We start from the raw sequence: 54,268 nt of genomic DNA on the forward strand, positions 1-54,268 counted from the left end.
GACAAGCGTAGACAAGCTGGCTCCTTAGCACGAGAACGCGGTCAATGACGATGTGGGCGGGATGCTCGATCCTGAACCATCAAATGTAAATGGTTTTCACTTTAACTCACGACATTCCTTCGTCCTGATCCCGCGGTATTTCGCCACGCATCCTGCGGGAAAGTATCAAAAGCGGCAAATTAAGATCGCGTGGTACGTCACACTGTCAGACGGTCGCGGCACAATTGCTCTGCGCCTGCTAAAATGCCCGGCTATTTTTCAGCGACCCCCGGTTAACGTCATGTCCCGACTCAACCCCCGGCAACAGGAAGCCGTGAGCTACGTCGGCGGCCCTCTTTTGGTGCTCGCCGGTGCTGGCTCCGGCAAGACCAGCGTGATCACGCGCAAGATCGCCCACCTGATCCAGAACTGCGGCATCCGTGCCCAGTACATCGTGGCCATGACCTTCACCAACAAGGCGGCGCGCGAGATGAAGGAGCGCGTGGGCACCCTGCTGCGCGGCGGCGAGGGGCGCGGCCTGACGGTATCGACCTTCCACAACCTTGGCCTGAACATCATTCGCAAGGAGCATGAACGGCTGGGCTTCAAGCCGGGTTTCTCGATTTTCGACGAAACCGACGTCAAGGCCCTGATGACCGACATCATGCAGAAGGAATACTCCGGGGACGATGGCGTCGACGAGATCAAGAACATGATCGGCGCCTGGAAGAACGACCTGATCCTGCCGCCCGAGGCCCTGGAGAACGCGCGCAACCCCAAGGAGCAGACCGCCGCCATCGTGTATGCGCACTATCAGCGCACGCTCAAGGCGTTCAACGCGGTCGACTTCGACGACTTGATCCTGCTGCCGGTCAAGCTGTTCCAGGACCACCCCGACATTCTGCAGAAGTGGCAGAACAAGGTGCGCTACCTGCTGGTGGACGAATACCAGGACACCAACGCCAGCCAGTACCTGCTGGTGAAGATGCTGATCGGTACGCGCAACCAGTTCACCGTGGTGGGCGACGACGACCAGTCGATCTATGCCTGGCGTGGCGCGCGCCCTGAAAACCTGATGCTGCTCAAGGACGACTACCCGTCCCTGAAGGTGGTGATGCTGGAGCAGAACTACCGCTCCACCAGCCGCATCCTGCGCTGCGCCAACGTGCTGATCTCCAACAACCCCCACGCCTTCGAGAAGCAGCTGTGGAGCGAGATGGGCCACGGCGACGAGATCCGCGTGATCCGCTGCAAGAACGAGGAAGCCGAGGCCGAGCGCGTGGCCATGGAGATCCTCAGCCTGCACCTGCGTACCGACCGCCCGTACAGCGACTTCGCCATCCTCTACCGCGGCAACTACCAGGCCAAGCTGATCGAGCTGAAGCTGCAGCACCACCAGATCCCCTACCGCCTGTCGGGCGGTAACAGTTTCTTCGGGCGCCAGGAAGTAAAAGACCTGATGGCCTACTTCCGCCTGCTGGTGAACCCGGACGACGACAACGCCTACCTGCGCGTGATCAACGTGCCGCGCCGCGAAATCGGCTCCACCACCCTGGAAAAACTCGGCAACTACGCCACCGAGCGCAAGGTGTCGATGTATGCCGCCAGCGAGGAGCTGGGCCTGGGCGAGCATCTGGACAGCCGCTTCACCGATCGCCTGCAGCGCTTCAAACGCTGGATGGACAAGGTGCGCGAGCAGGTCGCGCTGGAAGACCCGATCGCCGCGCTGCGCAGCATGGTGACCGACATCGACTACGAGAACTGGATCCGTACCAACAGTTCCAGTGACAAGGCCGCGGACTTTCGCATGGGCAACGTCTGGTTCCTGATCGAGGCGTTGAAAAACACCCTCGAGAAGGACGAGGAAGGCGGCATGACCATCGAGGAAGCCATCGGCAAGCTGGTGTTGCGCGACATGCTCGAACGCCAGCAGGAAGAGGAAGAAGGCGCCGAGGGCGTGCAGATGATGACGCTGCATGCCTCCAAGGGTCTGGAGTTTCCCTACGTGTTCATCATGGGCATGGAAGAGGAAATCCTCCCGCACCGCTCCAGCATCGAGGCCGACACCATCGAGGAGGAGCGGCGCCTGGCCTACGTGGGCATCACCCGCGCACGCCAGACCCTGGCCTTCACCTTTGCCGCCAAGCGCAAGCAGTACGGCGAGATCATCGATTGCGCGCCAAGCCGCTTCCTCGATGAATTGCCCGATGACGACCTGGCCTGGGAAGGCCTGGACGATACACCCACGGAAGTCAAAGCCGTGCGTGGCAATACGGCCCTGGCCGATATCCGCGCCATGCTCAAACGATAGATAATCCACCTTTGCCCTGGCTTGTTGCCGGGGCCTTTTGGCTACATCGAGGAATTACACCAGTGGAAGCACTGCACCAGAAGATTCGCGAAGAAGGCATCGTGCTTTCCGATCAGGTTCTCAAAGTCGATGCGTTTCTCAACCATCAGATCGACCCTGCGCTGATGCAACTGATTGGCGACGAGTTCGCCCGTCTGTTCGCCGATGCGGGCGTGACCAAGATCGTCACCATCGAGGCCTCGGGGATTGCCCCGGCGGTGATGACCGGTTTGAAGCTGGGCGTGCCGGTGATCTTCGCCCGCAAGCACCAGTCGCTGACCCTGACCGAGAACCTGCTGGTGGCTTCGGTGTACTCGTTCACCAAGCAGACCGAGAACACCGTGGCGATTTCGCCGCGTCACCTCAACAGCAGCGACCGCGTGCTGGTGATCGACGACTTCCTGGCCAACGGCAAGGCGTCGCAGGCGCTGATCTCGATCATCAAGCAGGCCGGCGCAACCGTGGCCGGGCTGGGCATCGTGATCGAGAAGTCGTTCCAGGGCGGACGTGCCGAGCTGGACAGCCAGGGCTATCGCGTCGAGTCGCTGGCCCGGGTGAAGTCGCTGGACGGTGGTGTGGTCAGCTTTATCGAGTAAGGCTTACCGACCGCTTCGCCAGCAAGGCTGGCTCCTACAGGTGCTCCACCGCCTGCAGGAGCCGGCCTTGCCGGCGAAAGCGTTCTACGCGGTAGTTTGCAAAGCCGCCAGCAGCAACCGCTGGTACAGGTCCTCCTTCAGCCCGTCCGGCTCGCTCAGGCCCATGCGCCGCAGATGCTCGGGATACCGCTCCGGCCCCGGCGCATCCAGTGCCGCCTTGCCCAGCTCCAGCGCCTCGCTCAACTTGAACTTGCTCTTGAGCCAGTTCAGCGCGCGCAGCAGGTCCTTCTCTTCAGCGGTGAAATCGCTGCCCAGCGGATACTCGGCAAACAACCGCGCATGCCGCCCACGCAATGCCTCCAGCCGCTGCGGCGTGTTCTGCGTGAAGCGCGCATCCAGCTCGAAATCCTGCGCCAGCTTGCCGGCCTTTTTCGCCTGCTCCATCAGCCCGGGCTGAAACCGCGAATCGCTGATCGCCAGCAACCGCGCAATCACCTCGGCGTCGGTCTGCCCGCGCAGGTCGGCAATGCCGTATTCGGTCACCACGATATCGCGCAGATGCCGCGGGATGGTGCAGTGCCCGTAGGTCCACAGCAGGTTGGAACTGACCTCCCCGCCGGCTTCGCGCCAGCTGCGCAGCAGCAGGATGGAACGCCCGCCTTCCAGCGCGTGGGCCTGGGCGACGAAGTTGTACTGCCCGCCCACCCCGCTCAGTACGCGACCGTCCTCGAGCTGGTCGGCCACCCCCGCCCCCATCAGGGTCATGGTGAACACCGTGTTGATGAATCGTGCATCGCGGCGCTGTTCGCGCTTGAGGGCCTCGTCGCCGTACAGCTCGTTGATGAAGCTGATCGCGTGCATGGCAAAGGATTTGCGCTGCGCCAGCGGCATCTCGCGCAGGCGCTGGTAGAACGCCTGCGGCCCGAGGAAGAAACCGCCATGCACCAGCACCCCGTCGGCCACCGGCCGGCGCACCACGCCCGCCTCCGCCAGCGCGAGCAATCCGTTCACGAACATCTCGCTGCAGCCATACAGGCCCTGGGCAAACGGCGCAGTGCCGCCTTCACGCTCGATCAGCACCTGCCAGGGCGCCAGGTCGAGGTCGGCGAGCAGCGCCTGGTACTCCGGCGCATCCCCCTGGCGCGCCAGCAACGCGGCGGCCAGCGCATCGCCCATGGCGCCGATGCCGATCTGCAGGGTGCCGCCGTCGCGCACCAGGGTGCTGGCGTGCACGCCGATGAAGTGGTCCTGGGTGGTGACGGGCATGTTCGGCGTGGAGAACAGCCGAGTGGTTTCCGGGGCGTCGATCAACAGGTCGAAATCGTCCTGCGCCAGTTCGCTGTCGCCCGGCATGTAGGGCAGCTCGTCGTGCACGTGCCCCAGCATCAGGATGGTTTCACCGGCTGCACGCCGGCGCGCGATCATCGGCAGCAGGTCGAGGGTGATGTCGGGGTTGCAGCTCAGGCTCAGGTGCCCGGGGCGCTCGGGGTGGGCGGCAACGATCTGCGCCACCAGGTTCAGGCCCTTGGCATTGATGTCGCGGGCCGCATGACTGTAGTTGCTGCTGACGTAGTCCTGCTGGGCCATGTGGCTGTGCAGCATGCTGCCCGGCTGCATGAAGAACTGCTCGACGCGGATGTTGGCCGGCAACCGGTCGCGGCGCAGGTCCTGCAGGTAGTCGAGTTCGGGGTAGTCGGCGAACACGCGCTCCACGAAGGGTTCGAGAAAGCGCCGCTGCAGGCCGTCACCCAGGTCCGGGCGGCCCAGGCTCAGTGCGGTGTAGATGGTCAGTTGCCGCTCGGGCAGCTCACGCACCCGTGCATACAGCGCATTGACGAAGCGGTTGGGCTTGCCCAGGCCCAGTGGCAGGCCCATGTGGATGTGCGCCGGCAAACGCGCCAGCACTTCGTCCACGGCGATCTCGATCGAACAGCGGTGCGCCATCTCGGCCTCCTAGGCATCCGTGATTCCAGGGTTGGACCGAGCATGCCCCGCGTTTGCTGCAATGGCCAGCGTCAGAAACGACAAAGCCCGCACGTGGCGGGCCTTGTAGCTGCAGCGTCGGGCTTACTTGAGGCCGGACATCTTCTCGATGGCGGCCTTGAGGTCGTCATCCGAGCAGTCGGCACAGGTGCCTTTTGGCGGCATGGCGTTGATGCCGGTGATGGCCTTGGCCAGGATGCCGTCCAGGCCGCCCTGGTGGTCGGCGCGCTCTTTCCAGGCGGCGGTATCGCCGATCTTCGGTGCGCCCAGCAGACCGCTGCCATGGCACGCGTTGCAGTGCTTGGCGATGACTTCATCCGGGGTCTTGGCACCGCCACCGCCGGCAGTGGCGGCCACTTCCATGCCCTTGCATTCCTGCCCTTGTACACACACCTGACCGACCGGCTCCAGCCGCTTGGCGATGTCGTCATTGGTCACAGCCTGGGCGTTGACGGCCCATAGGGCTACTACGGCTGCTGGTACGGCCAGCATTGTCTTGATTAGATTCACGCGTACACCCTCATGGTGGCTAGTCACGCCCGCGGCCACGGTTTCGCAGGCCGCGCAAGTATAGCGGGAACCCCGCCTCACCGAAACAACCCTAAAGACCAAAGGGGTTTAGCCGCGACAATCCGCCGCGCATTGGCGACGCGCGTGGGCTCAGAAGTTGGCCGGGGTGGCGGCACTGATCAGCCGGGCCGGCTCATCGTAGGGATTGCGGAATCGATGCGGCTTGGTGCTCTCGAAATAGTAGCTGTCGCCCGCCTCGAGGATGAAGGTTTCAAGCCCCACCACCAGCTCCAGGCGCCCTTCGAGCAGAATGCCGGTCTCTTCGCCGTCGTGGGTGAGCATCTCTTCGCCGGTGTCGGCACCGGGCGGGTAGATCTCGTTTAGAAAGGCAATGGCGCGGCTGGCGTGGGCCTTGCCGACCAGCTTCATGGTGACTGCGCCGTCGGATATATCGATCAGTTCGTTGGCCTTGTACACGATCTGGGTCGGGTTCTCGGGCTGCAGCTCTTCGGAAAAGAACTCCACCATCGACATCGGAATACCGCCCAGCACCTTGCGCAGCGAGCTGATCGAAGGGCTCACGCTGTTCTTCTCGATCATCGAGATGGTGCTGTTGGTCACGCCCGCCCGCTTGGCCAGCTCGCGTTGAGACAGGCCTTTGAGCTTGCGAATGGCTTGCAGTCGTTCACCGACGTCCAAGGCCTGGGCCCTCCTAAACGAACACGTGGGGTCGAAATTGAACGGTATCATCGCAACAGCGTTCAGTATTTACAACACTTCGACCCGCAGCCCGTCCGCTTTGGCGCCTCAATTGCCGCTGTACACCATCGGCACCCGACGCAGGTTGCAGAAGATCTGATACGGGATGGTGCCCGCCTGGATCGCCACGTCGCTGGCCAGCACGTGCTTGCCCCACAACTCCACCGGGCTGCCCAGCCCGGCCTCGGGCACATCGGTGAGGTCGATGCACAGCATGTCCATCGACACGCGGCCAATCAACTGGCTGCGCTTGCCGGCCACCAGCACCGGGGTACCGGTGGGTGCCAGGCGCGGGTAGCCGTCGGCATAGCCCATGGCGACCACGCCCACGCGGGTGGGGCGCGGGCTGATGAATTTCGCACCGTAGCCCACCGGCTCGCCGGCCGGCAGTTCGCGCACGCAGATCACTTTGGATTCCAGGGTCATCACCGGCTGCAGGCGCTGAGCCTGGGCCTGCGGCACCTCGAAGGGCGTGGCGCCATACAGCATGATGCCCGGACGCACCCAGTCGCTGGGCACCTGCGGCCAGCCCAGCACGGCCGGCGAGTTGCGCAGGCTGACCTCGGCACTCAGGCCCTGGCGCGCGGCTTCGAACACCGCCACCTGCTCGCTGCTGGCCGTGCTGTCGAGTTCGTCGGCACGGGCGAAGTGGCTCATCAGCACGATGCGCGCCACCTTGCCGCTGGCCAGCAGACGCTGGTAGGCGCCGTGGTAGTCCTTGGGGTGCAGGCCGACGCGGTGCATGCCGGTGTCGAGCTTGAGCCACACGGTGATCGGGCGGGTCAGGCCGGCCTGTTCGATGGCTTCGAGCTGCCACAGCGAATGCACCACGCACCACAGGTCCTGCTCGGCAATCAGGGGCAGCTCGCTGGCTTCGAAAATGCCCTCGAGCAGCAGCACCGGGGCCTTGATGCCGGCAGCACGCAGCTCCAGCGCCTCTTCGATGCAAGCCACGGCGAACCCGTCGGTCTCGCCCTCCAGCGCCTGGGCGCAGCGCACCGCGCCGTGCCCGTAGGCGTCGGCCTTGATCACGGCCAGCGCCTTGGCGCCGGTCAGTTCGCGGGCGAGTTGATAGTTGTGGCGCAGCGCTTGAAGATCGATCAGGGCACGGGCGGGACGCATGACGGCAGCCTTCTGGCAGTCGGGTGAGTTGGGAAACGGATTACGGCAGGGCGGCGACGATCGAGATCTCGACCAGCATCTGCGGATTGCACAGCCGGGCCTGAACGGTGGCGCGGGCCGGGGCATTGCCTTTGGCCAGCCACTGGTCCCACACCGTGTTCATGGCCTGGAACTGGGTGTCGATGTCGTTGAGGTAGATGGTCGCCGACAGCACGCGGCTCTTGTCGGTACCGGCCAGGTCCAGCAGCCGCTCGATGTTGGCCAGCACCTCGCGGGTCTGCTGGCCGACGTCGCCGTTCAGGTCATTACCCACCTGGCCCGACAGGTAGACGGTGCCGTTGTGGGTAACGATCTGGCTCATGCGCTCATTGGTGAGCTGGCGCTGGATTGACATGCTTTGCAGTCTCCTGACTGTTGCTGTAGCGGGAAATGTCGAGGCCTTCGGCGCTGATCTGCGGCTTCTTGCGCGCCATCAGGTCGGCCAGCAGGCGACCCGAACCGCACGCCATGGTCCAGCCGAGGGTGCCGTGGCCGGTGTTCAGGAACAGGTTGCGAAACGCCGTGGCGCCCACGATCGGCGTGCCGTCGGGGGTGGTCGGGCGCAGGCCGGTCCAGAAGCTGGCCTGGCTCAGGTCGCCGCCGCGAGGATAAAGGTCGTTGACGATCATCTCCAGCGTTTCGCGCCGACGCGGGTTGAGCGACAGGTCGAAACCGGCGATCTCGGCCATGCCGCCGACGCGGATGCGGTTGTCGAAGCGGGTGATCGCGACCTTGTAGGTCTCGTCGAGAATCGTCGAGGTCGGGGCCATGGCCGGGTCGGTGATCGGCACGGTCAGCGAGTAGCCCTTGAGCGGGTACACCGGGGCCTTGATGCCCAGCGGCTTGAGCAGTTGCGGCGAGTAGCTGCCCAGGGCCAGCACGTAGCGATCGGCGGTTTCCAGCTTGCCGTCGATCCATACGCCGTTGACCCGGTCGCCCGCGTGATCGAGGCGCTCGATGTTCTGCCCGAAGCGGAATTCCACGCCCAGGTCGCGCGCCATTTCGGCCAGGCGCGTGGTGAACAGCTGGCAGTCGCCGGTCTGGTCGTTGGGCAGGCGCAGGGCACCGGCGAGGATGTCGGTGACATTGGCCAGGGCAGGCTCCACGCGGGCAATGCCGTCGCGGTCGAGCAGCTCGTAGGGCACACCGGACTGTTCCAGCACGGCGATATCCTTGGCCGCGTTGTCCAGTTGCGCCTGGGTGCGGAACAACTGGGTGGTGCCCAGGGTGCGGCCTTCGTAGGCAATGCCGGTTTCGGCACGCAGCTCGTCGAGGCAGTCGCGGCTGTACTCGGACAGGCGCACCATGCGCTCCTTGTTCACCGCATAGCGGTTGGCCGTGCAGTTGCGCAGCATCTGCGCCATCCACAGGTACTGGTCGATGTCGGCGGTGGCCTTGATGGCCAGCGGGGCGTGGCGCTCGAGCAGCCACTTGATGGCCTTGAGCGGCACACCGGGTGCAGCCCAGGGCGAGGCGTAACCCGGCGATACCTGGCCAGCGTTGGCGAAGCTGGTTTCCATGGCCACCGCCGGCTGGCGATCGACCACCACCACTTCAAACCCCTGACGAGCCAGATAGTAGGCACTGGCGGTCCCGATGACGCCGCTACCAAGTACCAGAACGCGCATGTTGTTATCCCTCGAGGCGGCGTACCGCACACATTTGTTGTTTAAGGCATGGATGGGCGCAGTATAGGAAGGTAGAGGCAGTGCTTTTCACTATATAAAAGCCTATATTTGGCGAGAATTCTCGGCAGGGTCGGCTTTTACGGAGGGGCATCCACTATGAGAACCCAGCATCAAAGCAAACGTGAACTGGACAAGATCGACCGCAACATCCTGCGCATCCTGCAGACCGACGGGCGCATCTCGTTCACCGAACTGGGCGAGAAGGTCGGCCTGTCGACCACCCCGTGCACCGAGCGGGTCCGGCGTCTGGAGCGCGAAGGCATCATCATGGGCTACAACGCCCGGCTCAACCCACAGCACCTCAAGGGCAGCCTGCTGGTGTTCGTCGAGATCAGCCTGGACTACAAGTCGGGGGACACTTTCGAAGAGTTTCGCCGCGCGGTGCTCAAGCTGCCCCACGTATTGGAATGCCACCTGGTATCGGGCGATTTCGACTACCTGGTGAAGGCGCGCATCTCGGAGATGGCCTCGTACCGCAAGCTGCTGGGCGACATCCTGCTCAAGCTGCCGCACGTGCGCGAATCCAAGAGCTACATCGTGATGGAAGAGGTGAAGGAAAGCCTCAACCTGCCGATTCCGGACTGAGCCTTACACCAGCACCTGGCGGGTGCTGGCGATGTACTGGTGCACCAGGCGCTCGGCCTGCGGGTCGATCATCTCGGCAGGGCCGCGACCATTGGGGCACGGCAGGCGCGGGGTGGTGCCGAACAGGCGGCAGATCAGCGGCCGCTCCTCGTACACGGTGCAGCCCTCGGGGCCCAGGTGCACACAGTTGAGCTCATCCAGCGCGGCCTGTTGCTCGGCCGCGCTCTTGCGTGGCAGGCGCGCCATTTCCTCGCTGGAGGTGGTCACCGGGCCGCAGCAATCGTGGCAGCCCGGCACGCAGGCGAACGACGGGATCTGCTCACGCAGGAAGCGGATCTTGTGACTGTTGCAACTCATGGCAGACTCGTGGCGGGAAAGGCTGAAGCGCCATTTTGCCCCACGGTTGCCTGCCGATCAAAGCACCGCCTATGCTGTGTCAAATTTTCCACACAGCCCTACCAGGATCCTTCAAACGTGCATACCACTTCCTACTACGCTGCCCACAGCGCCGGGCAACCGGCGTACCCGCCCCTGCAAGGCGAGCTGAACTGTGATGTGTGCGTGGTGGGCGGCGGCTTTTCGGGCCTCAATACCGCCATCGAACTGGCCGAACGCGGCCTGAGCGTGGTGCTGCTCGAAGCGCACAAGATCGGTTGGGGCGCCAGTGGACGCAATGGCGGGCAGCTGATTCGCGGGGTCGGACACGGCCTGGACCAGTTCACCCCGGTGATCGGCAGCGAGGGAGTGCGCAGCCTCAAACTGATGGGCCTGGAGGCAGTGGACATCGTGCGCCAGCGCATCGAACGCCATGCCATCGACTGCGACCTGACCTGGGGCTATTGCGACCTGGCCAACAAGCCACGGGAATTCGAGGGCTTCAGCGAAGAGATCGACGAGCTGCGCGGACTGGGCTACACCCATGAGCTGCGCCTGGTGCATCCCGACCAGATGCACACGGTGGTCGGCTCGCGTCGCTACGCCGGCGGCCTGGTGGACATGGGCTCGGGGCACCTGCACCCGCTGAACCTGGCGCTGGGCGAGGCCGAGGCCGCGCGCCAGCTGGGCGTGCAGGTGTTCGAGCATTCCCGTGTCACCCGCATCGAGCACGGCCCGCAGGTGCATGTGCACACCGCCAAGGGCTCGGTGCGGGCGAACACGCTGGTGCTGTGCTGCAATGCCTACATCAACGACCTGGACCGCGAGCTCAGTGGCAAGGTGCTGCCAGCCGGCAGCTACATCATCGCCACCGAACCGCTGAGCGAAGCCCTGGCCAACGAGTTGCTGCCGCAGAACATGGCGGTGTGCGACCAGCAGGTGACCGTGGACTACTATCGCCTCTCGGCCGACCGGCGCCTGCTGTTCGGTGGCGCCTGCCACTACTCGGGGCGCGATCCGCAGGACATCGGCGCCTACATGCGGCCCAAGATGCTCAAGGTGTTCCCGCAACTGGCCGACACCCGCATCGAATACCAGTGGGGCGGCATGATCGGCATCGGCGCCAACCGCCTGCCGCAGATCGGCCGCCTGCGCGACCGGCCCAACGTTTACTACGCCCAGGCCTATGCCGGCCACGGGCTCAACGCCACGCACCTGGCCGGGCGGCTGCTGGGCGAGGCGATCAGCGGCCAGCAGAGCGGGCGCTTCGACCTGTTCGCCCAGGTGCCGCACATCACCTTCCCTGGCGGCAAGCACCTGCGCTCGCCGCTGTTGGCGCTGGGCATGCTGTGGCACCGCCTCAAGGCACTGGCCTAGGGTCTCCAGAACGGCCTGAGACCTTCCTTCACGGCCTGTTCGCGGGTCAGGCCGATATCGCGCAGCTGCTCGGCATCGAGCTGCAGCAGCGCATGGCGTGAACGCCACCGCCGCATCATCACAGCCCAGCGACTCGGGCTGGCGGGCGCCTCATGTCGCGCCACCTCGCCTTTGGTGCACAGTGGCAGGCCTGCATCGCTCGCGCCGTTCATCGCTTCATTCCTCCAGGGTGGGTAACCGTGCAGCCATGATGCGCGGGTGCTGCAAGGCATTACAGATTCAACCGCCAGGTATTATTTCCATACAGATCTGTCGATAACGGCGCTGAATGCTGTATTTTTGCCCAATCTGTACCGGTTGCCAGCCGCTTGCCCGCCCAGGAGTACGCCATGACCCTCTACGTCAACCTCGCCGAGCTGATTGGCGCACGCATCGAGCAGGGCCTCTACCGCCCCGGCGACCGCCTGCCGTCGGTGCGGGCCCTGAGCGTCGAGCATGGCGTGAGCCTGAGTACCGTGCAGCAGGCGTATCGGGTGCTGGAAGACCACGGGCTGGCGGCGCCTAGGCCCAAGTCCGGCTATTTCGTGCCTGACCATCGCCCACTACCCGCCCTGCCCGACGTCAGCCGCCCGGCCCAGCGCCCTGTGGATATCTCGCAATGGGACCAGGTATTCGAGCTGGTGCGCAGCGTGCCGCGCAAGGACGTGGTGCAACTGGGCCGCGGCATGCCCGATGTCGGCAGCCCCACCCTCAAGCCGTTGCTGCGCAGCCTGGCGCAACTGAGCCGGCGCCAGGACATGCCCGGCCTGTACTACGACACCGTCGCCGGCACCGAAGCCCTGCGCGAGCAGGTGGCGCGGCTGATGCTCGATTCGGGCTGCAGCCTGAGCACGGCAGACCTGGTGATCACCACCGGCTGCCAGGAAGCCCTGTCGATCAGCGTGCGCGCGGTGTGCCAGCCGGGCGACATCGTCGCGGTCGAATCACCGAGCTTTCACGGCGCCATGCAGACCCTCAAGGGCCTGGGCATGAAAGCGTTGGAGATCCCCACCGACCCGCTCACCGGCATCAGCCTCGAAGCCCTGGAGCTGGCCCTGGAACAGTGGCCGATCAAGCTGATCCAGCTGACCCCCAGCTGCAACAATCCATTGGGCTACATCATGCCCGAGGCGCGCAAACGCGCCCTGCTGACCCTGGCCCAGCGCTTCGACGTGGCGATCCTGGAGGACGACGTGTATGGCGACCTGGCCTACACCTACCCGCGCCCACGCACCATCAAGTCGTTCGACGACGACGGCCGCGTGCTGCTGTGCAGCTCGTTCTCCAAGACCCTTGCACCCGGCCTGCGGGTGGGCTGGGTGGCGCCGGGGCGCTACCTGGAGCGGGTGATGCACATGAAGTACATCAGCACCGGCTACACCGCCACCCAGCCGCAGCTGGCGATTGCCGACTTCATCGAGGGCGGCCACTACCAGCCGCACCTGCGCCGTGTGCGCGGCCAGTACCAGCGCGCCCGCGATCAGATGATCGACTGGGTGAGCCGCTACTTCCCCGCCGGCACCCGCGCCAGCCGGCCCCAGGGCGGCTTCGTGCTGTGGGTGGAACTGCCGGAAAGTTTCGACACCTTGCGCCTGAACCGGGCTTTACTTGAGCAAGGTGTGCAGATTGCGGTGGGCAGCATCTTTTCGGCGTCGGGCAAGTTCCGCAACTGCCTGCGCATGAACTTTGCCGCCCGCGCCACTGCCGAAATCGAAGCGGCCGTGCGCAAGGTCGGCGAAACCGCCATTCGTCTACTGGCCGAGGATGAGCGCGGCGGGTAACGTTGCGCCGCCCCGCGTGGTCCAACCCCCAACTGCCTTCCTGCTCAAGGACATGCCCCTTTGACCAAACCCAGGGCCTTCGCGCTGTTACTGATGCTGGCGCTCACCCTTGCCGGGTGCGCTACCTCCAGCACGCCCCGTACCGTGACCCAGGCCCTGCCCGCCAGCGACTCGGCCTTTGGCCGTTCGGTGCAGCGCCAGGCCAGCGCTCATGAGGGGCGGTCCGGCTTTCGCCTGCTGCCCAACAGCACCGAGGCGTTCCACGCCCGCGCCGAGCTGATCCGTAACGCCCAGAGCAGCATCGACCTGCAGTACTACATCGTGCATGACGGGCTCAGCACCCGCGCGCTGGTGCACGAACTGCTGCAAGCTGCCGACCGTGGCGTGCGCGTGCGCATCCTGCTCGACGACACCACCAGCGACGGCCTGGACGAGGTCATCGCCACCCTGGCGGCGCACCCGAAGGTGCAGATTCGCGTGTTCAACCCGCTGCACCTGGGGCGCAGCACCGGCGTGACCCGTGCCCTGGGCAGGCTGTTCAACCTGTCGCTGCAGCACCGGCGCATGCACAACAAGCTGTGGCTGGTGGACAACAGCATGGCCATCGTCGGCGGGCGCAACCTGGGTGACGAATACTTCGACGCCGAGCCCAACCTGAACTTCACCGACATCGACATGCTGGGCGTGGGGCCGGTGGCCGAACAGCTGGGGCACAGCTTCGACCAGTACTGGAACAGCGCCCTGAGCCGACCGATTGGCGACTTCATGTTCAGCACCCCGAACGCCGACGACCTGCGTGTGAGCCGCGAGCGCCTGGAGGCTTCGCTGAGCGAGGCCAGGGTCAAGCGCAAGGCACTGTACGACCGCCTGATGGCCTACAAGACCCACCCGCGCCTGGATTCCTGGCGCAACGAGTTGATCTGGGCACACAACCAGGCGCTGTGGGATGCGCCAAGCAAGGTGCTGGCCCAGGCCGAGCCAGACCCGCGGTTGCTGCTGACCCAGCAGTTGGCGCCCGACCTGAACGACGTGCACCATGAGCTGATCCTGGTATCGGCCTACTTCGTCCCTGGCGAGACCGGCCTGCTGTACCTGACCAGCCATGCCGACGCCGGGGTGTCGGTGAGCCTGCTGACCAACTCGCTGGAGGCCACCGACGTGCCGGCGGTACACGGCGGCTATGCGCCGTACCGCAAGGCGCTGCTGGAACACGGGGTAAAACTGTACGAACTGCGCCGCCAGCCCGGCGACCCCAGCAGCGGGCGTATCCATCACTTCGGCAGTGCATCGGACTCGAGCCTGCACAGCAAGGCGATCGTGTTCGATCGGCAGAAGACCTTCATCGGCTCGTTCAACTTCGACCCGCGCTCGGTGCTGTGGAACACCGAGGTCGGCGTGCTGGTGGACAGCCCGCAACTAGCCGAGTACACCCGCGACCTGGCGCTGCAGGGCATGGCGCCGGCGCTGAGCTACGAGCCGCGGCTGGTCGACGGCAAGCTGGTGTGGGTGACCGAGGACAATGGGCAGTTGCACACGTTGACGACAGAGCCAGGCGGGCTGTGGCGACGATTCAATGCGTGGGTGAGCAAGGCGGTGGGGTTGGAGAGGATGTTGTAGGGTGAAGCTATGCGGCTTGTTCGCTGCGGTGATCGCTTGGGTTAGCTTGCCGATACCGTTGCGGTCGTAGGCAGAGCGATAGGTTTGCAACTTCTTGCGCAGTACTGTGCAAGAAGTTGCGCAGTTGGCTGCAGGCCACGTTGAGTATGGCCCGCAGCAATGTATGCACAGGTTTATCCACATTTTGGTGCGCAAGAAGTTGCGCAGCTGGGTAAAAGATGAAATCCCCTGAGAAGAGCGCTCCTCGAGGAGATTCAACCGGTACAAAGCGGCCCTAGGCCGTGGCAGGCTCGAAGGCATTCGGCCGCATCGCCAACAGCACCAGCCCGAACGCGCCCGCCGCCATCAGCAGCGGCAGTGCATGCCCGCTCACCCACTGGCTACCGGCCCCAGCAGCCAATGGCCCGATCAGGCAGCCGATGCCCCACAGCTGCGCCACGTGGGCGTTGGCGCGCACCAGCGCATCATCGCGATAGCGTTCGCCGATCAGGATCAGCGACAGGGTGAACAGGCCACCGGCACTGGCGCCGAACAGCACCCACAATGGCCAGATCGCCGGCGTGTGCATCAGCACCGGAATGGCCAGGCTCGACACCAGCAGGGTCATGGCGCAGCCGGTGAACAGCGTGCGGCGCGACATGTAGTCGGCCAGCGCCCCAATCGGCAGTTGCAGTACCGCATCGCCCACCACCACGGTACTGACCATGAACAGCGCCAGCTCGGTGGTGAAGCCCTGCTGCAGGCAGTACACCGGCAACAGGGTGAGGATCATCGCCTCGAACGCGGCGAACAGCGCAATGGCCCAGGCGATTACCGGCAAGCGCCGGCAGAAGCCCACCAGGTCACGCAGGCCCACACCACAGGCTTCAGCGCTGGGCGCCCCGCTGCGACCGATCAGCACCAGCGGTGCCACCACCAGCAACCCGGCCCCGATCCAGAAGCCCAGGTCATCCTCCGAACCCAGCACGCCCAGCAGCAGCGGCCCGGCCAGCTGGCTGAGGGCATAGCTGCTGCCATACAGCGCCACCAGGCGGCCACGCCATTGCTCGACCACCAGCTGGTTGATCCAGCTTTCGCCAAGGATGAACACGATGGTCAGGATCACCCCGATCAGCAGGCGCAACGCCAGCCACACCGGATAGCTGGGCAGCAGCGCCAGCAGGCCGATGGACAACGCACCGGCCAGCAGGCACAGGCGCATCAGCGTGGCGGTGCCGAAATACGCCGCCAGGCGGCTGGACAGGCTGGCGCCAACCAGCACGCCAATTGCCGGCATCGCCGCCATCACGCCAATGGCAAAGCTGCCATAGCCCCAGCTCTCCAGACGCAGCGATACCAACGGCATGCTCACGCCCAGGGCAAGGCCGACGCTCAGAACCGACGACAGCACGGCGAAGTAGGTAGCCCAACGCATGTGTACTTCCTCCCAGAATGATGGATCGCCACAAGCAACACAGCCGGGCCTGCGCTAACGCAGGGCCCGGCTGTGGCGCGGATCGCTCGGGGCGCGGCACCAGGCCGCACCCATGGCCTTACAGCTTGATCCAGGTGGCCTTGAGCTCGGTGTACTTGTCCAGTGCGTGCAGCGACTTGTCACGGCCGTTGCCCGACTGCTTGAAGCCACCGAACGGCGCAGTCATGTCGCCACCGTCGTACTGGTTGACCCACACGCTGCCGGCACGCAGGGCCTTGGCGGTCTTGTGCGCCTTGCTGATGTCGGCGGTCCATACACCTGCGGCCAGGCCGTAAGGGGTGTCGTTGGCGATCTGGATGGCTTCTTCGACGCTGTCGAAGGTGATCACCGACAGTACCGGGCCGAAGATCTCTTCCTTGGCGATGCGCATGGCGTTGCTCACGCCGTCGAAGATGGTCGGTTCGACATAGGTGCCGCCGGTTTCTTCGAGGATGCGCTTGCCGCCCACCAGCAGCTTGGCGCCATCGGTGTGGCCAGCCTCGATGTAGGACAGCACGGTGTTCATCTGCTGGGTGTCGACCAGGGCACCAACGGTGGTGGCCGGGTCCAGCGGGTTGCCAGGCTTCCAGGCCTTGAGGGCCTCCAGTACCAGCGGCAGGAACTTGTCCTTGATCGAGCGCTCGACCAGCAGACGCGAACCTGCGGTGCACACTTCGCCTTGGTTGAAGGCGATGGCACTGGCCGCGGCGGCGGCAGCGGCGTTCAGGTCCGGGGCATCGGCGAACACGATGTTCGGGCTCTTGCCGCCGGCTTCCAGCCACACGCGCTTCATGTTCGATTCGCCGGCGTAGATCATCAGCTGCTTGGCGATCTTGGTCGAGCCGGTGAACACCAGGGTATCGACGTCCATGTGCAGGGCCAGAGCCTTGCCGACGGTGTGGCCGTAGCCAGGCAGCACGTTCAGCACGCCGGCCGGGATACCGGCCTCGATGGCCAGCTGGGCGATGCGGATGGCGGTCAGCGGGGACTTCTCGGACGGCTTGAGCACCACCGAGTTACCGGTGGCCAGCGCCGGGCCGAGTTTCCAGCTGGCCATCAGCAGGGGGAAGTTCCACGGCACGATGGCCGCCACCACACCCACAGGCTCGCGGGTTACCAGGCCTAGCTGGTCGTGCGGGGTGGCCGCGACTTCGTCGTAGATCTTGTCGATGGCTTCGCCGTTCCAGCTCAGTGCCTGGGCAGCGCCCGGCACGTCGATGTTCAGCGAGTCGTTGATCGGCTTGCCCATGTCGAGGGTTTCGAGCAGGGCCAGCTCCTCGACGTTCTGCTTGAGCAGCGCGGCGAAACGGATCAGGGTAGCCTTGCGCTTGGCAGGGGCCAGGCGTGACCACACGCCGGACTCGAAGGTGGCGCGGGCGTTTTCCACGGCGCGCTGGGCGTCGGCCTCGTCGCAGCTGGCGACCTGCGCCAGAAGGCGTCCGTCAACCGGGCTCAGGCACTCGAACGTGGCGTTGGAAACGGCGGCGGTGTATTCACCATTGATGAAAGCACGGCCTTCGATCTTGAGTTGCTGGGCACGCTGTTCCCAGTCCGCACGAGTCAGGGTGGTCATACGAAACTCCTCCTGTTGTTGAAATGCAGCGCCGCACGAGGGGCCAGGGCGCTGTCAGAATACGGCCGGAGCGATTGTCGCTCTACGGCACTCGACACCCTAAACTCTGGCACCTGAATTATCAATATATTTGACAATACATGGCCAAATGCCTAGTGATGTGCACTTTATTTAACAATCAGGGGACCCAAACATGAATATCCAGCAGATTGTCGACTTCGCACAGGTACTGACCGAGGCCGAGCGCTACCGCCCGGCTGCCGAAAAAGTGCTCAAGGGCGACCCGGAGCAGGCGGTCTACAACCATTACGCCAGCCCTTGCGGGCAATTCGCCGCTGGCGTGTGGGAGGGAGCGCCCGGGCAATGGACCGTCAATTACACTGAACACGAATACTGCGAGATCGTGCACGGCGTATCGGTGCTGCGCGACGAAGAAGGCAACGCCAAGACCCTGCGCACCGGTGACCGCTTCGTGATCCCGGCCGGCTTCAAGGGCACCTGGGAGGTGCTGGAGACCTGCCGCAAGATCTACGTGGTGTTCGAGCCCAAGGCATAGACCATAGATAGATACCGCCGCGCCGGCCCTCCCTGGCGCGAGCATGGCGAGGTCCTTATCCGGACCCACCTGAACTCAAGGAGCCTCACCATGCAAAAGGATCAACCGGTCGTCTGCCCCATCGAAGCGTTGCAGCTGAGCAACGACGAAGTGCTCACCTGCATCGGCCGCCTGGTCGGCACCCGCTACGTGCCGACCGTGAAGGCCTACATCAGCGAACTGACCGGGCGCCAGCGCGTGGTCGGCATCGGCGAGATGTCGACCCGCGAAATGGACCCGCAACGCGTGAACATCAGCGGCAACGAGGCGGGCCTGATCAGCGGTTTCCATTTCGGCTGAACAGAAAATCGCCATAAAAAAAGGCCCGCATCGTGAGATGCGGGCCTTTTTTCGTAAGCCGGGATCAATTACTTGATCTTGGCTTCCTTGTAGATCACGTGCTTGCGAACAACCGGATCGAATTTTTTGATTTCGATTTTGTCCGGAGTGGTGCGCTTGTTCTTGTCGGTGGTGTAGAAGTGGCCGGTATTAGCGGTCGACACCAGACGGATCAATTCACGCATGATTTTCTCCCTTAGACCTTGGCGCCGTTACGGCGAATTTCGACCAGAACGGCATCGATGCCGCGCTTGTCGATGATACGCATGCCTTTGGCAGAAACGCGCAGACGCACGAAACGCTTCTCCGACTCGACCCAGAAGCGGTGATGCTGCAGGTTCGGCAGGAAACGACGACGGGTTTTGTTATTCGCGTGGGAAATGTTATTCCCGGTTACCGGACCCTTACCGGTAACTTGACAGACTCTCGACATGCCTCAGCCCTCTAAAACCACATGCCCAACCCGGCATGGGTTGGCCGCTTAATCTCTCAGTCTTTGGCGCCAGGCGCCGTGTTTCTTCAGGGTCTTATCGGCAAGATCTGCAGATGCGACAAACCGAGCCCCTAGAAAAGAGCGCTGCTTTATACCAGAAAGGCCGGGGTACAACAACATTTGATGTGATCGCACGATGCATGAATCAACCCAGGCCGCCCGGATGCAGGGCTTCCAGCGACAAAACCGCTCGTCGCAATATTCCTTGAAAAAGGAGTTGGCCATTTACGGCCTTGCGCACTAGGGTAGGAGTTTTCCAGACTGCACGGGCAGATGGGCCATTGATCAGCCAAGGAGTCACCATGCGTCGTGCCGCTTTACCCCTGTTGCTCGCAGCGCTGCTAAGCCCCGCACTGGCCCAGGCAGGCGCCTTGAGCGTATGTACCGAGGCCAGCCCCGAAGGCTTTGACGTGGTGCAGTATAACGCGCTGACCACCACCAATGCTTCTGCCGATGTGCTCATGAACCGGCTGGTGGAATTCGACGCCACCAGCGGCAAGGTGGTGCCGAGCCTGGCCGAAAGCTGGACGGTATCGGCCGACGGCCTGGTCTACGACTTCAAGCTGCGCCCGGGGGTAAAGTTTCACAGTACGCCGTACTTCAAGCCCAGCCGCGTGCTGAACGCCGACGACGTGCTGTTCAGCTTCCAGCGCATGCTCTACCCCGCCCACTCCTGGCACAAGATCACCCAGAGCGGCTACCCGCATGCCCAGTCGTTGCAGCTGCCTAGCCTGATCAAGCAGGTGGAGGCACCCGATCCGCTGAGCGTGCGCTTTACCCTCGACCATCCGGACGCGACCTTCCTCGCCACCCTGAGCATGGGCTTCGCCTCGATCTATTCGGCCGAATACGCCGACCAGTTGCTCAAGGCCGGCACCCCGGAGAAGCTCAACAGCCAGCCGATCGGCACCGGCCCGTTCGTGTTCCAGCGTTTCCAGAAGGACGCAGTGATCCGCTACCGCGCCAATGCCGACTATTTTGCCGGCAAGCCGAGCGTCGACCCGCTGATTTTCGCGATCACCCCCGACGCCAACGTGCGCCTGCAGAAACTGCGGCGCAACGAGTGCCAGATCGCCCTGTCGCCCAAGCCGCTGGACGTTGCGGCAGCCGCCGAAGACGCAAACCTGAAGGTCGAGAAGACCGAGGCGTTCATGACCGCGTTCGTCGCGATCAACAGCCAGCACCCGCCGCTGGACAAGGTCGAGGTACGGCAGGCGATCAACCTGGCGTTCGACAAGACCAGCTACCTCAAGGCCGTGTTCGAAGGCACCGCAGTCGCCGCTGAAGGCCCCCTGCCGCCCAACACCTGGAGCTACGCCAAGGACTTGCCGGGTTACCCGACCGACGCGACCAAAGCCAAGGCGCTGCTGGTCAAGGCCGGGTTGCCGGACGGCTTCAGCACCACAATCTGGACGCGCCCTTCGGGAAGCCTGCTCAACCCCAACCCGAGCCTGGGGGCACAACTGCTGCAGGCAGACCTGGCGAAGGTCGGCATCAAGGCCGAGATTCGCGTGATCGAATGGGGCGAGCTGATCCGCCGTGCCAAGGCCGGTGAGCACGATTTGCTGTTCATGGGCTGGGCCGGCGACAACGGCGACCCCGACAACTTCCTCAGCCCGCAGTTTGCCTGCCCGGCAGTCGAGTCGGGGACCAACTTCGCGCGGTACTGCGACAAGCGCCTGGACCAGTTGATCAGTGCCGGCAAGACCACCAACGACCAGAGCGTGCGCAGCCGCCTGTACCAGCAGGCCCAGGGGCTGATCCAGCAGCAGGCACTGTGGCTGCCACTGGCGCACCCCACGGCAGCGGTGCTGATGCGCAAGGATGTGGAGGGCTACACGGTCAGCCCGTTCGGCCGGCAGGACTTTGCCACGGTGAAGACCGCACGCTGAACGACTCGCGCCTGCAGGCTCCTGACAGCGTCCTCTGGTAGCCCGAAGGACACTGCAGCAGCCTGCAGCGCGTGTTCAGGCCGCCAGGTGACTCTCGCCATCGACTTACGATGGTTGCCCAGCGAACCGCACCGTACGGATAGCCGCATTGGATATTGAATACTGGATCGAAGCGGCTATCGCCGGCCTCACCGTGGCACTGATACTCGGCCCGGTGGTCTTCGGCGCACTGCTTCTCTACATTGCTACCCAGCGATTGGCCGAAGCACTCGAGCACCTTCACAACTCGCCGCTGGTTGACGCTCATCGGTACAGCCTCAACCTGGGCCTGCGCCAACGATTCAGGGCAGTGGGCGACATCGCCGGCCTGTTGGCCTACCCCGATTGCCCGGTCGAGTTCGGGGGCCTGAGCGCAGAGGACATCAAGCGATTCCCCGGCAACCTCAGAACGCTGCTGGTTCTTAGCCACCACCTCAGGCTGGCAATGCTGGCCGTTCTGGTGCTGCTGGCCCTTGCCCTGCAGGTGCTCAAAGCCGTTCAGCACCAGGGCGAGCCGACGGAGTTCGGGCTCGGCGGGTATTCACCCTATTGGCTGCCCCTTGCACTGCAACTGCCTTGCATCGCCGGCCTGGGGTGGGTCGCCACCCAGTACGCACAGGCTGGCATGCGCTACATGACCAGTGCATCCCGGTACCTTGCCAACTGCAAGGCGGTGGTGAACCGACAACGCCCGGTGATGTACAACACGGTGTTTGGCAGAATCGTGTTTACCGTATGCATCGCTGCGCTTCTGGCTCATGCGAAGCTCTTCATCAGAACAGGATCGCTGCAGGCCGCAGACGTGGAGTCCTTTCCAGCCACGATCAGAACCGAGCTTGTGGTGCGTCACTACCTGCTGCTGGCTTCGGTTGTCGGGCTGGCTGCGTCGTTTGTTGCAACAAAGCTGATCGACTAGTACCGCCCACGCACAGCAGCGTCAGGCAGCGAACAAGCCCCGCTCCACCATCGACAATGGCTCCCCATCGCCGATGATGATGTGATCCAGCACCCGCACCTCGATCAGGCCCAGGGCTTTCTGCAAGCGCAGGGTCAGATTGATATCTGCCTGGCTTGGCTCGGAAACACCTGACGGATGATTGTGACAAAGGATCAATGCTGCGGCATTTCTGGCCAACGCACGCTTGATGACTTCCCGAGGATAGACGTTGGCACTGCTGATGGACCCGCGGAACAACGCCTCGAACCCTAGAGGACGGTGCTTGTTGTCCAGGTACAGGCAGCCGAACACCTCGCTTTCTTCATGACGCAGCATCGATTTCAGGTAACGCCGGACCGCCCCCGGGCTCTGCAACGCCGGGTCGCGGATGATGGTTTCGGCCAAGTGCCGGCGCCCAATCTCCATCACCGCCTGCAGTTGCGCATACTTCGCCGGGCCTAGCCCCAGCTCACGCTGAAACGTCGGCTGATCGGCCTCCAGCAGTTGCCGCAAGCCGCCAAACTGCTGCAACAGGTGGCGCGCCAGGTCCACCGCGCTCTTGCCTGCCACACCGGTGCGCAGGAACACCGCCAGCAACTCGGCGTCCGACAGGCTCCCGGCCCCTCGCTCAAGCAACTTCTCCCGCGGGCGTTCCGCCGACGGCCAATCCCTGATACCCATAGCTGTCCCTCTGTCTGTGTGTGGCTGCTCCCCATTTCAGCCCTGTGCTATCGTAGCCCCCTCTTTTTACGCGACGATTCGGCCTGGGGAGGCGTCGTCGCCGCGTGCAAACACTGATCAAAGAAAGGCAAGCCTATGCAGCGGCTGTATCGGAAACGCATCGTTCTTGGCGTCGGCGGCGGCATTGCTGCCTACAAGAGCGCCGAGCTGGTTCGCCGACTCCTGGAGCACGGCGCGCAAGTACGCGTCGTCATGACCCACGGCGGGGCCGAATTCATCACCCCGCTGACCATGCAGGCCCTGTCCGGGCACCCCGTGCACATGGACCTGCTCGACCCTGCCGCCGAAGCGGCGATGGGCCATATCGAACTGGCCAAGTGGGCCGACCTGGTGCTGATCGCACCTGCCACCGCCGACCTGATCGCGCGCCTGGCGCAAGGCGTTGCCAACGATCTGCTGACCACCCTGGTACTGGCTACCGACGCCACCGTGGCGTTGGCACCGGCCATGAACCAGGCCATGTGGCGCGACCCGGCCACCCAGGCCAACTTGCAGCTGCTGCAAAGCCGCGACATCCAGGTGTTCGGCCCGGCCTCCGGCAGCCAGGCCTGTGGCGACGTGGGCCTTGGCCGCATGCTCGAAGCCACCGACCTGGCCTGGTGCGCCGCCGAAACCTTCAAGCGCCAGTCGCTGACCGGCAAGCACGTGCTGATTACCGCAGGCCCGACCCAGGAAAACATCGACCCGGTGCGCTACATCACCAATCATAGCTCGGGGAAGATGGGCTTTGCCCTGGCCGAAGCGGCGGTGGAAGCCGGTGCTCGGGTAACCCTGGTGACAGGGCCGGTGCACCTGCCCACACCCGACCGGGTGACCCGTATCGACGTGGTGAGCGCGCGGGACATGCTCGCCGCGTGCGAAGCGGCGATCCCGTGCGATGTGTTCATCGCATCGGCTGCGGTTGCGGACTACCGCCCCGAAGTCGTCGCCCCGCAAAAGCTCAAGAAAGACCCTACGACAGGTGACGGCCTGCTGCTGCAGATGGTGCGCAACCCGGACATTCTGGCCACCATCGCCACCCGCCCCGACCGCCCGTTCAGCGTCGGCTTTGCCGCCGAGACCGAACACCTGCTCGATTACGCCGCGCGCAAGCTCAAGGACAAGAACCTCGACCTGATCGTCGCCAATGACGTGGCCAACCCCAGCATCGGCTTCAACAGCGAGGAGAACGCCTGCAGCGTGATCGATCGCCAACTTCAAGCAACACTCTTTGCACAGACCAGCAAGGGCAAGATCGCCCGTCAGCTGGTAGCCTTCATCGCCGAACGTCTCAACCAGGTTTAACTCTGCATGCACGCCTTACAAGCCAAGATTCTCGATCCGCGCCTTGGCAGCGAATTCCCGCTGCCGCAATACGCCACTCCCGGTTCTGCCGGCCTCGACCTGCGCGCCATGCTCAAGGAAGAGACCGTCCTGGAGCCGGGCCAGACCATACTGATCCCTACCGGCCTGTCGATCTACGTCGGCGACCCGGGCCTGGCCGCGCTGATCCTTCCGCGCTCGGGCCTGGGCCACAAGCACGGCATCGTGCTGGGCAATCTGGTCGGCCTGATCGATTCGGACTACCAGGGCGAGCTGATGGTGTCGTGCTGGAACCGCGGCCAGACCCCTTTCACCATCGCCATCGGCGAGCGCATTGCGCAACTGGTGCTGGTACCGGTGGTACAGGCGCACTTCGACATCGTCGAAACCTTCGACGAAACTCAGCGTGGCGCTGGCGGCTTCGGCCATTCGGGCAGCCATTGAATAACGCGCGAGCCCTGCTGCCAGGCCTGTATTGGGGCCTGGCCGGCATGCTCGTCGCCGGGCTCGCGGTGTGGCTGACGCTGGTAATCCCTCTGCAACGCGAGCAACGTAACCTGCAGACGTATTTTCCGGCCTTTGGGCTGGTCATTGCGCTCGATCAGCAGATCGCCCGTCTGGTGTCCGAGGTCGACACCGTGGCCCGCCATCCGGCCCTGCTTGCCGCCGCCAAGGCGGCTGACGCCCGCCAGGCGCGCCAGGTGCTGGACGACTTCAGCTACCTCGAAGGGTTGGTCAGCAGTCGGTTGCTCACGCCCGGCCAGGCCAGGCGCGAGAGCCTCCACGACCGCTCACTCAGCCCGCCATTGCTGGACATGATCGGGCGAGCCGAACGCGGGGTACCACCGAACCTGGAGGCCCACCCGACCAACGGGCAACTGCATATCCACAGTGTCACGCCCATTCGAGGCAGTGCGACAGGCCCGGTGCAGGCTGTGCTGCTCATGACTTTCGAGCTGCAACGTGTAAGTGCTGCTCTGAAAATAGACATGCCGGAAATCGGCAAGGCCAGCCTCGTGCAAGGCGTGTTCGACGACCCTCAGGCCGTACTGGCCAGCGCAGGCGAAAGTGATAGCCCGGCAATAACCCCGATAGGGACCTTCAACGATGCATGGAGCCTGCACTTTCAGCCCGGGTCGATCTTTCAGAGGTGATCGACGGATGAATCGCCCGGCTCAAGAACTCTATGTCGAAAATGCCGTCAAAGCCGGACATCTTTAGCCGCGCGGCGCGCCGGGTGCCTGCAGCGCATGCCGACCGTCGACCCAACATAGCCCCTTCCAATTGGAGTTTCCCCAGGTGAGCAACATGGAACGCATGACCCCGAACCTCCCCGCCAGCATCTTCCGCGCCTACGATATCCGAGGTGTGGTCGGCGAAGGCCTCACCGCCGAAACCGCCTACTGGATCGGCCGCGCCATCGGTGCACAGAGCCTGGCCCAGGGCGAGCCGCATGTATCGGTTGGCCGCGACGGTCGCCTGTCCGGCCCGATGCTGGTCGAGCAACTGATCAAGGGCCTGGTCGAGGCCGGCTGCAAGGTCAGCGACGTCGGCCTGGTACCCACGCCCGCCCTGTACTACGCCGCCAACGTGCTGGCCGGCAAGTCCGGGGTGATGCTCACCGGCAGCCACAACCCGCCGAACTACAACGGCTTCAAGATCGTCATCGCCGGCGACACCCTGGCCAATGAGCAGATCCAGGCCCTCCTGATCCGCCTGCAGACCAACGACCTCACCCGCGGCGAAGGCAGCGTCGAGAAGGTCGAGATCCTGGACCGCTACTTCACCCAGATCACCGGCGACATCAAGCTGGCGAAGAAGCTCAAGGTGGTGGTGGACTGCGGCAACGGCGCCGCCGGGGTGATCGCCCCGCAGCTGATCGAGGCGCTGGGCTGCGAGATGATCCCGCTGTTCTGCGAGGTCGACGGCAACTTCCCCAACCACCACCCCGACCCGGGCAAGCCGGAAAACCTGGTGGACCTGATCGCCAAGGTCAAGGAAAGCGGCGCCGACCTGGGCCTGGCCTTCGACGGTGACGGCGACCGTGTCGGCGTAGTGACCAACACCGGCAACATCGTCTACCCCGATCGCCTGCTGATGCTGTTCGCCCAGGACGTGCTGGCGCGCAACCCGGGCGCCGAGATCATCTTCGACGTCAAATGCACCCGCCGCCTGACCCCGCTGATCGAACAGTACGGCGGCCGCGCGCTGATGTGGAAGACAGGTCATTCGTTGATCAAGAAGAAGATGAAGCAGACTGGCGCCCTGCTGGCCGGCGAGATGAGCGGGCACATCTTCATCAAGGAGCGCTGGTACGGTTTCGACGACGGCATCTACAGCGCCGCGCGCCTGCTGGAGATTCTGAGCAAGGCCGATAGCGATGCCGAAACGCTGTTCGCGGCGTTCCCGAACGATATTTGTACCCCTGAAATCAACATTGATGTGACGGACGAGGGTAAATTCAGCATCATTGAGGCACTGCAACGCGACGCCGACTGGGGCCAAGACGCCAACCTGACCACCATCGATGGTGTACGGGTCGACTACCCCAACGGCTGGGGCCTGGTTCGCGCCTCCAACACCACGCCGGTGCTGGTACTGCGCTTCGAGGCCGACAGCGAAGCCGAGCTGCAGCGAATCAAGGACGTGTTCCTTGCCCAGCTCAAGCGCGCAGCCCCTGATCTGCAACCAACGTTCTGACCGACCCCTTGTTCCAACTGGAGCCCTGCATGACCCTTGATCGTGATGCCGCCACCCATGTCGCCCAGGTACTGTCCGAAGCGCTGCCCTACATCCGCCGCTTTGTCGGCAAGACGCTGGTGATCAAGTACGGCGGCAACGCGATGGAGAGCGAAGAGCTCAAGACCGGCTTCGCCCGCGACGTGGTGCTGATGAAGGCAGTCGGCATCAACCCGGTGGTGGTGCACGGCGGCGGCCCGCAGATCGGCGACCTGCTCAAGCGCCTGTCCATCGAAAGCCGGTTTGTCGATGGCATGCGCGTCACTGATGCGCAGACCATGGACGTGGTGGAGATGGTGCTCGGCGGCCAGGTGAACAAGGACATCGTCAACCTGATCAACCGTCATGGCGGCAGCGCCATCGGTCTGACCGGCAAGGACGCCGAGCTGATTCGCGCCAGGAAGCTCACCGTCACCCGCCAGACGCCAGAGATGACCAGCCCTGAAATCATCGACATCGGTCATGTGGGCGAAGTGGTCGGGGTGAACACCGACCTGCTGAACATGCTGGTCAAGGGCGACTTCATCCCGGTGATCGCGCCAATCGGCGTGGGCGCCAACGGCGAGTCGTACAACATCAACGCCGACCTGGTGGCAGGCAAGGTGGCCGAAGCGCTCAAGGCCGAGAAGCTGATGCTGCTGACCAACATCGCCGGCCTGATGGACAAGCAGGGCACCGTGCTCACCGGCCTGACCACCGAGCAGGTTGACGAACTGATCGCGGACGGCACCATCTACGGCGGCATGCTGCCCAAGATCCGTTGCGCACTGGAAGCAGTACAGGGCGGCGTGCACAGCTCGCACATCATCGACGGCCGCGTGCCGAATGCGGTGCTGCTGGAGATCTTCACCGACAGCGGCGTGGGTACCCTGATTACCAATCACGAACCGCGCTGAGGCATCCGCCGGCAAGGCCGGCTCCTACAGGAGCGGGCCACCACAGGTACAAAAAAGGCGACCCGCGGGTCGCCTTTTTGTTTGCCTCAGATACCGTACTGGGCCCGGTAGGCCTCGACGGCCGGCAAGTGCTGCTTGAGCGCCGGGTCATCGGCGAGGAACTGCAGCACCTGGGTCAGCGATACGATGCTGACCACCGGAATGCCGAAGTCACGCTCCACTTCCTGGATCGCCGACAGGTCGCCGTTGCCACGCTCCTGGCGATTCATCGCGATCAGTACGCCCGCCGCCCTGGCCTTCTGGCCCTGGATGATCTGCATCACCTCGCGGATGGCCGTGCCGGCAGTGATCACGTCGTCGATGATCAGCACGTCGCCTGCCAGTGGCGAGCCCACCAGGCTGCCACCCTCGCCGTGCGCCTTGGCTTCCTTGCGGTTGAAGCACCACGGCACATCCAGCCCATGGTGCTCGGCCAGTTGCACCGCCGTAGCGGCAGCCAGGGGGATGCCCTTGTAGGCCGGGCCGAACAGCACGTCGAACGGGATCTTGCTGTCGACGATCGCCGCCGCATAGAACCGACCGAGCTGAGCCAGGGCAGCGCCACTGTTGAACAGGCCGGCGTTGAAGAAATACGGGCTGATGCGGCCCGACTTGAGGGTGAACTCACCGAAGCGCAGAACCCCACGATCGATGGCAAAACGAATGAATTCGCGCTGATACGGCTGCATGAAGAGTCCCGGCTACCACAGATTTAGCTAAATGAGTACAGCTCGGGTATCATACACGCACGAGATTTTTGGGGCCATTTATGCGGATCATCAGTGTGAACGTTAATGGCATTCAGGCTGCAGTCGAGCGTGGTTTGCTCAGCTGGCTACAAGCCCAGAATGCCGACGTCATCTGCCTTCAGGATACCCGCGCCTCGGCCTTTGAACTCGACGACCCAGCTTTCCAGCTCGATGGCTACTTCCTTTATGCCTGCGATGCAGAAGTTCCAGCCCAAGGCGGCGTGGCACTCTACTCGCGTTTGCAGCCCAAGGCAGTCATCAGCGGCCTGGGCTTCGAGACAGCCGATCGCTACGGGCGTTACCTGCAGGCCGATTTCGACAAAGTCAGTATTGCCACCTTGCTGTTGCCTTCGGGCATGAACGGTGACGAAGACCTCAACCAGAAATTCAAGTTGATGGACGACTTCGGCAAATACCTGGACAAGCAGCGCCGCAAGCGTCGCGAGTACATCTACTGCGGCTCGCTGTATGTGGCGCAGCAGAAGCTCGACGTGAAGAACTGGCGCGACGGCCAGCAGTCGCCGGGTTTCCTGGCGCCAGAGCGGGCCTGGATGGACGAGATCGTCGGCAACATGGGCTATGTGGATGCGTTGCGCGAAGTCAGCCGTGAGGGCGACCAGTACAGCTGGTGGCCGGACAACGAGCAGGCCGAGATGCTCAACCTGGGCTGGCGTTTCGACTACCAGCTGCTGACCCCGGGCCTGCGCCGCTTCGTACGAAGCGCTCGCCTGCCGCGTCAGCCACGCTTCTCCCAGCATGCGCCACTGATCGTGGACTATGACTGGACGCTGACGATCTGATCGCTCAGCCACAAAAAAGCCGACTGCGTGTCGGCTTTTTCGTATCTGGCCTTTGGGCCCTTTCGCCGGCAAGGCCGGCTCCTACCGGGTCAACGCAACCGCCGTAGGAGCCGGCCTTGCCGACGAAGCATGTCAGGTCAGCACACGCCAGGCCCACGGATAACGAAAGACCTTGCCCTGCTTGACCTTGACCGCCGCAATGACGATCAGTACCGCCACCCCCAGCGAGATGATGGTCAGCGCCAGCTTGGCCATCGGGACGGTAAACCCCACCACGCACACCATGCCCAGCAGGGTCATGGTCAGCTGGAAGTTCACCGCCTCCTTGCCCTGGGCGTCGACGTACGGGTCGATGCCGCGCTTGAACCACCACAAGGCCAGCGGCGCGATCAGGTTGGCGAACGGCACCACCATGCCGGCAGCCGCCGCCAGGTGGCACAACATGCCCCAATGACGGGCTGCATCACCGGGCATCGGCGCGTTGGACGGCTCGGCCATGTCGACTCCCGATCAGTCCGCCAGCGCGGCCTGCTGCAGTTGGAACAGGTCGGTCATGCCCTTCTGCGCCAGCGCCAGCATGGCGTTGAGCTCTTCAGGCTGGAACGGAGCCCCTTCGGCGGTGCCCTGGACTTCGATGAAACCACCGGCGCTGGTCATCACCACGTTCAGGTCGGTTTCGGCCGCCGAATCTTCCGGGTAGTCCAGGTCGAGCACCGGCACGCCCTGATACATGCCGACCGATACGGCCGCAATCATGTGCTTGACCGGGTCGCCGCCCTTCAGGCCGCCACGCTTCTTGACCACGCGCAGGGCGTCGACCAGCGCAACCATGGCACCGGTGATCGACGCGGTGCGGGTGCCGCCATCGGCCTGGATCACGTCGCAGTCGACGTACAGGGTGATGTCGCCCAGCTTGCTCATGTCCAGCGCGGCGCGCAGCGAGCGGCCGATCAGGCGCTGGATTTCGAGGGTACGACCACCCTGCTTGCCGCGGCTGGCTTCGCGCTGGTTGCGCTCGCCGGTGGCGCGCGGCAGCATGCCGTACTCGGCGGTCAGCCAGCCCTGGCCCTGGCCTTTGAGGAAGCGCGGTACGCCGTTCTCGACGCTGACCGTGCAGATGACTTTGGTGTCTCCGAACTCGACCAGTACAGACCCCTCGGCGTGTTTGGTGTAGTTGCGGGTGATGCGGATCGAGCGCAGCTGATCGGCAACGCGACCACTTGGACGTTTCATTTGGGCTACCTGTACTGGATATGAATCTGCCCGGCATTATAGGGCTACAGGGCCCTCGGTGGACATGCCTGCGGCTAAATGCACGGCCAGCCGATCATCGGCGCACCACGCCACAAGCCCCGATCTGGCCGCGCCGCCCGGTATTTGCGGCGCCCTGCCCGCTGCTTTGTAGCATCAGCGCATTGGGAGCCGGCGCCGCACTGCGTTACAATCCTGCGCCTTTGCAGGCTGTCGGCTTGCTCCCTAATCTGCGAGGTACTTCCCATGGTGCACAGCATGACCGCCTTCGCCCGCGTCGAGCAGGCCGGGACCCAGGGCACACTGATCTGGGAACTGCGCTCGGTCAATCATCGCTACCTCGAGCCGCACCTGCGCCTGCCCGAAGCCCTGCGCGACCTCGAAGGCGCGGTGCGCGAGTCCCTGCGCCAGGGCCTGTCGCGCGGCAAGGTCGAATGTACCCTGCGCTTCAATGAAGAGAACGCCGGCAAGCCGCTGCAGGTCGACCGCGAGCGTGCCGCTCAGCTGGTCGCCGCCGCCGAGACCGTGGCCGGCCTGATCAAGCAGCCCGGCCCCCTCAACCCGCTCGAGGTGCTGGCCTGGCCGGGCGTGCTGGTGGCCGATGCCAGCGACCCGCAGGCGCTCAATGCCGAGGCCATGGGCCTGTTCGAACAGGCCCTCAAGGAGCTCAAGAACGGCCGCAACCGCGAAGGCGCGGAACTCGCCCGACTGATCAACGAGCGCCTCGACAGCATGAGCGAGGAAGTCACCACCCTGCGCGCCCTGGTGCCGCAGATGCTCGCCGCCCAGCGCCAGAAGGTGCTGGACCGCTTTGCCGACATGCAGGCCGAACTCGACCCGCAGCGTCTGGAGCAGGAGATGGTGATGCTGGCGCAGAAGAGCGATGTGGCCGAAGAACTCGACCGCCTCAGCACGCATGTCACCGAAGTGCGCCGCGTGCTCACGTCGGGCGGCGCCGCCGGCCGGCGCCTGGATTTCCTGATGCAGGAACTCAACCGCGAAGCCAACACCCTGGGCTCCAAAGCCTTTGACACACGCAGCACCCAAGCGGCGGTCAACCTCAAGGTTCTGATCGAGCAGATGCGTGAACAAGTACAGAACATCGAGTAAGGCCACCCCTACCATGACCCACAGCAGCGGCACCCTTTTCATCGTCTCGGCCCCTTCGGGCGCCGGCAAGACCAGCCTGGTCAAGGCGCTCACCGACGACCTCAACCACATTCGCGTGTCGGTCTCGCACACCACGCGGGCCATGCGTCCGGGCGAGCATGACGGGGTGAACTACCACTTCGTCGACCGCGCCGAGTTCGACCGCATGATCGCCCAGGGCGACTTCCTGGAGCAGGCCGAAGTCTTCGGCAACTGCTACGGCACCTCGCGCAGCGCACTGCAGCAGACCCTTGACCAGGGCCATGACCTGATCCTGGAAATCGACTGGCAGGGTGCACAGCAGGTGCGCAAGCTGATGCCCGAGGCGCGTTCGATCTTCATCCTGCCGCCCAGCCAGCAGGCCCTGCGCCAGCGCCTGACCAACCGCGGCACCGACAGCGACGAGATCATCGAAGGGCGCATGCGCGAGGCGGTCAGCGAGATGGTGCATTACGACGAATACGAGTTCGTCATCATCAACGACGACTTCGCCACGGCACTGGACGACCTCAAGGCGGTGTTCCGTGCCAACCGCCTGCAGCGCGGCCAGCAGCAGCAACGTCACAGCGAACTGCTCAGGCAACTGCTTGCCTGAGCAGCGTGCCCCGGCCGCTTAACCGCGGCCGGGCACCGTTGCGTGACGGCGCAGGGTCATGCCCAGGAAGAACGCCGGCGCACGCAGGCGCGACAGCATCATCAGCACCAGGCCCAGCAGAGTGATGATCATCGCGATCACGAACACCAGCCCCAACCCGCCTACATGCGAACCGCTGCCGAACGACGGCGAAGCACTGTCATAGGCTGTCTGCAGGAAGATCACCGAAAGAATGCCGCCGCCCAGCAACGGGCACAGGCCGCGCATCAGGAAGTGACGCAGGCTGTCGGTGAGGCTGTGGCGGAAGTACCACACGCAGGCGAACGCGGTCAGCGAGTAGTAGAAGCAGATCATCATGCCCAGGGCAGTGATGGTGTCGGCCAGCACGTTCTCGCTCAGGGTACGCATGGTCACGTAGAACACGCCGGCGGCCACGCCGGCACAGATGGTGGCATAACGCGGGGTTTTCGAACGCGGGCAGACGCTCGCGAAACGCTCCGGCACTGCACCGTAGTACCCCATCGCCAGCAGCGTGCGCGCCGGCGAAACGAAGGTCGACTGCAACGAGGCCGCGGTGCTGGCCAGCACCGCGATCGACATCAGGATCGCCAGTGGCCCCATCACCGGGCCGGCCAGGTGGGCGAAGACGTTTTCCTGGATACGCGGGTTGCCCAGGCCCAGGCCGATATCGCTGATGCCGGCAAACTGCAGGGTGGCAATTGCGGTCACCAGGTACAGGCCCAGAATCAGCAGCACGGTCAGGGTCGCTGCCTTGCCCGGTACGTCATCGCTGCCCACCGATTCTTCGCTGATGCTCAGGCACACGTCCCAGCCCCAGAAGATGAAGATCGACAGCGACAGGCCGGCGGTGAAGGCCGAGAACGACTCCACCCCGAACGGGTTGAACCAGTCCATCTCGAAGGTCAGCGGCGGCGCCTCCGACGACCCGCCGAATGCGGCCATGGCAAAACCCAGCAGCACGATCAGTTGCAGCGCCACCAGGCCGTACTGCACGGTCATGGTGGTGGCGATGCCGCGACAGCAGATCCACACGGCCATGGCGATGAACACGCAACAGGTGGTCACATTGACCAGCAGGTTGTCGGCCAGCGCCGCCACCTCGTGTTTGCCGGTGATCTGCCCGAGGAACAGATAGAAGAAGTCCACCGCCACACCGGCGAGGTTCGACAACACGATGGTGGTGGCGGTGACCAGCCCCCAGCCACCGATCCAGCCGATCATCGGGCCGAAGGCACGTACCGACCAAGTGAACGAGGTGCCGCTGTCGGGTTCGGCGGCATTCAGCTCGCGATAACCCAGCGCCACCAGCAACATGGGCAGGAAACCGACGATGAACACCGCCGGCAGGTGGGCGCCGACTTCGCGTACGGTCGGGCCGAGGGCGCCGGTGAGGGTATACACCGGCGCAATAGTGGAAATGCCCAGCACGATGCTGGCCAGCAGTCCGAGCCGGCCCTTGGCCAGCCCTTTGGATCGCCCGCCCACACCTGGGGACAGGCCTGCTTTGTGTTCGCTCATGAGTAGTTGCCGTCACTATTGGTATTATTTTCCGGGCCCCCCGTGGGGTGCCCGCTATCACTCAATGAAACTTGTTGCAGTGCATCGCCGGCTCAGCCGGGTGACCTCATAGGGCCTTCTCCCGGCGTAGCGCATGGGCGATGCAGGCTTCGCGAAACGCCTCGAACAGGCGCAGCGACACCGGGTTTTCGGCAAAGCGGTATTCCGGGTGCCATTGCACACCGACCACAAAGCCTGGGGCGTCATCCATGGACACGGCTTCGATCAGCCCATCGGGAGCCAGGGCTTCGGCGCGCAGGCCGGCGGCCAGGCGATCGATGCCCTGGCTGTGCAGCGAGTTGACCATGAAGCGGGCAGGCAGCCCCATCTGCTCGAATTTCCCCCCGGGCTGGCATGTCACCAGGTGGCGGGGGCTGTATTGCTCTTCCAGCGGCGCATCCTGCGACTCGCGATGGTCCAGGTAGCCTGGCAGCTCCTGCACACGCTGGTGCAAGGTGCCGCCCAGGCTGACGTTGAGTTCCTGGAAGCCCCGGCACACGCAGAACACCGGCACACCCCTGGCAATCGCGGCCTGCAGCAGCGGCAGGGTCAGCCGGTCACGAAACACGTCGTGGCGGGTGCCTTCCACGCTGGGGGCGCCATTGTAATGATGCGGCTCGACATTAGAAGGCGAACCGGTAAAAAGAATGCCATCCAGATGCTCCAGCACAAGATTCGGGTCGCTTGCGACGTCCCGGGCCGGGAGAATCAGCGGCAATCCGGCAAAACCGGCCGCCTCGACATACTTGTCGCCCACGGTATGCGACGAGTTCTTGCCCAGTTGCTGGCGGCAAGCACTCACACCAATCAGGGGCAGCCGCCCTGCGCGCTCGTTCATCGGTTAAGCCTCCGTTGCAGCTTTATCCAGCCATCACACCGTATGCAGGTACCAGTTGTATTCGAGGTCGGAGATCGACACTTCGAACTCCGCCATCTCGCTTTCCTTGCAGGCCACGAAGATGTCGATGTAGTCGGGGCTGATGTACTGGTTCAGCACCTCGCTGTCATCGAGCTCGCGCAGCGCATCGCGCAGGTTGTTCGGCAGGCTCTGCTCCAGTTGCTCGTAGGAGTTGCCCTCGACCGGCTCGCCCGGGTCGACCTTGTTGGTCAGGCCGTGGTGAATGCCGGCCAGGATCGAAGCCATCATCAGGTACGGGTTGGCATCGGCGCCGGCCACGCGGTGCTCGATACGTACGGCATCGCTGCTGCCGGTAGGCACGCGCACGGCCACGGTACGGTTGTCCAGGCCCCAGCTCGGGGCATTGGGCACGTAGAACTGCGCGCCGAAACGGCGGTAGGAGTTCACGTTGGGGCACAGGAAGGCCATCGATGCCGGCATGGTTTCGAGCACGCCGCCGATGGCGTGGCGCAGGGTTTCGCTGTTTTCGGGGTCGTCGGTTGCGAAGATGTTCTTGCCGGTCTTCTTGTCCAGCAGCGAGATGTGCACGTGCAGGCCGTTGCCCGCCTGGCCAGGGTACGGCTTGGCCATGAAGGTGGAGTCCATCTCATGGTCGTAGGCGATGTTCTTGATCAGGCGCTTGAGCAGCACTGCGTAGTCGCAGGCCTTCATCGCGTCAGCCACGTGGTGCAGGTTGACCTCGAACTGCGCCGGGGCGCTTTCCTTGACGATGGCATCGGCCGGGATACCTTGCTCCTTGGCCGCTTCGAGCATGTCCTGCAGGCAGTCGACATACTCGTCCAGGTCATCGATCAGGTACACCTGGGTCGATTGCGGACGTTTGCCCGAGATCGGCGAGCGCGGCGGCTGCGGACGACCGTTCAGGTTGTCCTGGTCGATCAGGTAGAACTCCAGCTCGAACGCGGCGCAGATATCCAGGCCCAGCGCGTCGAACTTCTCCACCACGCCGCGCAGCACTTCGCGCGGGTCGGCGAAGAATGGCGTGCCGTCCAGTTCATGCATGGTCATCAGCAGCTGCGCGGTGGGGCGCTTCTGCCAGGGCTCGAAGCTCAGGGTGCCGGGGATCGGGTAGCAGATACGGTCGGCGTCGCCGATGTCCAGGCCCAGGCCAGTGCTTTCGACGGTGGAACCGTTGATGTCCAGGGCGAACAGCGAAGCCGGCAGGTTGATGCCTTTTTCGTAGACCTTGACCAGGCTCGCACGCTCGATGCGCTTGCCACGCACCACGCCGTTCATGTCTGCAATCAGCAGATCGACAAATTGCACCTCAGGGTGGGCCTTGAGAAATTCACCCATCTCGTCGAGAGGGATGGCGCACGGGGAGACCGACGTCATGGCTAGGCATCCTTTGATTTTTTATCGGGCGGCAATGGAGGAGGTGTTACTGCGCTATCGGGAGCGGCGATGGTTTCATTTGTTCTTTTTAAGGTTCCCATCGTGGGGAATGCCGAACGCCGCGGCATTGCACGGTCGTTCCAGGTTCTGACAACGTCGCGGGTTGATTCACGACTGCCGCCTCACTATAGAATGGCCCCCACGCAACAGACATTGGCATTTAGGCAAGCAAAGAGTGCACCCATGCAATATCAGATCAGTCACGCCGACCTTTCCCTGGTGCTCGCGCTGGTACGCGGACGCTCCCTGGCCAAGGCTGCAGACCTGCTGCGGGTCGATGTGTCGACGGTGTTCCGCTCGATCCGGCGCATGGAGGCCGCACTGGGCACCGCGCTGTTCGTGAAGAGCCGCAAGGGCTACATCCCTACCGGCACCGCCCAGGCCCTGGCCGAGCAGGCCGAACGTGCCGAGCAGGCGCTGGATGCGGCGCGGGTGGCGCTGGAGCACGGCGAACAGGTGGTCAGCGGCACGGTGCGCCTGACCTGTACCGATGCGGTGCTGCACAGCCTGCTGCTGCCGGCCCTGGCCGACTTCATGCCGGCATACCCGGCCCTGTCACTGGAACTGGCGACCTCCAACACCTTCGCCAACCTCAGCCGGCGCGACGCCGACCTGGCGCTGCGCCTGACCAATTCGCCACCCGAGCACCTTGTGGGGCGCTGCCTGGGGGCGGCCTCGTATGTGGTGTGCGGGCGCGAGGAGTACCGCGAGCGGCTGGCCGAGGCCCCGGCCAGCGTGCCCTGGATTGCCCCCGACGACTCCATGCAGGACCACGCCACAGTGGTGTGGCGCAGCCAGCAGTTGCCGGGGGTGATGCCGCGCTATCGCTGCAGCGGAATCGCGGCGATTGCACAGCTGGTGGCGGCCGGGCTGGGGGTGGCTGCCCTGCCCGACTACATGGCCGATACCTTGCCGGGGGTGGAACAGTTGAGCGGTGCCCTGCCCGGGTGCAATACCGAGCTGTGGCTGCTGACCCGCCCCGATTGCCGTGCGCTGCGTTCGGTGCAGACCCTGTTCGACGAATTGACCCCGCGTTTGCGCGGGATGCTGGGGCGCCAGGAGGGTCAGGCCTGACTTTCGGGCCCCTTCGCCGGCAAGGCCGGCTCCCACGGGGCAGGTGCGCAGTTCTGCAGGCGCCGACCTGCCGGCCAAGCATTTGAATCCACTCCCACAAGACAGTTGTGCTAGAGCCTCACAACTGGTTATTGTCGGCTTACACAGGTCTCGACGTGAAATCAGCGCTTCCCTAAAGGCTGGTGATTTTTTAAACTATCGAGTCCGCTCGCCCATTCGGGCTGAACACCGCATTTGCTACTGAGGAAGACCATGGCCCGCGTAACCGTTGAAGATTGTCTAGAACACGTGGATAACCGCTTTGAGCTGGTCATGCTGTCTACCAAGCGTGCCCGCCAACTGGCCACCGGCGGCAAAGAGCCGAAAGTGGCGTGGGAAAACGACAAGCCGACCGTCGTCGCCCTGCGCGAAATCGCCGAAGGCATCTGCACCCCAGAATTCATGGCCGAACAGGACATCGTCCACGAAGACCCGGTCTTCGCTGCATTCGGTGAGGACGAGGCCAACGAGGCCGTCTAAGTCCATGCCTGGTCGACGTTGTACGGCGCAGGGCCCACTTTCTCGGCAGGAGCTAACATCGTGCCGAGCATAGACGCCCTCGCCGATCGCCTCTCGACCTACCTCGGCGCCGACCAGGTCAACCTGGTACGCCGGGCGTATTTCTACGCCGAACAAGCCCACGACGGCCAGCGCCGTCGCAGCGGCGAGCCATACGTCACGCACCCGCTGGCGGTGGCAAGCATTCTTGCCGACATGCACATGGACCATCAGAGCCTGATGGCCGCCATGCTGCATGACGTGATCGAAGACACCGGCATCGCCAAGGAAGCCCTCAGTTCCCAATTCGGCGAAACCGTCGCCGAACTGGTCGATGGCGTCAGCAAGCTGACCCAGATGAACTTCGAGACCAAGGCCGAAGCCCAGGCCGAAAACTTCCAGAAGATGGCCATGGCCATGGCCCGCGACATTCGCGTGATCCTGGTCAAGCTGGCCGACCGCCTGCACAACATGCGCACCCTGGAAGTGCTGTCGGGCGAAAAACGCCGGCGCATCGCCAAGGAAACCCTCGAGATCTACGCCCCCATCGCCAACCGCCTGGGCATGCACACTGTGCGCGTGGAGTTCGAGGACCTGGGCTTCAAGGCCATGTACCCGATGCGCTCGGCGCGTATCTACCAGGCAGTCAAGCGTGCCCGCGGCAACCGCAAGGAGCTGGTCAACAAGATCGAGGAATCGCTCAGCCACTGCCTGGCCGTGGACGGTATCGAAGGCGAGGTCAGCGGGCGGCAGAAGCACATCTACGGCATCTACAAGAAGATGCGCGGCAAGCGCCGCGCCTTCAACGAGATCATGGACGTGTACGCCTTCCGCATCGTGGTCGACAAGGTCGACACCTGCTATCGCGTGCTCGGCGCCGTGCACAACCTCTACAAGCCGCTGCCGGGGCGCTTCAAGGACTACATCGCGATCCCCAAGGCCAACGGCTACCAGTCGCTGCATACCACCCTGTTCGGCATGCACGGCGTGCCCATCGAGATCCAGATCCGCACCCGCGAGATGGAAGAGATGGCCAACAACGGCATCGCGGCGCACTGGCTGTACAAGTCCAGTGACGACGAGCAGCCCAAGGGCACCCATGCCCGGGCGCGCCAGTGGGTCAAGGGCGTGCTGGAAATGCAGCAGCGCGCGGGCAATTCGCTCGAATTCATCGAGAGCGTGAAGATCGACCTGTTCCCGGACGAGGTCTACGTGTTCACGCCCAAGGGCCGCATCATGGAGCTGCCAAAGGGCTCCACGGCGGTCGACTTTGCCTACGCGGTGCATACCGACGTCGGCAACAGCTGCATCGCGTGCCGCATCAACCGCCGCCTGGCACCGCTGTCCGAACCGCTGCAGAGCGGCTCGACGGTCGAGATCGTCAGCGCCCCGGGCGCACGACCGAACCCGGCCTGGCTGAACTTCGTGGTCACCGGCAAGGCGCGCACCCATATCCGCCATGCCCTGAAGCTGCAGCGCCGCTCCGAATCGATCAACCTGGGCGAGCGCCTGCTCAACAAGGTGCTCAACGGTTTCGACAGCGCGCTGGACAAGATCCCCCAGGAGCGCATCCAGGCCATGCTGGCCGAGTATCGCCTCGAAGTGATCGAAGACCTGCTCGAAGACATCGGCCTGGGCAACCGCATGGCCTACGTAGTGGCGCGCCGCCTGCTCTCCAGCGAAGGCGAGCAGTTGCCCAACCCCGAGGGTCCGCTGGCCATTCGCGGCACCGAGGGCCTGGTGCTCAGCTACGCCAAGTGCTGCACGCCGATTCCGGGCGACCCGATCGTCGGGCACCTGTCGGCGGGCAAGGGCATGGTGGTGCACCTGGAGAACTGCCGCAACATCAGCGAAATTCGCCACAACCCGGAAAAATGCATCCAGCTGTCCTGGGCCAAGGATGTCACCGGCGAATTCAATGTCGAGCTGCGCGTCGAGCTGGAACACCAGCGCGGCCTGATTGCCCTGCTGGCCAGCAGCGTCAACGCCGCCGACGGCAACATCGAGAAGATCAGCATGGACGAACGTGATGGCCGCATCAGCGTGGTCCAGCTGGTGGTCAGCGTGCACGACCGTGTGCACCTGGCCCGCGTGATCAAGAAACTGCGTGCCCTGACCGGGGTGATTCGCATCACCCGCATGCGCACGTAGCCCTCCCCCTGCAAGGAGTCACCATGACCAAGACCGTCATCACCAGCGACAAGGCCCCAGCGGCCATCGGCACCTACTCCCAGGCGATCAAGGCCGGCAATACCGTATACATGTCGGGCCAGATCCCGCTGGACCCGAAAACCATGGAACTGGTCGAAGGCTTCGAAGCCCAGACCGTACAGGTGTTCGAAAACCTCAAAGCCGTGGCCGAAGCTGCCGGCGGCTCGTTCAAGGACATCGTCAAGCTGAACATCTTCCTGACCGACCTGAGCCACTTCGCCAAGGTCAACGAAGTCATGGGCCGCTACTTCGAACAGCCCTACCCTGCCCGCGCCGCCATCGGCGTCGCTGCGCTGCCACGCGGCTCGCAGGTTGAAATGGACGCGATCCTGGTCCTCGAGTAATACCTCGCGCGGCGGGCCGGCCGGCTCGCCGCCGCACTGTTCTGGAAGGACCCCGCCATGCGCCACGCGCTTGCCCTGGCTCTGGCCGCCGCACTGTTGAGCGGCTGCGCCAGCCACAAACCCGAAGACTACAACGGCATCTGGATCAACCAGCAGGCCATCGATGCTGCCGCCAAAGGCGTGAGCCTGCGCAAGGCGCTGCAGGACAGCGGCGGCAACCTGGAATGGAAGGTCAACGTCGCGGCCGAACAGGCCAGCTACACCAACGGTTTCGAGATCGTCGAAGGCCAGCTCAAGGCCGGCGAAAAACAGCGGGACGTGGTATTCCCGGGGAATGAGATACAGACGTTGAGCCTGGATGGCGACGAACTGGTGCAGCACGCCACCCCGATGGCGCCGCAGCACAGCTTCCAGAAGGCCAGCTCTCCCGCCCCAATGGAAGCCCGCACCGGGACCACCTTCGAGCAGGCGCTGTACGGCGCCTACCTGAAGGGTGACTGGAAGGTGATCGAGGGCCCTGGTCAGGGCAATGTCGTGCGCTTCGGCGACACGGGCAGTGTCGAGGGCCTGCCCAATCTGGACCGCTACGCACTGTGCCTGGCCGGCGACTGCGCCAGCATGAGCGGCGAGTACGACAGCCTGTGGCTGGAGCGCAACCAGCAGGGTAACCCGTGGATCTTCAAGCGTGATGGCAAGACGCTGGAAATCCTGCGTGCCCTCAACAGCGCCCAGCCAGACGAGATGCCGCAGCTGTATCCCGGCGCCCGGCAATGGCTGCTCGAGCGCGACTGATCAGGTGAGCCCTCAGGGTTGCGCCGCCAGAATCGCCGCGTAGCCTTCCTTGTAGCTCGGGTACTGTGGCACCCAGCCCAGTGCCCGGGCACGCGCATTGCTGCAGCGCTTGCTGCCGGTGCGCCGCACACGCTGCTGCTCCGACCAATGCGTGACGCCCATGTACTCGCGCAACCAGGCCACCACGTCGGCCAATGGCGCCGGCGCATCGTCCACCCCGATGTAGCAGTCCTCCAGCGCACGCCCTGCCGCATCGGCCTTGAGTAGGAAGGCCAGCAGCCCTGCCGCGTCCTCGGCATGGATGCGGTTGCCGTACAGCGGCGGCTCTTCGGTCACCCGATACCCCTGGCGCACCTGGCTGAGCAGCCATTCGCGGCCCGGCCCGTAGATACCGGTCAGGCGCACGATGCTGGCCGGGATGCCGCTGGCCAGTGCCAGCTGTTCGGCCTGGAGCATGACCTGCCCCGAATAACCTGACGGCAAGGTGGCGGCGGTTTCATCGATCCACTCGCCGTCCTGCTGGGCGAACACACTGCTGCTGGACACGAACAGCAGGCGCTGCGGTCGCTGGCCACGCTCGGCCAGCCAGCCCAGTACATGCTTGAGGCCCTGTACATAAGCCGCCTGATAGCCCGCCTCGTCATGCTGGCTGGCGGCCACGCAGTACACCAGGTAGTCGGGTGCGACCAAAGGCCAATCGGTCGGCCACTGCGGGTTTTCCAGGTCTGCCGCGATGCCGGCAACCCCCGCGGGCAAGGCCGCCACATTTCTGCGCAAACCGCTTACCGACCAGCCAAGGCCCAGCAATTGCTGGGCCAGACGGCCACCCACATCGCCGCAACCGACGATCAGAACTGAAGGCGAAGACATCCGCACACTCCGTCAGACAAAGCCACAGCCTATCTGTGGAAATCGATAGGCGGCTAGTTAATATGCAAAAAAAGATACTGTGTATCTTCTGTTAACAAGAATTACTTGCAATAATGGCCGCCCAAATTTTGTTCTCGGCCCGACTCGAGGCCTGGAAGGACAACCACCCATTTCTTCTTCATCAGGTCCGGCCAGCATGACACGTATTCAACCTTCCGCTTCGCCAACCCTGTCGCGCGCCTGGCGCGCCATTGCCGCGCTGATGTTCAGCCTGGTACTGGCCCCCGCCGCCATGGCCGATGAGCCCGCCGCACAGAACGCCACACCGGCCGCCGCCGTTGCCCCTGCCGATGCTACCCCGGCCGCACCTGCTGCCCCGGGCGCCGAGCCTGCGGATGCCGCCGCCGCGCCGGGCGCTGCCCCTGTCGAAGGCCAGGCCGACGACGCCACCCAAGCGCTGGTCGAAGACACCAGCCTGGGCATGGCCCACGACCTGTCGCCATGGGGCATGTACCAGAACGCCGACATCGTGGTGAAGATCGTGATGATCGGCCTGGCCATCGCCTCGCTGATCACCTGGACCATCTGGATTGCCAAGGGCTTCGAACTGATGGGCGCCAAGCGCCGCCTGCGTTCTGAAATCGCCCTGCTGAAGAAGGCCACCAGCATCAAGGACGCCAGCGAAACCGCCGACAAGCCCGGCACCCTGGCACACCTGCTGGTGCACGATGCCCTCGAGGAAATGCACCTGTCGGCCAATGCCCGTGAAAAAGAAGGTATCAAGGAGCGCGTGAGCTTCCGCCTCGAGCGCCTGGTCGCGGCCAGCGGTCGCAACATGAGCAGCGGTACCGGCGTGCTTGCCACCATCGGCTCCACCGCTCCGTTCGTCGGTCTGTTCGGTACCGTGTGGGGCATCATGAACAGCTTCATCGGCATCGCCAAGACCCAGACCACCAACCTCGCGGTGGTTGCACCCGGTATCGCCGAGGCCCTGCTGGCCACCGCCCTGGGCCTGGTTGCCGCGATCCCCGCAGTGGTCATCTACAACGTCTTCGCCCGTTCCATCGCCGGTTACAAGGCACAGGTTTCCGACGCTTCGGCGCACGTGCTGCTGCTGGTCAGCCGCGACCTGGACCACCAGCCAGGCGAGCGTTCCGCTGCGCCACACATGGTGAAAGTGGGGTAAACCATGGGCCTGCATCTTAACGAGGGCGGCGACGATCTCGCCGAGAACCACGAAATCAACGTCACGCCGTTCATCGACGTGATGCTGGTACTGCTGATCATCTTCATGGTGGCGGCGCCCCTGGCCACGGTCGACATCAAGGTCGACCTGCCGGCCTCGACCGCCAAGCCCGTGCCCAGGCCGGAGAAGCCGGTGTTCCTCAGCGTCAAGGCCGACCAGAACCTGTACGTCGGCGACGATCAGGTGCAACGCGACCAGCTGGGCGCGGTACTGGACGCCAAGACCAAGGGCGACAAGGACACCACCATCTTCTTCCAGGCTGACAAGGGCGTCGATTACGGCGACCTGATGGAAGTCATGAACACCCTGCGCGCAGCCGGCTACTTGAAGGTCGGCCTGGTGGGACTTGAGACGGCAGCCAAGAAATGACCAATACGCGGCATAAACTGGCGCGCTACGGCGTCAGCCTGGCGATTGTGCTGGCCGTGCATGCCGTTGCCGTGGTGCTGATGCTCAACTGGTCGGTGCCCCAGGCAATCGAACTGCCGCCTGCGGCGATGATGATCGAGATGGCGCCGATGCCCGAGCCGGCCCCACCACCGCCGCCGAAGGTCGTGGCCCCGCCACAGCCGCCGACGCCGGTCGAGGAGCCACCACTGCCCAAGGTGGCAGAAGCGCCCAAACCGAAAATCGCGATACCCAAGCCACCGCCCAAGCCCAAGGCCAAGCCCCAGCCTCCGAAACCGGAGAAAAAACCGGAGCCGCCGCAGGACAAACCGGTCGACCAGGAAACCGTGGATTCCCCGCCAAGCAACGCTCCGGCGCAGAAATCCGCAGCACCGGCGCCAAGCATCGCCGCCAACAGCAATGCCCTGCCTACCTGGCAGAGCGACCTGTTGCGTCACCTTGGCAAGTACAAGCGCTACCCGGAAGACGCGCGTCGGCGGGGCCTGCAGGGTATCAACCGGCTGCGCTTCGTGGTCGACGCCGAAGGCAAGATCCTGTCGTACTCGCTGGCCGGTGGTTCAGGCAGCGCGGCACTGGACCGGGCAACCCTGGAAATGATCCGCAAGGCTCAACCCGTGCCCAAGCCGCCTCAGGAACTGCTCAACAACGGCAGTATCGAAGTGGTCGCGCCGTTCGTGTACTCGCTGGACAAGAAACGCTGAGTTGTTTGTTTCTGTCACACGCACGCAAGTCTGATAACGTGCGTCTATCGATTGCAGCCGCTATGCTGGGCTCGCAACTTCATGGACGCACGTTATGACCCTCACAGAATTGCGCTACATCGTCACCCTCGCTCAGGAACAGCACTTCGGCCACGCGGCCGAGCGTTGCCACGTCAGCCAGCCGACCCTGTCGGTGGGCGTGAAGAAGCTGGAGGACGAGCTGGGCGTGCTGATCTTCGAGCGCAGCAAGAGCGCGGTGCGCCTGACCCCGGTCGGCGAAGGCATCGTGGCCCAGGCGCAGAAGGTACTGGAGCAGGCCCAGGGCATCCGTGAACTGGCCCAGGCCGGCAAGAACCAGCTGACCGCGCCGCTCAAGGTCGGGGCTATCTATACCGTCGGCCCGTACCTGTTCCCGCACCTGATTCCGCAACTGCACCGGGTTGCTCCGCAGATGCCGTTGTACATCGAAGAAAACTTCACCCATATCCTGCGTGACAAGCTGCGCAACGGCGAGCTGGACGCGGTGATCATCGCCCTGCCGTTCAATGAAGCCGACGTGCTGACGCTGCCGCTGTACGACGAGCCGTTCTACGTGCTGATGCCCAGCGAGCATCCCTGGACGAAGAAAGAGACCATCGACGCCAGCCTGCTCAACGACAAGAGCCTGCTGTTGCTCGGCGAAGGCCACTGCTTCCGCGACCAGGTGCTGGAGGCCTGCCCGACCCTGACCAAGGGCAACGATGGCGCCAAGCACACCACGGTGGAGTCCAGCTCGCTGGAAACCATCCGCCACATGGTCGCCTCGGGGCTGGGCGTGTCGATCCTGCCGCTGTCGGCCGTGCACAGCCATCACTACGCGCCGGGCATCATCGAAGTCCGCCCGTTGAGCCCGCCGGCACCGTTTCGCACCGTGGCGATCGCCTGGCGCGCGAGCTTCCCGCGGCCCAAGGCCATCGAGATTCTGGCCGACTCGATCCGCCTGTGTTCGGTGGCCAAGCCACCCGCCGCACCTTAGGGCCCGAGCATGACCGAGTTGTCGAAGGTGTCGGTCACGGCACTGAAGGGCGTTGGCGAAGCCTTGGCCGAGAAGCTGGCCAAGGTTGGCCTGGAGAACATCCAGGACGTGTTGTTCCACCTGCCCCTGCGCTATCAGGACCGCACCCGCGTGGTGCCGATCGGCGCCCTGCGCCCGGGCCAGGATGCAGTGATCGAAGGCGTGGTCAGTGGCACCGACGTGACCATGGGCAGGCGCCGCAGCCTGCTGGTGCGCCTGGGCGATGGCACAGGTTCGCTGAGCCTGCGCTTCTACCACTTCAGCAACGCCCAGAAGGAAGCGCTCAAGCGCGGCACCCACCTTCGCTGCTACGGTGAAGCGCGCCCCGGCGCCTCGGGCCTGGAGATCTACCACCCCGAGTACCGCGCCCTGACCGGCGACGAGCCGCCCCCGGTCGATACCACCCTGACCCCGATCTACCCGACCACCGAAGGCCTCACCCAGCAGCGCCTGCGCCAGCTGTGCCAGCAGAGCCTGGGCCTGCTCGGCCCGCGCAGCCTGCCCGACTGGCTGCCGCTGGAACTGGCACGCGACTACCAGCTGGCACCGTTGGCCGATGCTATCCGCTACCTGCACCACCCGCCGGCCGACGCCGATGTCGAAGAGCTTGCCGTGGGCCACCACTGGGCCCAGCACCGCCTGGCCTTCGAAGAGCTGCTGACCCACCAGCTGTCGCAGCAGCGCCTGCGCGAGAGCCTGCGCGCCCAGCGGGCCCCGGTGTTGCCCAAGGCGAGCAGGCTGGCGGCCCAATACCTGGCCAACCTGGGCTTCGCTCCAACCGGCGCACAGCAGCGCGTGGGCAACGAGATCGCCTACGATCTCAGCCAGCCCGAGCCGATGCTGCGCCTGGTGCAGGGCGATGTGGGTGCCGGCAAGACAGTGGTCGCCGCGCTCGCAGCCCTGCAGGCACTGGAAGCCGGCTACCAGGTGGCGCTGATGGCCCCCACCGAGATTCTTGCCGAGCAGCACTTCGTCACCTTCAAGCGCTGGCTCGAACCGCTGGGCATCGAAGTCGCCTGGCTGGCCGGCAAGCTCAAGGGCAAGGCGCGCACTGCCGCGCTGGAGCAGATCGCCGCCGGCGCGCCAATGGTGGTGGGTACCCATGCGCTGTTCCAGGAAGAGGTGAAGTTTCACAACCTGGCCCTGGCGATCATCGACGAACAGCACCGCTTTGGCGTACAGCAGCGCCTGGCCCTGCGCCAGAAAGGCGTGGGCGGCCAGTTGTGCCCTCACCAGCTGATCATGACTGCCACGCCGATCCCGCGCACCCTGGCCATGAGCGCCTATGCCGACCTCGACACCTCGGTGCTCGACGAGCTCCCGCCGGGGCGTACCCCGGTCAACACTGTACTGGTGGCCGACAGCCGCCGCATCGAAGTGGTCGAGCGCGTGCGCGCCGCCTGTGCCGAAGGGCGCCAGGCCTATTGGGTATGCACCCTGATCGAAGAATCCGAAGAGCTGACCTGCCAGGCCGCCGAAACCACCTTCGAAGAGCTCACCAGTGCCCTGGGCGAGTTGCGCGTGGGGCTAATCCACGGGCGCATGAAGCCGGCCGAGAAGGCTGCGGTGATGGCCGAGTTCAAGCAGGGCAACCTGCAACTGCTGGTGGCCACCACCGTGATCGAGGTGGGCGTGGACGTACCCAACGCCAGCCTGATGATCATCGAGAACCCCGAACGCCTTGGTCTTGCCCAGCTGCACCAGTTGCGCGGGCGAGTCGGACGCGGCAGTGCCGCCAGCCATTGCGTACTGTTGTATCATCCGCCACTGTCGCAGATCGGGCGTGAACGCCTGGGGATCATGCGCGAAACCAATGACGGCTTTGTCATTGCGGAGAAAGACCTGCAACTGCGTGGCCCGGGCGAAATGCTCGGGACCCGCCAGACCGGCCTGTTGCAGTTCAAGGTCGCCGACCTGATGCGCGACGCCGACCTGCTGCCGGCGGTGCGCGATGCTGCACAGGCCCTGCTGGCACGCTGGCCGGACCACGTCAGCCCGTTGCTCGACCGCTGGTTACGCCACGGGCAGCAATATGGCCAGGTGTGACGTACCTCCCATGTCGACGCGGGCCGCCCCCATCGAGCCGGCTATACTGGCCGCTGAAAAAATACTGGATACAGACCATGACTGAAGTTGCCCTGGATACCGCAACCCCCCACACACCGTCTGTTATCCGGCTGCTGCTCGACAAGCTCGGCATCGCCTACCGCGAGGTCATTGACCACCCGCAGCTGGCGCCCGAGGCCAAGGTCCAGGCCGTGCTGCTCGACGACGCGGTCGGTGCGCTGATGGTGCTGTTCCCGCAGAACCAGCTGCTGGACCTCAGCCACCTGACCGAGCTGACCGGCCGCAAGCTCACCGCCGTGCCGCTCGAGCGGCTCGAACTGATGCTCAAGAAGCACGGCCTGACGATCCTGCCCGCCATTCCGGCGCTGACCAGCTCACCGTGCCTGTACGAGGAGCGCCTGCTCAAGCAGCCGGCCCTGCTGATTCATTCCGGAACCCCCGGCCTGCTGCTGGAAATCCACAGCGAGCACTTCAGGAAGATGCTGGCCAAGGCCAGTGCCGGGCATTTCGGTGTAATGCTCAGCGAGATCCGCCCCAACCTCGACCGCCCGGCCGATGACAGCAAGGAGATCACCGAGGCGGTGCAGGCATTTACCGCACGACGCATCCAGCAGCGCCTGGAATCGACCATCGAGATCCCGCCGCTGGCCGAGACCGCACAGAAGATCATCAAGCTGCGGGTCGACCCCAACGCCACCATCGACGACATCACCGGTGTGGTCGAGACCGATCCGGCGCTGGCCGCGCAGGTGGTCAGCTGGGCCGCCTCGCCCTACTACGCCTCCCCCGGCAAGATCCGCTCGGTGGAAGACGCCATCGTGCGGGTGCTGGGCTTCGACCTGGTGATCAACCTGGCGCTGGGCCTGGCCCTGGGCAAGACCCTGAGCCTGCCCAAGGATCACCCGCAGCAGACCACCCCCTACTGGCAGCAATCGATCTACACCGCCGCCGTGATCGAGGGCCTGACCCGCGCCATGCCCCGCGCCGAGCGTCCGGAGTCGGGCCTGACCTACCTGGCCGGGCTGCTGCACAACTTCGGCTACCTGCTGCTGGCGCATGTGTTCCCGCCGCATTTCTCGCTGATCTGCCGCCACCTGGAGGTCAACCCGCACCTGTGCCACAGCTATGTCGAGCAGCACCTGCTGGGCATCAGCCGCGAGCAGATCGGTGCCTGGCTGATGCGCTTCTGGGACATGCCCGAAGAGCTGGCCACCGCCCTGCGCTTTCAGCACGACCCGCATTACGCGGGGGACCATGCCGCCTTCCCCAACCTGGTGTGTGTGGCGGTACGCCTGCTGCGCGCGCGCGGCATCGGCTCGGGGCCGGACGACCGCATCCCCGACGCGTTGCTGGAGCGCCTGAACATCAGCCGCGAGAAGGCCGAGGACGTGGTGCACAAGGTGCTTGAAGCCGAATCGCTGCTGCGTGAACTGGCGTCACAGTTCACCCCGCACTGACAACCTGAAGCCTGGGCGCTGCGCTCAGGCTTTCTTCTTGCGCGGCATCAGGTACTTCATCAGGCCCTGGAACCAGATCACCAGGGCCGGGTTGCCCTTGATCTGGATCGACTTGTCCTGAATCCCCTGCATGAACGCCAGCTGCTTGTTCTTGGCCTGCAGCGTGGCGAAGCCGTAGGCGGCATCCTTGAAGGCAATGGCGAACGCAGGCTCGGCATGGGTGCCACCCTTGCTGCGGATGCGCTGGTTGCTGACGATGAAGTGCCGGGCGACCTTGCCGTCGAGGGTCTGCAACTGGAACACCAGGTCCTTGTCCTTCAGTTGCTGCTGGAACGCCGGGTTGTTGCGGCTGGCCCGGGCCATCAGCAAACCCATGGCCCAGAGCAGAAAACGAAACTTCATGTGCGCCCCTAGGCGAAAAGTGACTGAGGGGCGCAGTTTAGCTTTTTTGCGACCAAAGGCTACAGCCGTCTTCGCTTTGTTGAAGGCGACTGTATGTCAGGGTGTGCGGCCTACCGGTTGGGGTCGGCAGCCGGTACCGCATCCAGGCGCAGTTGCACCCGTGACGGAATCTTCTGCGCCGCGCCGGCCTCCAGCATCTGCTGGCGATAGCGCGCGTAGTAAGGGCCGGCTTCGCGCGAGTTGCCGTAGCCCCAGAGAATATCGGCAATGTTCAGCTGCAGCGCCCGACGCCCCTGGGCAAAGGGCTCGATGGCGCGATAGATGCGCAGCATCAGGTTGGGGTTCCAGTCGTCGCCGATCAGGTAGCCCATGTCGTTGTAGCCGGGCACGTTGTCCTGGGGCGCATGGCAGGCCATGTAGGAATCCAGGCCCATGTACACCTCTTCGGCCAGTACGGCGTGACGCGCGGGTATCTCGCGGTTCTCGCTGCTGTGCAGCAGGCCTGCGACCTTGGCCGGCTTGATGGTTTCCAGCTTGGTAGCCCAGGGCAGCTTGTTCTCCGGCTGCCAGGCGCCGTTCTGCCAACGGCCCACGCAGTACTGGGCCAGCCGCGTGGCCATCACACAACCGGTGTCCATCGCCACCATGTCGCAGCGCAGCGTGGGGGGCGTGAACTGCCGCCCCGACTGGCGCAGGCGGTAGAGCATCACGAAGCGCCCGTCAGGCGACACTGCCGAAGCGTCGCCATCGATCGCATCCCGCGCAAACTCGTGCGGGTACAAGGTGAAGCCCTTGCCATTGGCGCCTTGCCACTGCACCGCATGCCAGCCGTTCTCCTCGGCGCTCCATTTGGAGAACGAAAGCTTCGCCCCGCCTGCGCCCTCGATGGTTTTTTCGGCAGGTACTGCGGCATGGGCAGTGCCTGCCAGTGACAGTGACAACGCCAAGGCAACGGCGTGAGGGGTACGCTTCATTTCGAACCCTTGAAGATGAGGTTGAGAAAGTGACGGTGCAGCTGCGCATTCGCGCCGATGGCCACCAGGGTCACACTGGCAGACAGTGTGCTGTAGAACAGCGCCCGCAGCGGATGCTCGGGCCACAGGTAGAAGCCGATGATCGCCGCCATGAACACCGTGGCCTGTACCTTGCCCCACACCCGTGGCAGCAGGGCGATCAGCAGGTTCATGCCGACGAAGAACCAGAACACCATGTACATCGCTATGCCAACGGCTACCCCGCGCGACGTCAGCCCGCCGGCGTACTGCTTGTACCAGCTCACCAGCGTGCCGTTGAGCGCCACGTAGGCCACCACCGCAAACAGGTGCACCACTATCGGCAGCACCCAGCGCAGCAACTGGCGATGGGTGACCGGGCTGTCGCCACGCCAGTGTTCGGGCAGTGGCGCCAGCCCGGGCGACGGAGGCTGGTTGTCGATGTGCGCCAGATACTCTGCCCAGCCACGCGGAGCGTTGTGGCGCAGCAGGTAGGCCTGCTGGCGGGCCTTGCCCAGGCGCAACCAGAACGGCCACCAGCAGTAATGCCAGTAGTGTTCGAAATCGCCCTGCAGGCTGCCCAGCCCCTGCGGGTCGAGCTCGGGAAAGCTGACCCAGGGCGCGGGCGGGCTCAGCGTCGGGTCTTGCAGGCATTCGCGCCAGTTTTGGGCTACAGGCATGGCTGGTCCTTGTCGGCGCGGGCGCCGCGTTTGATCATCTCCTGGGCATTGAAGTCCGCCCAGTCTGCACCGTGCGCCACCGCTTCGGTGTAGCACGCCAGCGAGCGTGCCGGTTGGGCGGGCACGATTTCACCGCGCGCATACACGCTGCCCAGCTCGTTGAAGGCATTGCCCGAGCCCATTGCGGCGGACTGACGCAAGGCCTCGAGGGCCTTCTGCGGGTGTTTGCAGGTGTTGTCGTCGGGGCGGTACTGGCCCTCGTCGCAATAGAAGCTCGCCAGCATCAGTGCCCCTTCAGGGACAGTGGCCGACGACAGGCGCAGCAACTGCTCCAGGCGCTGGTAGCTCAGGCGCGGCGCCATGCCCGACAGGCTGATTGCCGCAGCGCTGTAGGCAGCGTAGGCAGAGCCTTGGTCCACGGCATCGAGGTAGCTGTTGAGCGCAGCGATGAACAGCTGCTTGTCGATGGGCTTGATTTCACCCTGGCCCAGTTGCTCGTAGGCATCGCCGCGCTGCAGCGCACGCACGCCGGGGGCGGCATCATCGGGGGTTTTCACGCTCTTGAGCGCGTCGCTCGGCGACCAGTCCTCGACCCGCGCCAGCGCCCAGCAGTCGGCCTGCTCGAAGATGAATGCCTGCAACACCTCGCCGCGCTGGTCGCGCAGGTAAACCCGGTCGGGCAGCGCGATTTCACGGATCAGCCCGTTGGCCGCCACCCGCTCCGACGACAGCTGCGAAAGATCAGGACGCAGGGCCGGCTCGAGCTTGCGTACCACCGGTTGCGGCCCCTCGGGCCCGGCCTGAAGGCGCTGCTCGACCAGGGTATGGGCGGTAAAGTCGGCCTGCAGCTGCGCATCCTCGGCAAACGCCTTGAAAAAAATCGCGAAGTCGCGGCTGGGGCAAACCGGCGCGGCCTGCGCCAGCGCACTTGCCAGCAGGCCGGCCAGCAGCATCGGGATACTCGACTTCATGGCTGATAAACCGGGGGCGGGTTGATGTAGTACTCGGTTTGCGTGCAGGGGTAGTCGCTGACCCACACCAGCCACAGCCACAGGTCCCAGAAGTAGCGCACCAGGTGCTCGGGTTTGCGGCAGCGGGCCTGTTCTTCGGCCACGGTGTAGTCGGTATTGGCGATGAAGCTGTTGAGCCAGTGCGGCTCCCATTGCGGCATGGCGATGTCGAAATGGCGGTCGCGCTTGTTGAAATTGATCCAGTAGATGCCCACTTCGGCTTCATCCTCGAAGTCGCGCATGTCCAGCGACTGCAGGTCGTACAGCGGCGTGCGCCAGACCTCACCCGGGCGCTCGCGATCGGTCACGCGCATGTAGCCCATGCCGCCGAAAGGTATCAGCCAACTGCGCGCCGGCACGTTCTGGAAACGGTAGCGCCCCGACTCGCTGACGAACGAGGTCTGTCCGGGTGCCTCGATCAGCGCGTGAATCTGATAGCCCACCCACGCCAGCACGCCCAGCACCACCAGCCAGCGCCACAGTTGCTGCTTTACGGTCGGGCTGCTCATTTACGCCTCAGCCAGTGCGAGATCAGCACCGCCGACAGGCTGAGGCCGCCCGCCAGGCAACTGAAGAAATACGCCCGCACCGGGTGCTCGGGCAACAGCCACCAGAGGATCAACACGATTTGCGCGGCCACCAGCCAGTACTTGAGCTTCCAGTTGGTCAACAGGGGCAGCACCACATTGAGCGGCACGAACACCCACATCACCAGGAACACAATGCTGCCGGAGGACACGCCACGGGCGGTAAAGCCGCCGTAGTGGCCCTTGTACCAGTCCACGGCAATATCGTTGAGCACCCCGTAGAGCACGATGGCCAGAGCATGCAGGGCGACATTGATCAGCAGTTGTCGCTTCATTTGGGCAGCGTTCCTTGCAGCGCATTGCACCAGCTGCGCACATCGTCACGGTCGAACGCCGGGCAGTGATTGTCCTTGGCGATATAGCGATAGGGGTGAGTGGGCTCATGGGTGAAGTGGTAGTAGTAACGGTCGTCCTCGCCGTACAGCCAATAGTTCGATGAGCCCTGGGACACCTGATACGGCTCGAAACTCAGCAGCGACGATTCGGCGGGGATGAAGTTGTCGCGGTCCATCAGCAGCATCAGCAGGTTGCCGAATAGCGGCGTGCCCACCCCCAGCGCCAGCACGGCTACCAATACCACTCCGATTACTGCCTTCATCACGGTACCTGGGTATTCATGCAGTAGGTGCCCACACCGTGCAGCAGCACCACCGCCAACAGGCAGCCAAACGTCAGCAGCCTAACCCAGCGCGTGTTGCGCTGGCGCTCGCCGAGGTTCAGCAGCAAGGCGAACAGGCACAGGATGGCCAGGCTGCCGAACAGGTTGCTGTCGGCGAGACCTGCCAGGTAATTCTTCAGCTCAAGATCCATTGCACAGGCGCCTTTGCGCCGCCAGCAGCAGCGCGGTCAGGGTGACGAAAAAATAGCCGGCGCCCAGCAGGTAGGGCACAAAGACCACCCACATCAGCATCAGGCCCAACCCGGCGATACGGCCGGTGAGCAGGTAGACCAGGCCATACAGCACCCAGGGCAGTGCGTAGAAAGGGACGCACCACAACGGCGCCCACCACAGGTGCCGAGGCGCCAGGTGCAGGCGGCGGCTGGCCCACAGCGCGAACAGGGGGTAGCCAAGCAGGCCGAAGCCCAGCAGGTAGATTTGCAGGAACGGCTCGAAACCGGTCACGCGCAGGCCGTACTGGTAGACATCCAGACACAGCAGCGAAACCAGGCATACCCAGGGTAACCAGACGTAGAAGCGATAGGGGGGCGCACAGCTCACAGGCATGAGCCGAACGATTCGATGAATGATGAGTTGCCCATGCCGCTCCCTCCCTGGAACACCGCCCCGCGGGTGTGGGCGGCGGCGTATGCTAGTCACAAGCACGGGGCACGGCAATAGCGCACTGCGCGGTGGGTTCCTCGCCGGCAACGCCGGCTCCTGCAGGCGGCGGTTATCTCCTGTAGGCGCCGGCATTGTCGGCGAGGAGCCGCCACACAAACAAGAACGGGCACCTTGTAGGGGTGCCCGCTCTTCAATGCAATCAGTAGCCCACGGCCTTACGGATTGACGCTGTCCTTGAGGAACTTGCCTGGCTTGAACGCCACGGTGTTGCTGGCCTTGA

The 54,268-nt window shown here is 64.3% G+C and carries 59 protein-coding genes and 1 pseudogene (2 of these 60 only partly in view); 29 read left to right on the forward strand and 31 right to left on the reverse strand.

What is annotated here, in order from left to right; translation table 11 throughout:
- Nucleotides 1-15 carry the beginning of a putative bifunctional diguanylate cyclase/phosphodiesterase gene (locus KH389_RS26400; protein WP_058541722.1) on the reverse strand. 1,650 nt of this gene lie to the left of the window's left edge, so only the first 15 of its 1,665 coding nucleotides appear in the window; its start codon is at nt 13-15; the stop codon falls past the left edge of the window.
- A gap of 265 nt (nt 16-280) precedes the next feature.
- On the opposite strand from KH389_RS26400, the gene rep reads away from it, so the two are divergent.
- Together rep and KH389_RS26410 are read left to right on the forward strand one after the other, a co-directional pair.
- On the forward strand, nt 281-2,290 hold the full coding sequence (rep, locus tag KH389_RS26405; RefSeq protein ID WP_043863336.1) for a DNA helicase Rep: 2,010 nt from the start codon (nt 281-283) through the stop codon (nt 2,288-2,290).
- Between the two features lie 62 nt (nt 2,291-2,352).
- Nucleotides 2,353-2,925, forward strand: coding sequence for a xanthine phosphoribosyltransferase (locus tag KH389_RS26410; protein ID WP_043863335.1), 573 nt, complete (start codon nt 2,353-2,355; stop codon nt 2,923-2,925).
- Between the two features lie 84 nt (nt 2,926-3,009).
- On the opposite strand, the gene KH389_RS26415 is transcribed toward KH389_RS26410, so the two are convergent.
- The 6 genes from KH389_RS26415 to dadA all read right to left on the reverse strand — a co-directional run bounded on the left by KH389_RS26415 (nt 3,010) and on the right by dadA (nt 8,966).
- Nucleotides 3,010-4,869 carry an acetyl-CoA hydrolase/transferase C-terminal domain-containing protein gene (locus KH389_RS26415; protein ID WP_123753385.1) on the reverse strand — a complete coding sequence of 620 codons (1,860 nt, stop codon included), beginning with the start codon at nt 4,867-4,869 and terminating at the stop codon, nt 3,010-3,012.
- A 123-nt stretch (nt 4,870-4,992) separates the two neighbouring features.
- Nucleotides 4,993-5,400 (reverse strand): c-type cytochrome, encoded by a 408-nt coding sequence (locus tag KH389_RS26420; RefSeq protein WP_043863333.1) that lies wholly within the window; start codon nt 5,398-5,400, stop codon nt 4,993-4,995.
- Between the two features lie 168 nt (nt 5,401-5,568).
- A complete protein-coding gene (locus tag KH389_RS26425; protein WP_043863332.1) occupies nt 5,569-6,117 on the reverse strand; it encodes a cupin domain-containing protein in 549 nt (182 codons plus the stop codon).
- A 108-nt stretch (nt 6,118-6,225) separates the two neighbouring features.
- Complete coding sequence (gene alr / locus KH389_RS26430) at nt 6,226-7,299, reverse strand: alanine racemase (protein WP_213606569.1); 1,074 nt, start codon at nt 7,297-7,299, stop codon at nt 6,226-6,228.
- 40 nt (nt 7,300-7,339) lie between these two features.
- Complete coding sequence (locus KH389_RS26435; protein WP_123753384.1) at nt 7,340-7,693, reverse strand: RidA family protein; 354 nt, start codon at nt 7,691-7,693, stop codon at nt 7,340-7,342.
- Nucleotides 7,665-8,966: a D-amino acid dehydrogenase gene (gene dadA, locus KH389_RS26440; RefSeq protein ID WP_043863329.1), complete on the reverse strand. Its 1,302-nt coding sequence runs from the start codon at nt 8,964-8,966 to the stop codon at nt 7,665-7,667. Before dadA ends, KH389_RS26435 begins: the two co-directional genes overlap by 29 nt.
- 156 nt (nt 8,967-9,122) lie before the next feature.
- On the opposite strand from dadA, the gene dadR reads away from it, so the two are divergent.
- Nucleotides 9,123-9,611: a transcriptional regulator DadR gene (gene dadR / locus KH389_RS26445; protein ID WP_042121505.1), complete on the forward strand. Its 489-nt coding sequence runs from the start codon at nt 9,123-9,125 to the stop codon at nt 9,609-9,611.
- A gap of 3 nt (nt 9,612-9,614) precedes the next feature.
- Here the strand turns inward: dadR and KH389_RS26450 are convergent, their stop codons facing one another.
- Nucleotides 9,615-9,968: a YkgJ family cysteine cluster protein gene (locus tag KH389_RS26450; RefSeq protein WP_043863328.1), complete on the reverse strand. Its 354-nt coding sequence runs from the start codon at nt 9,966-9,968 to the stop codon at nt 9,615-9,617.
- Between the two features lie 117 nt (nt 9,969-10,085).
- Between KH389_RS26450 and KH389_RS26455 the strand changes: the two genes are divergently transcribed.
- Nucleotides 10,086-11,363, forward strand: a complete 1,278-nt coding sequence (locus KH389_RS26455) for an NAD(P)/FAD-dependent oxidoreductase (protein ID WP_213606570.1) — start codon at nt 10,086-10,088, stop codon at nt 11,361-11,363.
- Here the strand turns inward: KH389_RS26455 and KH389_RS26460 are convergent.
- Complete coding sequence (locus KH389_RS26460) at nt 11,360-11,575, reverse strand: DUF1127 domain-containing protein (protein WP_078480636.1); 216 nt, start codon at nt 11,573-11,575, stop codon at nt 11,360-11,362. The two genes, KH389_RS26455 and KH389_RS26460, sit on opposite strands and share 4 nt — an antisense overlap.
- Before the next feature lie 177 nt (nt 11,576-11,752).
- Between KH389_RS26460 and KH389_RS26465 the strand changes: the two genes are divergently transcribed.
- Together KH389_RS26465 and KH389_RS26470 are read left to right on the forward strand one after the other, a co-directional pair.
- Complete coding sequence (locus KH389_RS26465) at nt 11,753-13,183, forward strand: aminotransferase-like domain-containing protein (protein WP_043863325.1); 1,431 nt, start codon at nt 11,753-11,755, stop codon at nt 13,181-13,183.
- 93 nt (nt 13,184-13,276) lie between these two features.
- Entirely contained in the window at nt 13,277-14,800 is a 1,524-nt protein-coding gene (locus KH389_RS26470; RefSeq protein WP_058541849.1) for a phospholipase D family protein, read from the forward strand.
- A 274-nt stretch (nt 14,801-15,074) separates the two neighbouring features.
- Here the strand turns inward: KH389_RS26470 and KH389_RS26475 are convergent, their stop codons facing one another.
- Nucleotides 15,075-16,214, reverse strand: coding sequence for an MFS transporter (locus KH389_RS26475; protein ID WP_043859849.1), 1,140 nt, complete (start codon nt 16,212-16,214; stop codon nt 15,075-15,077).
- A gap of 118 nt (nt 16,215-16,332) precedes the next feature.
- Nucleotides 16,333-17,826: an aldehyde dehydrogenase gene (locus tag KH389_RS26480; protein ID WP_043859850.1), complete on the reverse strand. Its 1,494-nt coding sequence runs from the start codon at nt 17,824-17,826 to the stop codon at nt 16,333-16,335.
- 193 nt (nt 17,827-18,019) lie between these two features.
- On the opposite strand from KH389_RS26480, the gene KH389_RS26485 reads away from it, so the two are divergent.
- Both KH389_RS26485 and KH389_RS26490 read left to right on the forward strand, forming a co-directional pair.
- On the forward strand, nt 18,020-18,382 hold the full coding sequence (locus KH389_RS26485) for a cupin domain-containing protein (protein ID WP_213606571.1): 363 nt from the start codon (nt 18,020-18,022) through the stop codon (nt 18,380-18,382).
- A 90-nt stretch (nt 18,383-18,472) separates the two neighbouring features.
- Complete coding sequence (locus tag KH389_RS26490) at nt 18,473-18,721, forward strand: hypothetical protein (RefSeq protein ID WP_370409248.1); 249 nt, start codon at nt 18,473-18,475, stop codon at nt 18,719-18,721.
- Between the two features lie 68 nt (nt 18,722-18,789).
- Here KH389_RS26490 and rpmG read toward each other — a convergent pair whose 3' ends face one another.
- Both rpmG and rpmB read right to left on the reverse strand, forming a co-directional pair.
- The gene (gene rpmG, locus KH389_RS26495) at nt 18,790-18,945 is read right to left on the reverse strand and encodes a 50S ribosomal protein L33 (protein ID WP_010225867.1); all 156 of its coding nucleotides are present in this window, start codon (nt 18,943-18,945) and stop codon (nt 18,790-18,792) included.
- 11 nt (nt 18,946-18,956) lie between these two features.
- Entirely contained in the window at nt 18,957-19,193 is a 237-nt protein-coding gene (gene rpmB / locus KH389_RS26500; protein ID WP_043859852.1) for a 50S ribosomal protein L28, read from the reverse strand.
- 362 nt (nt 19,194-19,555) lie between these two features.
- Here rpmB and KH389_RS26505 point away from each other — a divergent pair, with 362 nt between their 5' ends.
- On the forward strand, nt 19,556-21,145 hold the full coding sequence (locus KH389_RS26505) for an ABC transporter substrate-binding protein (RefSeq protein ID WP_054916672.1): 1,590 nt from the start codon (nt 19,556-19,558) through the stop codon (nt 21,143-21,145).
- A gap of 148 nt (nt 21,146-21,293) precedes the next feature.
- Complete coding sequence (locus tag KH389_RS26510) at nt 21,294-22,100, forward strand: hypothetical protein (RefSeq protein WP_054916673.1); 807 nt, start codon at nt 21,294-21,296, stop codon at nt 22,098-22,100.
- A 21-nt stretch (nt 22,101-22,121) separates the two neighbouring features.
- Here KH389_RS26510 and radC read toward each other — a convergent pair whose 3' ends face one another.
- Nucleotides 22,122-22,802, reverse strand: a complete 681-nt coding sequence (radC, locus tag KH389_RS26515; protein ID WP_043859855.1) for a RadC family protein — start codon at nt 22,800-22,802, stop codon at nt 22,122-22,124.
- Between the two features lie 135 nt (nt 22,803-22,937).
- Between radC and coaBC the strand changes: the two genes are divergently transcribed.
- The 5 genes and pseudogenes from coaBC to argB all read left to right on the forward strand — a co-directional run bounded on the left by coaBC (nt 22,938) and on the right by argB (nt 27,799).
- The gene (coaBC, locus tag KH389_RS26520; RefSeq protein ID WP_058541939.1) at nt 22,938-24,146 is read left to right on the forward strand and encodes a bifunctional phosphopantothenoylcysteine decarboxylase/phosphopantothenate--cysteine ligase CoaBC; all 1,209 of its coding nucleotides are present in this window, start codon (nt 22,938-22,940) and stop codon (nt 24,144-24,146) included.
- A gap of 6 nt (nt 24,147-24,152) precedes the next feature.
- Nucleotides 24,153-24,608 carry a dUTP diphosphatase gene (gene dut, locus KH389_RS26525; RefSeq protein ID WP_043859857.1) on the forward strand — a complete coding sequence of 152 codons (456 nt, stop codon included), beginning with the start codon at nt 24,153-24,155 and terminating at the stop codon, nt 24,606-24,608.
- Nucleotides 24,605-25,318, forward strand: a complete 714-nt coding sequence (locus KH389_RS26530; RefSeq protein WP_058541940.1) for a hypothetical protein — start codon at nt 24,605-24,607, stop codon at nt 25,316-25,318. Before dut ends, KH389_RS26530 begins: the two co-directional genes overlap by 4 nt.
- A 169-nt stretch (nt 25,319-25,487) precedes the next feature.
- Nucleotides 25,488-26,864: pseudogene (locus KH389_RS26535) on the forward strand (phosphomannomutase/phosphoglucomutase); the annotation flags it as partial.
- A gap of 29 nt (nt 26,865-26,893) precedes the next feature.
- Nucleotides 26,894-27,799: an acetylglutamate kinase gene (gene argB / locus KH389_RS26540; RefSeq protein ID WP_043859860.1), complete on the forward strand. Its 906-nt coding sequence runs from the start codon at nt 26,894-26,896 to the stop codon at nt 27,797-27,799.
- A gap of 86 nt (nt 27,800-27,885) precedes the next feature.
- On the opposite strand, the gene pyrE is transcribed toward argB, so the two are convergent.
- Nucleotides 27,886-28,527 carry an orotate phosphoribosyltransferase gene (pyrE, locus tag KH389_RS26545; protein ID WP_213606572.1) on the reverse strand — a complete coding sequence of 214 codons (642 nt, stop codon included), beginning with the start codon at nt 28,525-28,527 and terminating at the stop codon, nt 27,886-27,888.
- Nucleotides 28,528-28,607: 80 nt separating this feature from the next.
- Here pyrE and KH389_RS26550 point away from each other — a divergent pair, with 80 nt between their 5' ends.
- Nucleotides 28,608-29,387 carry an exodeoxyribonuclease III gene (locus tag KH389_RS26550; protein ID WP_043859862.1) on the forward strand — a complete coding sequence of 260 codons (780 nt, stop codon included), beginning with the start codon at nt 28,608-28,610 and terminating at the stop codon, nt 29,385-29,387.
- Nucleotides 29,388-29,519: 132 nt separating this feature from the next.
- Here KH389_RS26550 and KH389_RS26555 read toward each other — a convergent pair whose 3' ends face one another.
- Together KH389_RS26555 and rph are read right to left on the reverse strand one after the other, a co-directional pair.
- Complete coding sequence (locus KH389_RS26555) at nt 29,520-29,885, reverse strand: DUF4870 domain-containing protein (protein ID WP_213606573.1); 366 nt, start codon at nt 29,883-29,885, stop codon at nt 29,520-29,522.
- A gap of 12 nt (nt 29,886-29,897) precedes the next feature.
- Nucleotides 29,898-30,620 carry a ribonuclease PH gene (gene rph / locus KH389_RS26560; protein WP_043861576.1) on the reverse strand — a complete coding sequence of 241 codons (723 nt, stop codon included), beginning with the start codon at nt 30,618-30,620 and terminating at the stop codon, nt 29,898-29,900.
- A gap of 264 nt (nt 30,621-30,884) precedes the next feature.
- Between rph and KH389_RS26565 the strand changes: the two genes are divergently transcribed.
- Nucleotides 30,885-31,748 (forward strand): YicC/YloC family endoribonuclease, encoded by an 864-nt coding sequence (locus tag KH389_RS26565; protein WP_043861575.1) that lies wholly within the window; start codon nt 30,885-30,887, stop codon nt 31,746-31,748.
- Nucleotides 31,749-31,761: 13 nt separating this feature from the next.
- Nucleotides 31,762-32,382 (forward strand): guanylate kinase, encoded by a 621-nt coding sequence (gene gmk, locus KH389_RS26570; RefSeq protein ID WP_043861574.1) that lies wholly within the window; start codon nt 31,762-31,764, stop codon nt 32,380-32,382.
- Between the two features lie 18 nt (nt 32,383-32,400).
- Here gmk and KH389_RS26575 read toward each other — a convergent pair whose 3' ends face one another.
- From KH389_RS26575 to KH389_RS26585, 3 genes are all read right to left on the reverse strand, one after another.
- Complete coding sequence (locus tag KH389_RS26575) at nt 32,401-33,921, reverse strand: APC family permease (RefSeq protein WP_043861573.1); 1,521 nt, start codon at nt 33,919-33,921, stop codon at nt 32,401-32,403.
- A gap of 106 nt (nt 33,922-34,027) precedes the next feature.
- Nucleotides 34,028-34,798, reverse strand: coding sequence for a gamma-glutamyl-gamma-aminobutyrate hydrolase family protein (locus KH389_RS26580; RefSeq protein WP_054916675.1), 771 nt, complete (start codon nt 34,796-34,798; stop codon nt 34,028-34,030).
- Nucleotides 34,799-34,831: 33 nt separating this feature from the next.
- Nucleotides 34,832-36,214, reverse strand: a complete 1,383-nt coding sequence (locus tag KH389_RS26585; RefSeq protein WP_043861571.1) for a glutamine synthetase family protein — start codon at nt 36,212-36,214, stop codon at nt 34,832-34,834.
- A gap of 243 nt (nt 36,215-36,457) precedes the next feature.
- Here KH389_RS26585 and KH389_RS26590 point away from each other — a divergent pair, with 243 nt between their 5' ends.
- The 5 genes from KH389_RS26590 to KH389_RS26610 all read left to right on the forward strand — a co-directional run bounded on the left by KH389_RS26590 (nt 36,458) and on the right by KH389_RS26610 (nt 41,232).
- On the forward strand, nt 36,458-37,348 hold the full coding sequence (locus KH389_RS26590) for a LysR family transcriptional regulator (RefSeq protein WP_054916676.1): 891 nt from the start codon (nt 36,458-36,460) through the stop codon (nt 37,346-37,348).
- Nucleotides 37,349-37,600: 252 nt separating this feature from the next.
- On the forward strand, nt 37,601-37,867 hold the full coding sequence (gene rpoZ / locus KH389_RS26595) for a DNA-directed RNA polymerase subunit omega (RefSeq protein WP_043861569.1): 267 nt from the start codon (nt 37,601-37,603) through the stop codon (nt 37,865-37,867).
- A gap of 60 nt (nt 37,868-37,927) precedes the next feature.
- Nucleotides 37,928-40,036 (forward strand): bifunctional GTP diphosphokinase/guanosine-3',5'-bis pyrophosphate 3'-pyrophosphohydrolase, encoded by a 2,109-nt coding sequence (gene spoT, locus KH389_RS26600; RefSeq protein ID WP_043861568.1) that lies wholly within the window; start codon nt 37,928-37,930, stop codon nt 40,034-40,036.
- 23 nt (nt 40,037-40,059) lie between these two features.
- Nucleotides 40,060-40,440: a RidA family protein gene (locus tag KH389_RS26605; RefSeq protein ID WP_043861567.1), complete on the forward strand. Its 381-nt coding sequence runs from the start codon at nt 40,060-40,062 to the stop codon at nt 40,438-40,440.
- A 57-nt stretch (nt 40,441-40,497) separates the two neighbouring features.
- Nucleotides 40,498-41,232 (forward strand): hypothetical protein, encoded by a 735-nt coding sequence (locus KH389_RS26610; RefSeq protein ID WP_043861566.1) that lies wholly within the window; start codon nt 40,498-40,500, stop codon nt 41,230-41,232.
- Between the two features lie 12 nt (nt 41,233-41,244).
- Here the strand turns inward: KH389_RS26610 and KH389_RS26615 are convergent, their stop codons facing one another.
- Nucleotides 41,245-42,102 (reverse strand): SDR family oxidoreductase, encoded by an 858-nt coding sequence (locus tag KH389_RS26615; protein ID WP_213606575.1) that lies wholly within the window; start codon nt 42,100-42,102, stop codon nt 41,245-41,247.
- A 196-nt stretch (nt 42,103-42,298) separates the two neighbouring features.
- Here KH389_RS26615 and exbB point away from each other — a divergent pair, with 196 nt between their 5' ends.
- The 6 genes from exbB to KH389_RS26645 all read left to right on the forward strand — a co-directional run bounded on the left by exbB (nt 42,299) and on the right by KH389_RS26645 (nt 49,035).
- On the forward strand, nt 42,299-43,288 hold the full coding sequence (exbB, locus tag KH389_RS26620) for a tonB-system energizer ExbB (protein ID WP_043861564.1): 990 nt from the start codon (nt 42,299-42,301) through the stop codon (nt 43,286-43,288).
- A gap of 3 nt (nt 43,289-43,291) precedes the next feature.
- Nucleotides 43,292-43,717 carry a TonB system transport protein ExbD gene (gene exbD / locus KH389_RS26625; protein ID WP_043861563.1) on the forward strand — a complete coding sequence of 142 codons (426 nt, stop codon included), beginning with the start codon at nt 43,292-43,294 and terminating at the stop codon, nt 43,715-43,717.
- Nucleotides 43,714-44,457, forward strand: a complete 744-nt coding sequence (locus tag KH389_RS26630; protein WP_043861562.1) for an energy transducer TonB — start codon at nt 43,714-43,716, stop codon at nt 44,455-44,457. The genes exbD and KH389_RS26630 overlap by 4 nt, the downstream gene beginning before the upstream one ends.
- Before the next feature lie 94 nt (nt 44,458-44,551).
- On the forward strand, nt 44,552-45,472 hold the full coding sequence (locus KH389_RS26635; RefSeq protein WP_043861561.1) for a hydrogen peroxide-inducible genes activator: 921 nt from the start codon (nt 44,552-44,554) through the stop codon (nt 45,470-45,472).
- Between the two features lie 9 nt (nt 45,473-45,481).
- Nucleotides 45,482-47,557 carry an ATP-dependent DNA helicase RecG gene (gene recG, locus KH389_RS26640; RefSeq protein ID WP_078481456.1) on the forward strand — a complete coding sequence of 692 codons (2,076 nt, stop codon included), beginning with the start codon at nt 45,482-45,484 and terminating at the stop codon, nt 47,555-47,557.
- A gap of 77 nt (nt 47,558-47,634) precedes the next feature.
- Nucleotides 47,635-49,035, forward strand: coding sequence for an aminoacyl-tRNA deacylase and HDOD domain-containing protein (locus KH389_RS26645; protein WP_043861559.1), 1,401 nt, complete (start codon nt 47,635-47,637; stop codon nt 49,033-49,035).
- Between the two features lie 24 nt (nt 49,036-49,059).
- Here the strand turns inward: KH389_RS26645 and KH389_RS26650 are convergent, their stop codons facing one another.
- From KH389_RS26650 to KH389_RS26695, 10 genes are all read right to left on the reverse strand, one after another.
- Nucleotides 49,060-49,437 carry a helicase gene (locus tag KH389_RS26650; protein WP_043861558.1) on the reverse strand — a complete coding sequence of 126 codons (378 nt, stop codon included), beginning with the start codon at nt 49,435-49,437 and terminating at the stop codon, nt 49,060-49,062.
- Between the two features lie 110 nt (nt 49,438-49,547).
- The gene (locus KH389_RS26655) at nt 49,548-50,411 is read right to left on the reverse strand and encodes a hypothetical protein (protein WP_088513976.1); all 864 of its coding nucleotides are present in this window, start codon (nt 50,409-50,411) and stop codon (nt 49,548-49,550) included.
- Entirely contained in the window at nt 50,408-51,109 is a 702-nt protein-coding gene (locus KH389_RS27455; RefSeq protein WP_244988667.1) for a hypothetical protein, read from the reverse strand. Before KH389_RS27455 ends, KH389_RS26655 begins: the two co-directional genes overlap by 4 nt.
- Nucleotides 51,100-52,080, reverse strand: coding sequence for an SEL1-like repeat protein (locus KH389_RS26665; RefSeq protein ID WP_213606576.1), 981 nt, complete (start codon nt 52,078-52,080; stop codon nt 51,100-51,102). Before KH389_RS26665 ends, KH389_RS27455 begins: the two co-directional genes overlap by 10 nt.
- The gene (locus KH389_RS26670; protein ID WP_052504257.1) at nt 52,077-52,628 is read right to left on the reverse strand and encodes a hypothetical protein; all 552 of its coding nucleotides are present in this window, start codon (nt 52,626-52,628) and stop codon (nt 52,077-52,079) included. Before KH389_RS26670 ends, KH389_RS26665 begins: the two co-directional genes overlap by 4 nt.
- Nucleotides 52,625-52,981 (reverse strand): hypothetical protein, encoded by a 357-nt coding sequence (locus KH389_RS26675; RefSeq protein ID WP_043861556.1) that lies wholly within the window; start codon nt 52,979-52,981, stop codon nt 52,625-52,627. Before KH389_RS26675 ends, KH389_RS26670 begins: the two co-directional genes overlap by 4 nt.
- Nucleotides 52,978-53,304 carry a hypothetical protein gene (locus KH389_RS26680; protein WP_058541950.1) on the reverse strand — a complete coding sequence of 109 codons (327 nt, stop codon included), beginning with the start codon at nt 53,302-53,304 and terminating at the stop codon, nt 52,978-52,980. Before KH389_RS26680 ends, KH389_RS26675 begins: the two co-directional genes overlap by 4 nt.
- A complete protein-coding gene (locus KH389_RS26685) occupies nt 53,304-53,516 on the reverse strand; it encodes a hypothetical protein (protein ID WP_043861554.1) in 213 nt (70 codons plus the stop codon). The genes KH389_RS26680 and KH389_RS26685 overlap by 1 nt, the downstream gene beginning before the upstream one ends.
- Complete coding sequence (locus KH389_RS26690) at nt 53,506-53,931, reverse strand: hypothetical protein (protein ID WP_054916466.1); 426 nt, start codon at nt 53,929-53,931, stop codon at nt 53,506-53,508. Before KH389_RS26690 ends, KH389_RS26685 begins: the two co-directional genes overlap by 11 nt.
- A 272-nt stretch (nt 53,932-54,203) precedes the next feature.
- A protein-coding gene (locus tag KH389_RS26695) for an HU family DNA-binding protein (protein WP_008366879.1) crosses the window boundary here: on the reverse strand, nt 54,204-54,268 show its 3' portion. It continues 211 nt past the right edge of the window; only the last 65 of its 276 coding nucleotides appear in the window; its start codon lies off the right edge, out of view — the gene reads right to left on this strand; it ends in the stop codon at nt 54,204-54,206.

The sequence above is a fragment of the Pseudomonas qingdaonensis genome, from assembly GCF_018398475.1.
GTDB classification, from domain to species: Bacteria; Pseudomonadota; Gammaproteobacteria; order Pseudomonadales; family Pseudomonadaceae; genus Aquipseudomonas; species Aquipseudomonas palmensis.

Excerpts from the sequence above, each read along its gene's own strand:
- rep (WP_043863336.1), top strand. The coding sequence starts at position 281 with ATGTCCCGACTCAACCCCCGGCAACAGGAAGCCGTGAGCTACGTCGGC.
- KH389_RS26415 (WP_123753385.1), bottom strand. The coding sequence starts at position 4,869 with ATGGCGCACCGCTGTTCGATCGAGATCGCCGTGGACGAAGTGCTGGCG.
- KH389_RS26420 (WP_043863333.1), bottom strand. The coding sequence starts at position 5,400 with ATGCTGGCCGTACCAGCAGCCGTAGTAGCCCTATGGGCCGTCAACGCC.
- alr (WP_213606569.1), bottom strand. The coding sequence starts at position 7,299 with ATGCGTCCCGCCCGTGCCCTGATCGATCTTCAAGCGCTGCGCCACAAC.
- KH389_RS26435 (WP_123753384.1), bottom strand. The coding sequence starts at position 7,693 with ATGTCAATCCAGCGCCAGCTCACCAATGAGCGCATGAGCCAGATCGTT.
- dadA (WP_043863329.1), bottom strand. The coding sequence starts at position 8,966 with ATGCGCGTTCTGGTACTTGGTAGCGGCGTCATCGGGACCGCCAGTGCC.
- dadR (WP_042121505.1), top strand. The coding sequence starts at position 9,123 with ATGAGAACCCAGCATCAAAGCAAACGTGAACTGGACAAGATCGACCGC.
- KH389_RS26450 (WP_043863328.1), bottom strand. The coding sequence starts at position 9,968 with ATGAGTTGCAACAGTCACAAGATCCGCTTCCTGCGTGAGCAGATCCCG.
- KH389_RS26460 (WP_078480636.1), bottom strand. The coding sequence starts at position 11,575 with ATGAACGGCGCGAGCGATGCAGGCCTGCCACTGTGCACCAAAGGCGAG.
- KH389_RS26465 (WP_043863325.1), top strand. The coding sequence starts at position 11,753 with ATGACCCTCTACGTCAACCTCGCCGAGCTGATTGGCGCACGCATCGAG.
- KH389_RS26470 (WP_058541849.1), top strand. The coding sequence starts at position 13,277 with ATGCTGGCGCTCACCCTTGCCGGGTGCGCTACCTCCAGCACGCCCCGT.
- KH389_RS26475 (WP_043859849.1), bottom strand. The coding sequence starts at position 16,214 with ATGCGTTGGGCTACCTACTTCGCCGTGCTGTCGTCGGTTCTGAGCGTC.
- KH389_RS26480 (WP_043859850.1), bottom strand. The coding sequence starts at position 17,826 with ATGACCACCCTGACTCGTGCGGACTGGGAACAGCGTGCCCAGCAACTC.
- KH389_RS26485 (WP_213606571.1), top strand. The coding sequence starts at position 18,020 with ATGAATATCCAGCAGATTGTCGACTTCGCACAGGTACTGACCGAGGCC.
- KH389_RS26490 (WP_370409248.1), top strand. The coding sequence starts at position 18,473 with ATGCAAAAGGATCAACCGGTCGTCTGCCCCATCGAAGCGTTGCAGCTG.
- rpmG (WP_010225867.1), bottom strand. The coding sequence starts at position 18,945 with ATGCGTGAATTGATCCGTCTGGTGTCGACCGCTAATACCGGCCACTTC.
- rpmB (WP_043859852.1), bottom strand. The coding sequence starts at position 19,193 with ATGTCGAGAGTCTGTCAAGTTACCGGTAAGGGTCCGGTAACCGGGAAT.
- KH389_RS26505 (WP_054916672.1), top strand. The coding sequence starts at position 19,556 with ATGCGTCGTGCCGCTTTACCCCTGTTGCTCGCAGCGCTGCTAAGCCCC.
- radC (WP_043859855.1), bottom strand. The coding sequence starts at position 22,802 with ATGGGTATCAGGGATTGGCCGTCGGCGGAACGCCCGCGGGAGAAGTTG.
- coaBC (WP_058541939.1), top strand. The coding sequence starts at position 22,938 with ATGCAGCGGCTGTATCGGAAACGCATCGTTCTTGGCGTCGGCGGCGGC.
- dut (WP_043859857.1), top strand. The coding sequence starts at position 24,153 with ATGCACGCCTTACAAGCCAAGATTCTCGATCCGCGCCTTGGCAGCGAA.
- argB (WP_043859860.1), top strand. The coding sequence starts at position 26,894 with ATGACCCTTGATCGTGATGCCGCCACCCATGTCGCCCAGGTACTGTCC.
- pyrE (WP_213606572.1), bottom strand. The coding sequence starts at position 28,527 with ATGCAGCCGTATCAGCGCGAATTCATTCGTTTTGCCATCGATCGTGGG.
- KH389_RS26550 (WP_043859862.1), top strand. The coding sequence starts at position 28,608 with ATGCGGATCATCAGTGTGAACGTTAATGGCATTCAGGCTGCAGTCGAG.
- KH389_RS26555 (WP_213606573.1), bottom strand. The coding sequence starts at position 29,885 with ATGGCCGAGCCGTCCAACGCGCCGATGCCCGGTGATGCAGCCCGTCAT.
- rph (WP_043861576.1), bottom strand. The coding sequence starts at position 30,620 with ATGAAACGTCCAAGTGGTCGCGTTGCCGATCAGCTGCGCTCGATCCGC.
- KH389_RS26565 (WP_043861575.1), top strand. The coding sequence starts at position 30,885 with ATGGTGCACAGCATGACCGCCTTCGCCCGCGTCGAGCAGGCCGGGACC.
- gmk (WP_043861574.1), top strand. The coding sequence starts at position 31,762 with ATGACCCACAGCAGCGGCACCCTTTTCATCGTCTCGGCCCCTTCGGGC.
- KH389_RS26575 (WP_043861573.1), bottom strand. The coding sequence starts at position 33,921 with ATGAGCGAACACAAAGCAGGCCTGTCCCCAGGTGTGGGCGGGCGATCC.
- KH389_RS26580 (WP_054916675.1), bottom strand. The coding sequence starts at position 34,798 with ATGAACGAGCGCGCAGGGCGGCTGCCCCTGATTGGTGTGAGTGCTTGC.
- KH389_RS26585 (WP_043861571.1), bottom strand. The coding sequence starts at position 36,214 with ATGACGTCGGTCTCCCCGTGCGCCATCCCTCTCGACGAGATGGGTGAA.
- KH389_RS26590 (WP_054916676.1), top strand. The coding sequence starts at position 36,458 with ATGCAATATCAGATCAGTCACGCCGACCTTTCCCTGGTGCTCGCGCTG.
- rpoZ (WP_043861569.1), top strand. The coding sequence starts at position 37,601 with ATGGCCCGCGTAACCGTTGAAGATTGTCTAGAACACGTGGATAACCGC.
- KH389_RS26605 (WP_043861567.1), top strand. The coding sequence starts at position 40,060 with ATGACCAAGACCGTCATCACCAGCGACAAGGCCCCAGCGGCCATCGGC.
- KH389_RS26610 (WP_043861566.1), top strand. The coding sequence starts at position 40,498 with ATGCGCCACGCGCTTGCCCTGGCTCTGGCCGCCGCACTGTTGAGCGGC.
- KH389_RS26615 (WP_213606575.1), bottom strand. The coding sequence starts at position 42,102 with ATGTCTTCGCCTTCAGTTCTGATCGTCGGTTGCGGCGATGTGGGTGGC.
- exbB (WP_043861564.1), top strand. The coding sequence starts at position 42,299 with ATGACACGTATTCAACCTTCCGCTTCGCCAACCCTGTCGCGCGCCTGG.
- exbD (WP_043861563.1), top strand. The coding sequence starts at position 43,292 with ATGGGCCTGCATCTTAACGAGGGCGGCGACGATCTCGCCGAGAACCAC.
- KH389_RS26630 (WP_043861562.1), top strand. The coding sequence starts at position 43,714 with ATGACCAATACGCGGCATAAACTGGCGCGCTACGGCGTCAGCCTGGCG.
- KH389_RS26635 (WP_043861561.1), top strand. The coding sequence starts at position 44,552 with ATGACCCTCACAGAATTGCGCTACATCGTCACCCTCGCTCAGGAACAG.
- recG (WP_078481456.1), top strand. The coding sequence starts at position 45,482 with ATGACCGAGTTGTCGAAGGTGTCGGTCACGGCACTGAAGGGCGTTGGC.
- KH389_RS26645 (WP_043861559.1), top strand. The coding sequence starts at position 47,635 with ATGACTGAAGTTGCCCTGGATACCGCAACCCCCCACACACCGTCTGTT.
- KH389_RS26650 (WP_043861558.1), bottom strand. The coding sequence starts at position 49,437 with ATGAAGTTTCGTTTTCTGCTCTGGGCCATGGGTTTGCTGATGGCCCGG.
- KH389_RS26655 (WP_088513976.1), bottom strand. The coding sequence starts at position 50,411 with ATGAAGCGTACCCCTCACGCCGTTGCCTTGGCGTTGTCACTGTCACTG.
- KH389_RS27455 (WP_244988667.1), bottom strand. The coding sequence starts at position 51,109 with ATGCCTGTAGCCCAAAACTGGCGCGAATGCCTGCAAGACCCGACGCTG.
- KH389_RS26665 (WP_213606576.1), bottom strand. The coding sequence starts at position 52,080 with ATGAAGTCGAGTATCCCGATGCTGCTGGCCGGCCTGCTGGCAAGTGCG.
- KH389_RS26670 (WP_052504257.1), bottom strand. The coding sequence starts at position 52,628 with ATGAGCAGCCCGACCGTAAAGCAGCAACTGTGGCGCTGGCTGGTGGTG.
- KH389_RS26675 (WP_043861556.1), bottom strand. The coding sequence starts at position 52,981 with ATGAAGCGACAACTGCTGATCAATGTCGCCCTGCATGCTCTGGCCATC.
- KH389_RS26680 (WP_058541950.1), bottom strand. The coding sequence starts at position 53,304 with ATGAAGGCAGTAATCGGAGTGGTATTGGTAGCCGTGCTGGCGCTGGGG.
- KH389_RS26685 (WP_043861554.1), bottom strand. The coding sequence starts at position 53,516 with ATGGATCTTGAGCTGAAGAATTACCTGGCAGGTCTCGCCGACAGCAAC.
- KH389_RS26690 (WP_054916466.1), bottom strand. The coding sequence starts at position 53,931 with ATGCCTGTGAGCTGTGCGCCCCCCTATCGCTTCTACGTCTGGTTACCC.